The 57,671-nt window shown below is 35.3% G+C and carries 55 protein-coding genes, 1 tRNA gene and 1 other RNA gene (2 of these 57 cut by a window edge); 11 read left to right on the top strand and 46 right to left on the bottom strand.

Features of this window, described 5'->3' with window-relative positions:
* Positions 1-344: RNase P RNA component class A (gene rnpB, locus PC_RS10195), an RNA gene on the bottom strand; it reaches 29 nt to the left of the window's first position.
* Between the two features lie 64 nt (positions 345-408).
* Positions 409-1,179 carry a zinc ribbon domain regulatory protein CdsZ gene (cdsZ, locus tag PC_RS02175; protein ID WP_011174996.1) on the bottom strand — a complete coding sequence of 257 codons (771 nt, stop codon included), beginning with the start codon at positions 1,177-1,179 and terminating at the stop codon, positions 409-411.
* A gap of 536 nt (positions 1,180-1,715) precedes the next feature.
* On the opposite strand from cdsZ, the gene PC_RS09820 reads away from it, so the two are divergent.
* The 5 genes from PC_RS09820 (at position 1,716) to PC_RS02150 (ending at position 6,879) form a co-directional block, all read left to right on the top strand.
* Positions 1,716-2,156 carry a CBM20 domain-containing protein gene (locus tag PC_RS09820; RefSeq protein WP_011174995.1) on the top strand — a complete coding sequence of 147 codons (441 nt, stop codon included), beginning with the start codon at positions 1,716-1,718 and terminating at the stop codon, positions 2,154-2,156.
* Positions 2,157-2,545: 389 nt separating this feature from the next.
* Entirely contained in the window at positions 2,546-4,021 is a 1,476-nt protein-coding gene (locus PC_RS02165) for a glycine hydroxymethyltransferase (protein ID WP_011174994.1), read from the top strand.
* 137 nt (positions 4,022-4,158) lie between these two features.
* The gene (locus tag PC_RS02160; RefSeq protein WP_039356797.1) at positions 4,159-4,761 is read left to right on the top strand and encodes an ATP-dependent Clp protease proteolytic subunit; all 603 of its coding nucleotides are present in this window, start codon (positions 4,159-4,161) and stop codon (positions 4,759-4,761) included.
* Between the two features lie 8 nt (positions 4,762-4,769).
* Positions 4,770-5,579 carry a diaminopimelate epimerase gene (gene dapF, locus PC_RS02155; RefSeq protein WP_011174992.1) on the top strand — a complete coding sequence of 270 codons (810 nt, stop codon included), beginning with the start codon at positions 4,770-4,772 and terminating at the stop codon, positions 5,577-5,579.
* A gap of 133 nt (positions 5,580-5,712) precedes the next feature.
* A complete protein-coding gene (locus tag PC_RS02150) occupies positions 5,713-6,879 on the top strand; it encodes a UPF0158 family protein (RefSeq protein WP_011174991.1) in 1,167 nt (388 codons plus the stop codon).
* A 251-nt stretch (positions 6,880-7,130) separates the two neighbouring features.
* Here the strand turns inward: PC_RS02150 and PC_RS02145 are convergent, their stop codons facing one another.
* Complete coding sequence (locus PC_RS02145; protein WP_011174990.1) at positions 7,131-7,889, bottom strand: CPBP family intramembrane glutamic endopeptidase; 759 nt, start codon at positions 7,887-7,889, stop codon at positions 7,131-7,133.
* A gap of 680 nt (positions 7,890-8,569) precedes the next feature.
* Here PC_RS02145 and PC_RS02140 point away from each other — a divergent pair.
* Entirely contained in the window at positions 8,570-10,561 is a 1,992-nt protein-coding gene (locus tag PC_RS02140; RefSeq protein WP_011174988.1) for a hypothetical protein, read from the top strand.
* A gap of 46 nt (positions 10,562-10,607) precedes the next feature.
* Here PC_RS02140 and PC_RS02135 read toward each other — a convergent pair.
* The 30 genes from PC_RS02135 to PC_RS01990 all read right to left on the bottom strand — a co-directional run bounded on the left by PC_RS02135 (position 10,608) and on the right by PC_RS01990 (position 32,436).
* A tRNA-Leu gene (locus PC_RS02135) sits at positions 10,608-10,691 on the bottom strand.
* A 121-nt stretch (positions 10,692-10,812) separates the two neighbouring features.
* A complete protein-coding gene (locus PC_RS02130; RefSeq protein WP_011174987.1) occupies positions 10,813-11,943 on the bottom strand; it encodes a hypothetical protein in 1,131 nt (376 codons plus the stop codon).
* Between the two features lie 974 nt (positions 11,944-12,917).
* Positions 12,918-13,937, bottom strand: a complete 1,020-nt coding sequence (gap, locus tag PC_RS02125; RefSeq protein WP_011174985.1) for a type I glyceraldehyde-3-phosphate dehydrogenase — start codon at positions 13,935-13,937, stop codon at positions 12,918-12,920.
* A 931-nt stretch (positions 13,938-14,868) separates the two neighbouring features.
* Entirely contained in the window at positions 14,869-15,297 is a 429-nt protein-coding gene (gene rplQ / locus PC_RS02120; protein WP_011174984.1) for a 50S ribosomal protein L17, read from the bottom strand.
* 10 nt (positions 15,298-15,307) lie between these two features.
* Positions 15,308-16,423, bottom strand: a complete 1,116-nt coding sequence (locus PC_RS02115) for a DNA-directed RNA polymerase subunit alpha (RefSeq protein ID WP_011174983.1) — start codon at positions 16,421-16,423, stop codon at positions 15,308-15,310.
* 150 nt (positions 16,424-16,573) lie between these two features.
* Positions 16,574-16,981, bottom strand: a complete 408-nt coding sequence (rpsK, locus tag PC_RS02110) for a 30S ribosomal protein S11 (RefSeq protein WP_011174982.1) — start codon at positions 16,979-16,981, stop codon at positions 16,574-16,576.
* 18 nt (positions 16,982-16,999) lie between these two features.
* Positions 17,000-17,368 (bottom strand): 30S ribosomal protein S13, encoded by a 369-nt coding sequence (rpsM, locus tag PC_RS02105; RefSeq protein ID WP_011174981.1) that lies wholly within the window; start codon positions 17,366-17,368, stop codon positions 17,000-17,002.
* A 119-nt stretch (positions 17,369-17,487) separates the two neighbouring features.
* The gene (gene secY, locus PC_RS02100) at positions 17,488-18,855 is read right to left on the bottom strand and encodes a preprotein translocase subunit SecY (RefSeq protein WP_420885286.1); all 1,368 of its coding nucleotides are present in this window, start codon (positions 18,853-18,855) and stop codon (positions 17,488-17,490) included.
* Positions 18,856-19,097: 242 nt separating this feature from the next.
* Entirely contained in the window at positions 19,098-19,550 is a 453-nt protein-coding gene (gene rplO / locus PC_RS02095) for a 50S ribosomal protein L15 (RefSeq protein WP_011174979.1), read from the bottom strand.
* Between the two features lie 8 nt (positions 19,551-19,558).
* Positions 19,559-20,062 carry a 30S ribosomal protein S5 gene (gene rpsE / locus PC_RS02090; RefSeq protein WP_011174978.1) on the bottom strand — a complete coding sequence of 168 codons (504 nt, stop codon included), beginning with the start codon at positions 20,060-20,062 and terminating at the stop codon, positions 19,559-19,561.
* A 35-nt stretch (positions 20,063-20,097) separates the two neighbouring features.
* Positions 20,098-20,469 (bottom strand): 50S ribosomal protein L18, encoded by a 372-nt coding sequence (rplR, locus tag PC_RS02085; protein ID WP_011174977.1) that lies wholly within the window; start codon positions 20,467-20,469, stop codon positions 20,098-20,100.
* A 16-nt stretch (positions 20,470-20,485) separates the two neighbouring features.
* Positions 20,486-21,028: a 50S ribosomal protein L6 gene (gene rplF / locus PC_RS02080; protein WP_042281442.1), complete on the bottom strand. Its 543-nt coding sequence runs from the start codon at positions 21,026-21,028 to the stop codon at positions 20,486-20,488.
* Positions 21,029-21,049: 21 nt separating this feature from the next.
* Positions 21,050-21,451, bottom strand: a complete 402-nt coding sequence (rpsH, locus tag PC_RS02075; protein WP_011174975.1) for a 30S ribosomal protein S8 — start codon at positions 21,449-21,451, stop codon at positions 21,050-21,052.
* A gap of 14 nt (positions 21,452-21,465) precedes the next feature.
* Positions 21,466-22,023, bottom strand: a complete 558-nt coding sequence (gene rplE, locus PC_RS02070; protein WP_011174974.1) for a 50S ribosomal protein L5 — start codon at positions 22,021-22,023, stop codon at positions 21,466-21,468.
* Positions 22,024-22,036: 13 nt separating this feature from the next.
* A complete protein-coding gene (gene rplX, locus PC_RS02065; protein WP_011174973.1) occupies positions 22,037-22,387 on the bottom strand; it encodes a 50S ribosomal protein L24 in 351 nt (116 codons plus the stop codon).
* A 20-nt stretch (positions 22,388-22,407) separates the two neighbouring features.
* Complete coding sequence (gene rplN, locus PC_RS02060) at positions 22,408-22,776, bottom strand: 50S ribosomal protein L14 (protein WP_011174972.1); 369 nt, start codon at positions 22,774-22,776, stop codon at positions 22,408-22,410.
* Between the two features lie 190 nt (positions 22,777-22,966).
* Positions 22,967-23,212 carry a 30S ribosomal protein S17 gene (rpsQ, locus tag PC_RS02055; RefSeq protein ID WP_011174971.1) on the bottom strand — a complete coding sequence of 82 codons (246 nt, stop codon included), beginning with the start codon at positions 23,210-23,212 and terminating at the stop codon, positions 22,967-22,969.
* A gap of 2 nt (positions 23,213-23,214) precedes the next feature.
* Positions 23,215-23,436: a 50S ribosomal protein L29 gene (gene rpmC, locus PC_RS02050; protein WP_011174970.1), complete on the bottom strand. Its 222-nt coding sequence runs from the start codon at positions 23,434-23,436 to the stop codon at positions 23,215-23,217.
* 6 nt (positions 23,437-23,442) lie between these two features.
* Complete coding sequence (gene rplP, locus PC_RS02045; RefSeq protein WP_011174969.1) at positions 23,443-23,862, bottom strand: 50S ribosomal protein L16; 420 nt, start codon at positions 23,860-23,862, stop codon at positions 23,443-23,445.
* A gap of 2 nt (positions 23,863-23,864) precedes the next feature.
* Positions 23,865-24,509: a 30S ribosomal protein S3 gene (rpsC, locus tag PC_RS02040; RefSeq protein ID WP_011174968.1), complete on the bottom strand. Its 645-nt coding sequence runs from the start codon at positions 24,507-24,509 to the stop codon at positions 23,865-23,867.
* Positions 24,510-24,520: 11 nt separating this feature from the next.
* Positions 24,521-24,856, bottom strand: a complete 336-nt coding sequence (gene rplV, locus PC_RS02035; protein ID WP_011174967.1) for a 50S ribosomal protein L22 — start codon at positions 24,854-24,856, stop codon at positions 24,521-24,523.
* Positions 24,857-24,867: 11 nt separating this feature from the next.
* Positions 24,868-25,131 (bottom strand): 30S ribosomal protein S19, encoded by a 264-nt coding sequence (rpsS, locus tag PC_RS02030; protein ID WP_011174966.1) that lies wholly within the window; start codon positions 25,129-25,131, stop codon positions 24,868-24,870.
* Between the two features lie 2 nt (positions 25,132-25,133).
* Complete coding sequence (gene rplB / locus PC_RS02025; protein WP_011174965.1) at positions 25,134-25,979, bottom strand: 50S ribosomal protein L2; 846 nt, start codon at positions 25,977-25,979, stop codon at positions 25,134-25,136.
* A 17-nt stretch (positions 25,980-25,996) separates the two neighbouring features.
* Positions 25,997-26,332, bottom strand: coding sequence for a 50S ribosomal protein L23 (gene rplW, locus PC_RS02020; RefSeq protein ID WP_011174964.1), 336 nt, complete (start codon positions 26,330-26,332; stop codon positions 25,997-25,999).
* 14 nt (positions 26,333-26,346) lie between these two features.
* Positions 26,347-27,030, bottom strand: coding sequence for a 50S ribosomal protein L4 (rplD, locus tag PC_RS02015; protein ID WP_011174963.1), 684 nt, complete (start codon positions 27,028-27,030; stop codon positions 26,347-26,349).
* A 26-nt stretch (positions 27,031-27,056) separates the two neighbouring features.
* On the bottom strand, positions 27,057-27,722 hold the full coding sequence (rplC, locus tag PC_RS02010; protein WP_011174962.1) for a 50S ribosomal protein L3: 666 nt from the start codon (positions 27,720-27,722) through the stop codon (positions 27,057-27,059).
* Positions 27,723-28,700: 978 nt separating this feature from the next.
* On the bottom strand, positions 28,701-29,258 hold the full coding sequence (locus PC_RS02005) for a hypothetical protein (RefSeq protein ID WP_011174961.1): 558 nt from the start codon (positions 29,256-29,258) through the stop codon (positions 28,701-28,703).
* A gap of 113 nt (positions 29,259-29,371) precedes the next feature.
* Complete coding sequence (locus PC_RS02000; protein ID WP_181679019.1) at positions 29,372-30,397, bottom strand: hypothetical protein; 1,026 nt, start codon at positions 30,395-30,397, stop codon at positions 29,372-29,374.
* Between the two features lie 97 nt (positions 30,398-30,494).
* On the bottom strand, positions 30,495-31,391 hold the full coding sequence (locus PC_RS01995; protein ID WP_011174959.1) for a hypothetical protein: 897 nt from the start codon (positions 31,389-31,391) through the stop codon (positions 30,495-30,497).
* Between the two features lie 40 nt (positions 31,392-31,431).
* The gene (locus PC_RS01990; RefSeq protein ID WP_011174958.1) at positions 31,432-32,436 is read right to left on the bottom strand and encodes a hypothetical protein; all 1,005 of its coding nucleotides are present in this window, start codon (positions 32,434-32,436) and stop codon (positions 31,432-31,434) included.
* Between the two features lie 1,086 nt (positions 32,437-33,522).
* Here PC_RS01990 and PC_RS01985 point away from each other — a divergent pair.
* Positions 33,523-34,350, top strand: a complete 828-nt coding sequence (locus PC_RS01985; protein ID WP_011174955.1) for an IS982-like element ISPasp3 family transposase — start codon at positions 33,523-33,525, stop codon at positions 34,348-34,350.
* Between the two features lie 74 nt (positions 34,351-34,424).
* On the opposite strand, the gene fmt is transcribed toward PC_RS01985, so the two are convergent.
* The 7 genes from fmt to PC_RS01950 all read right to left on the bottom strand — a co-directional run bounded on the left by fmt (position 34,425) and on the right by PC_RS01950 (position 44,697).
* Positions 34,425-35,366, bottom strand: coding sequence for a methionyl-tRNA formyltransferase (gene fmt / locus PC_RS01980; protein ID WP_044044747.1), 942 nt, complete (start codon positions 35,364-35,366; stop codon positions 34,425-34,427).
* Between the two features lie 14 nt (positions 35,367-35,380).
* The gene (gene lpxA, locus PC_RS01975) at positions 35,381-36,229 is read right to left on the bottom strand and encodes an acyl-ACP--UDP-N-acetylglucosamine O-acyltransferase (protein WP_011174953.1); all 849 of its coding nucleotides are present in this window, start codon (positions 36,227-36,229) and stop codon (positions 35,381-35,383) included.
* 46 nt (positions 36,230-36,275) lie between these two features.
* Positions 36,276-36,740: a 3-hydroxyacyl-ACP dehydratase FabZ gene (gene fabZ / locus PC_RS01970; RefSeq protein ID WP_011174952.1), complete on the bottom strand. Its 465-nt coding sequence runs from the start codon at positions 36,738-36,740 to the stop codon at positions 36,276-36,278.
* The gene (gene lpxC / locus PC_RS01965; RefSeq protein ID WP_011174951.1) at positions 36,740-37,618 is read right to left on the bottom strand and encodes a UDP-3-O-acyl-N-acetylglucosamine deacetylase; all 879 of its coding nucleotides are present in this window, start codon (positions 37,616-37,618) and stop codon (positions 36,740-36,742) included. The genes fabZ and lpxC overlap by 1 nt, the downstream gene beginning before the upstream one ends.
* A gap of 135 nt (positions 37,619-37,753) precedes the next feature.
* Entirely contained in the window at positions 37,754-39,466 is a 1,713-nt protein-coding gene (gene lnt, locus PC_RS01960; RefSeq protein WP_052278629.1) for an apolipoprotein N-acyltransferase, read from the bottom strand.
* A 186-nt stretch (positions 39,467-39,652) separates the two neighbouring features.
* Positions 39,653-42,175, bottom strand: coding sequence for a hypothetical protein (locus PC_RS01955; RefSeq protein WP_011174949.1), 2,523 nt, complete (start codon positions 42,173-42,175; stop codon positions 39,653-39,655).
* Between the two features lie 125 nt (positions 42,176-42,300).
* Positions 42,301-44,697: a D-alanine--D-alanine ligase family protein gene (locus PC_RS01950; protein WP_011174948.1), complete on the bottom strand. Its 2,397-nt coding sequence runs from the start codon at positions 44,695-44,697 to the stop codon at positions 42,301-42,303.
* Between the two features lie 224 nt (positions 44,698-44,921).
* On the opposite strand from PC_RS01950, the gene PC_RS01945 reads away from it, so the two are divergent.
* The 3 genes from PC_RS01945 to rsmA all read left to right on the top strand — a co-directional run bounded on the left by PC_RS01945 (position 44,922) and on the right by rsmA (position 48,058).
* Positions 44,922-46,055: an RsmB/NOP family class I SAM-dependent RNA methyltransferase gene (locus PC_RS01945; protein WP_011174947.1), complete on the top strand. Its 1,134-nt coding sequence runs from the start codon at positions 44,922-44,924 to the stop codon at positions 46,053-46,055.
* 66 nt (positions 46,056-46,121) lie between these two features.
* Positions 46,122-47,195, top strand: a complete 1,074-nt coding sequence (locus tag PC_RS01940) for a peptidylprolyl isomerase (protein WP_181679018.1) — start codon at positions 46,122-46,124, stop codon at positions 47,193-47,195.
* 8 nt (positions 47,196-47,203) lie between these two features.
* Positions 47,204-48,058, top strand: coding sequence for a 16S rRNA (adenine(1518)-N(6)/adenine(1519)-N(6))-dimethyltransferase RsmA (gene rsmA / locus PC_RS01935; protein ID WP_011174945.1), 855 nt, complete (start codon positions 47,204-47,206; stop codon positions 48,056-48,058).
* 622 nt (positions 48,059-48,680) lie between these two features.
* On the opposite strand, the gene PC_RS01930 is transcribed toward rsmA, so the two are convergent.
* Positions 48,681-49,955 carry a D-alanyl-D-alanine carboxypeptidase family protein gene (locus PC_RS01930; protein ID WP_044044745.1) on the bottom strand — a complete coding sequence of 425 codons (1,275 nt, stop codon included), beginning with the start codon at positions 49,953-49,955 and terminating at the stop codon, positions 48,681-48,683.
* 224 nt (positions 49,956-50,179) lie between these two features.
* Here PC_RS01930 and PC_RS01925 point away from each other — a divergent pair, with 224 nt between their 5' ends.
* On the top strand, positions 50,180-50,620 hold the full coding sequence (locus PC_RS01925) for a hypothetical protein (RefSeq protein WP_039356727.1): 441 nt from the start codon (positions 50,180-50,182) through the stop codon (positions 50,618-50,620).
* A 27-nt stretch (positions 50,621-50,647) separates the two neighbouring features.
* On the opposite strand, the gene PC_RS01920 is transcribed toward PC_RS01925, so the two are convergent.
* The 5 genes from PC_RS01920 to PC_RS01900 all read right to left on the bottom strand — a co-directional run.
* Positions 50,648-51,070, bottom strand: a complete 423-nt coding sequence (locus PC_RS01920) for an ATP-binding protein (RefSeq protein WP_011174942.1) — start codon at positions 51,068-51,070, stop codon at positions 50,648-50,650.
* 15 nt (positions 51,071-51,085) lie between these two features.
* Positions 51,086-51,643 (bottom strand): LPS assembly lipoprotein LptE, encoded by a 558-nt coding sequence (locus PC_RS01915; protein ID WP_011174941.1) that lies wholly within the window; start codon positions 51,641-51,643, stop codon positions 51,086-51,088.
* A 5-nt stretch (positions 51,644-51,648) separates the two neighbouring features.
* Complete coding sequence (locus PC_RS01910) at positions 51,649-53,055, bottom strand: tetratricopeptide repeat protein (protein WP_011174940.1); 1,407 nt, start codon at positions 53,053-53,055, stop codon at positions 51,649-51,651.
* A gap of 98 nt (positions 53,056-53,153) precedes the next feature.
* Positions 53,154-56,912, bottom strand: coding sequence for a DNA polymerase III subunit alpha (dnaE, locus tag PC_RS01905; RefSeq protein WP_011174939.1), 3,759 nt, complete (start codon positions 56,910-56,912; stop codon positions 53,154-53,156).
* A gap of 333 nt (positions 56,913-57,245) precedes the next feature.
* Positions 57,246-57,671: the 3' portion of a hypothetical protein gene (locus PC_RS01900; RefSeq protein ID WP_011174938.1), read on the bottom strand. It continues 57 nt past the right edge of the window; only the last 426 of its 483 coding nucleotides appear in the window; the start codon falls outside the window, past its right edge; its stop codon occupies positions 57,246-57,248.

Raw genomic sequence — 57,671 nt, 5'->3', positions numbered from 1 at the left:
GTCGACTAACAAAAAAGTTAGCCTAGTCATCATTCATCTAGGGATGGCGTCGCCGACATCCTCAAGCAACTCTTGAGAGCTCTGTGGAGACAGAATATGCTCTTGTCGGTCTTGCTTCAGATAGGGTTTGTCACTGTTTGAGTCTCCTCAAATCAGGCATAGCTCCCAAAGCTAGCATTTCACCCTGTCTATCAAAACACAAAGTGTTTAATAGCGGAATATTTTCTGTTACACTTTCCGTAGCCTTACGGCCCCCAATCTTTCATTGGTATCTTCTCCTGCGAAGTCCAGACTTTCCTCTCCTCTTCTTTCAACAGAAAAGCAGCGATGACTTCTCTTCCCAGACAAAAATTTTGAAGAACATTTGAAAAACCCTCAAAAATCAGCTTTAAGAGGGCTAAAAAGGCTCTAAGCTGTTTTCGTTGTTCGCCGACGCCGTTGTTTTGTGGCAATCACGCTATCTTCTAAAGCTTTACTTTCTTGCCAATAGTGAATACGTGAACAATGCTCACAAAATACTAGACGCTCTCCTTTACGAACGAGATTTTCATGTTGAGCTGTTAACATGATATGACAACCACTGCAGCACCGATTTTCTAAGGGCACAACAACCCGATCTTTTTTATTACGGAGAAGCCTTTCATAAATTTGAAAAACTTCTGGGTCAGCTTGTTCGACAAGTTCATCTCGTTGGGCTTTAAGAACACGACCTTCTTCGTTAATTTGTCGAATACTTTCATGAATTTCAGTTTCAACAATTTTAGAGTTAACAGCTGTTTCTTCTGCACCCTCTTTCAAACTCTTAAGCATATCTTCTTCAACCGCTAACTTATCATAAAAATCGCTTAAACGCTGCTCTTTATTGAGACGTTCGCGATCTGCGGCTGAAATCTCATGTGTGATGGCATTATATTCATCAACTTTTTTAATTGAATTTTGTTGTAACTCAAATTTTTTAATTTTTTCTAATATTTCTGCATGTTCACCTTCGGTCAAGCGAATCAACTTTTTCACTTCAAAAATTTCAGTTTCTTTATCTGTCACACGCTTGTGAAGTGATTCTTGCCCACTGTGAATAAGATCCAATTCTTTTTGTCTTTGTCTTTTTAAGAGCATCAACTGAATCATTTTCATGTCTAGTTCTTGAACTTCTAAAATCACTTTAAGGGCTTCTAGCATAGGTATTCCTTAAGGTATAGGGGTAAGCTTGTCTATCTACTAGAAAGTGTTCAACATTTATTTTAAATGATTTAATAATCTCTCAAATTTCATCTCATTTGAGAAATGTCAAATGCTGTGGAACACAATCTGATCATCCCTTAACATGAATTATTTTAGATTTAACACAATAAGGGACTGTTAAAAGATTTCTACTTAATTCCTGCTGAATGAAACACATTAGATTACGTAGTCGTATTTTGTCATGCAGCACAAACTATCGCCTAAATTTAGTTTAATTTAGGATACAAATAAGATATCCTGTCGAGAGTTAATATTCAATTAAAAACCTGAGGCTTCAAACAGATTTGTAAATTTTTAGTTTTCTTATTTCGCATCCCAAACTTATCATTTTTTTTATTGACAGAGATTCATCTAATTTACAATACATAAATAAATTCTTTTATTAACGTAAACATCATTTTTTAGACGCTTAATTTGTGTCTTAAAAGATGCTTAAGAACTATTTTTTACTTAAGTCAACCGAGAGGTGAACCATGTTAACCAAAAAAGACTCACTTAAAAATCCTGCTAAAACTAAAATAACGCAATCCCCGCAACCCAACGAAACAGATGTTTTTGCTTTAGCTAAAGCTCCGACTCAACATCCCGCTAAAATTTATGCAAATCGAAAGGATGAATGTGAACATGGATGCTCTCATGTTGAAAAAAAACCCTTATTTAAAACTTCAGTCTTAGTTAAATATGATGTAGGATTTAACAATCAACTGTACATTCGAGGTAATGGAGCGAACCTAACCTGGAACAAAGGGCAACCATTAAAAAACATTAAAGCAGATGAATGGATTTGGGAAAATGAAACCCCTTTTTCGAGCTGTGAGTTTAAAGTATTAATTAACGATAATCATTATGAAGCGGGTGAAAATCACACTATAACTAATGGCTGTTCATTTATTTATACTCCTTCATTTGCATAAAATTATATTTTGAGTCATTAGCCAAATTTTACTTGAAAGCCCTTAAAACAAAATCTATCAATATTTATTTTTAATAATTGATTATGAGCATTTTTTGGGCTTACTTTCAAATTTTAACGCTACTAATCAAGTCCATACCATTTTAAAAAATCTCGTATATCTTGCACAAAACAAACTTGTCAGACACAATAAATCCCACATCATTTATTTGTTCAAGCAAATGAATTTAGCCTAGGCGCTAGGTTTATCTACTTGAAAATCAAATTTTACTAAAATATTGCACTCATCTACTCACGGTAGTCAACGAAAAATAAATGCAAAAGATGTGGATTTAACGAGTAACTGCATGAAACTCAACAGATTTTCAGTCGTCATAAGGAGAACAGCATATGTCAAGACTTAAAAAATATCTCTCTTCTAAAACAAGCAATCAACAAAATTCAGCAGCGATTGCTTATTTAGCCGCTCTTGATCATATTGAAACTGTCTCCCCTACTATTTCTTCTAGTATTATTCAAGAATTACAAGATGAACGCTCTCATCTAAAACTTATTGCATCTGAAAACTTTTCGTCTTTGGCTGTTCAGTTAGCAATGGGTAACCTTTTAACTGACAAGTATGCTGAAGGATATGCACATCACCGATTTTATGCGGGATGCGATAACATAGATAGCATTGAAGAAACAGCTAGTCAAGAATTGATTCAATTATTTGGATGTGAGCATGCCTATGTTCAACCCCATTCAGGAGCTGACGCAAATTTAGTGGCACTATGGGCCATCTTAATCCATAAAATTCAAAATCCGGAAATTGAAAAATTTGGAAAAAAAACTTTAGATGAGTTAACTCCCGAAGAATATGAAAAAATTCGGCAACTTCTCGTTAATCAAAAACTCATGGGCATGTCCTTAAATTCCGGGGGGCATTTAACGCATGGATATCGCCATAATATCTCATCTAAAATGATGCGTTCTGTCTTATATGATGTTGATCCCAAAACCGAAATTCTTGATTACTCTGTACTTGCAAAACAAGTGCAACAAGAAAGACCGACAATTCTTATTGCTGGTTATTCGGCTCATCCAAGGCGACTTAATTTCGCTAAAATGCGTGAAATTGCAGATAGTGTAGGAGCTACTTTGATGGTAGATATGGCCCACTTTGCCGGTCTGGTAGCCGGAAAAGTTTTCCAAGGCGAATTCGATCCTATTCCTTATGCAGATATTGTGACTTCTACTACGCATAAAACATTGAGAGGCCCAAGAGGAGGTTTTGTTTTATGTAAACAGTCCTTTAGCGAAGCCATTAATAAAGGTTGTCCGTCAGTTCTTGGAGGGCCACTTCCCAACGTTATGGCAGCAAAAGCCGTCGCTTTTAAAGAAGCAAACTCCCTTAATTTTAAACAGTACTCACAAAAAATTGTTGATAATGCTCAATCCTTAGCCAATTGCTTTCTTCAAAATGACATTCGTCTTGTTACCGGTGGAACAGAAAACCATTTAATGATTCTCGATTTATCTAAATTTGGATTAACCGGTCGTCAAGCAGAAACTGCATTAAGAGAAGCCCATATCACAGTTAACAGAAATGCAATTCCAAATGATCTTCAAGGGCCTTGGTACACATCTGGAATTCGTTTAGGAACAGCAGCTTTAACAACCTTGGGAATGGGTAAAGATGAAATGAATGAAATTGCTTCTGTTATTTTCTCTGTCCTATCAAACTCTAAACCTGGCATTGTTCAAAAAACTGGACAACCAAGCAAGGCTTCAGTCATCACAGATTCCACAATTATCAATGAAGCAAAGGCACGAGTAAAAAATTTATTAATTCATTTCCCTCTCTATCCTGAAATAGAAATTTAATAAACTTTACTATCAAATCGATTTAGAGTTTGACACAATCAAACATTTTTTCTTATTTTGCGCCTTTAGAACTTGAAAAAGGATATCAGAAATCATAAGATACAACTAAAAAATGAGTTTTGACTCGGGAGACTTCCATGCCCAAACATGATAAAAACAAAAGTGCCATTCCTTCTAAAATGGCAGATCGTATTGAACATGCTATACTAGATTCTAGAAGAATTTTTATTTCTGATGCTGTTGATAGTGGATCGGCAAGTGAAATTATTCGCAAGCTTTGGTATCTCGAATTAACAGATCCTGGCAAACCAATTTTATTCGTCATTAATAGTCCAGGTGGCGCTGTTGATTCAGGATTTGCGATCTGGGATCAAATCAAAATGATTACTTCCCCTGTAACAACATTGGTTACTGGATTAGCCGCTTCAATGGGTTCTATTTTAAGCCTTTGCGCTTCCCCTGGACGCCGATTCGCAACACCTCATTCTAGAATCATGATCCACCAACCTCTTTTATCCGGAGTAATTAAAGGGCAAGCAACAGACTTGGAGATTCAAGCAAAAGAGATGCTAAAAACTAGAAATGGATTGATTGAAATCTACGTACAAGCAACGGGGAAAAATTTTGCTGCCATAGAAAAAGCAATTGATCGAGATACATGGATGACAGCACAAGAAGCCTTAGAATTTGGACTACTCGATAAAGTGATTAATAGCTTTGAAGAGATTGAATCCACTTAAAAAAACTTATGCAGTGGTCTTTTACTAAATATGTGGGATGTGGAAATGATTTCATTCTTTTTGATAATCGAAATGGTAAATTTCCATTTTCCATCCCTCTTATTCAACAGCTTTGCCATCGGCAATGGGGTGTTGGAGCTGATGGGATTATCCTTTTAGAAAACTCGACAATTGCTCATGCCCGCATGCGCATTTTTAATGCAGATGGAAGTGAGGCCGAAATGTGTGGAAACGGTCTTCGATGTTTAATCGATTGGATGGAATCTTTAAATATTTTGCATTCCATTTATTCTATAGAAACAAATAACCATGTGCTAAAAGCTTGGAAAAGTGCATCTAATATCACTATTGAAATGGGCTCCCCCAACAAATTAAATTGGAATGTGCCTATTTCATTTGAGTCAAAAATCTATTATGTGCACTCATTAAATACAGGGGTTCCACACATTATCTTATTCGCTGAAAACATTGAACAATTTCCGTTAGAACGAATGGGGCCATTCATTCGTTATCATCCGTTATGGAAACCTGACGGAACTAACTTCTCAATTGTACAGCATCTCCATGGTCAAACTTTCATGATTCGCACTTATGAAAGAGGGGTAGAAGCAGAGACATTAGCTTGTGGGACGGGAGCAACAGCAGCGGCTCTAGCAGCAGCTTTTCAGTATCGTTTAAGTGCTCCCATATCAATGCAAACTCGATCGGGAATTTGTTTAGAAATTGGTTTCACGTTGCTTAATCAAAAATTTACAAATGTGACAATGACAGGTCCAGCATTGGCCGTTTTCAACGGCTCAATTAAATTAGAATCATAACCGAAACTTTAAGAAAAAAATTTAACGCTTAATTGATAAAAATATGCTAGTTAAAAAGCTTTTCGATTGCTTGTAACTCAATCAATTCGATACAATCCCAATCTTATATTACTATTTGAGGAAGTAACCGAATATGTGCGCCAGCAAAACTAAACAAGAAGCTCAAAACCCCCTCATTTTACGCTGTCACCGTTTAATGGAGGCTTTTGCTAAATCGGATGACGAACGTGATTTTTTTATTGATCGATTAGAAGGTTTTTTAATTTATGTTGATCTTGATAAACCTCAAAACGAATTAGACGCTTTACAAAAAGAATTGGCAGAGAATTCGGATAGATATTGTCAAATCCCAAAACTATCTTTTTATGAAACCAAAAAGATCATGGAAGGATTTGTCAATGAAAAGGTTTATGATATTGATACAAAAGAAAAGCTCCTTGATATTATTCAATCTAAAGAAGCTCGAGAAAATTTTTTAGAGTTCATTTATGATCATCATTCTGAACAAGAAAAGTGGCAGCAATTTTATCAAGAACGTTCGCGCATTCGCATTATTGAATGGTTAAGGTTAAATCATTTTCATTTTGTTTTTGAAGAAGATTTAGATTTACCCCGTCAACTTGTAGAAAAACTTAAACATTCTCTTTTTCAATCAAAAGTAGGTAAGGATATTCTAACAGCCCGCAAAAACTTATTTGCAAAGGCAAAAACTTACTATTCCAACGAAGCTTTAAATCCCCGTCCAAAAAGAGGTCGCCCACCTAAACAAGCTGCAAAACCAGAAATTGAACCTCAAGTAACAATTGATATTTTTACAACTGTTCCCCCAACAGTTCGCCCTTTTCTCTTTGTACCTAACATTCAATCTTCCCATTTTTCAGCTTTTTCGTCAAAATTTGATTCTGAAGATGACCTTTTAACAAACCGTCGACAATCCTTTGATGATGACACTTCTATAAGCCAAAAGCTTGCATCCTTACGTACTCTTTCTAATCGCTGGGCAGAAACTCAAAATCCTCCGACAGAAAAAGAGAATAATCCCTACGCAATGGATAACAGTTTTGATGACGAAGATGATGATGACGATGATGAGGATTTTACTGAAAAAAAACAAAAAAAGGCGAAAGAAAAGCCAATTAAAGCTAAAGCGGCCTCTAAGTCGGCTGTCGTAACTAAAGCTACAAAGCCAGCCAAACCAGAAAAGCCTAAAGCTAAACGAATTATTCCGAAAGCAAAAAAAGAAGCAATGCCGACGAAAGGGAAAGTTTTAAAAAAAATCATGCCTAAAAAAGAGTCTTAGGCTTTTAGAAGTGCGATGCTGAATTATTGACGATTCAGCATTGATTAAACTTTAGTTTATCAATATGAGCTCAGTTATTTGCTACAGATGAAGCTTGAAAAATAAAAATTAAATGGCGCAGAGATAAATCTACGATACCTTGTTTAATCTTCGTTCCTATCCGGCCCCATACATGTTTTAAAATCATTCTAAAACATAAAAATGATAAAGTTAAAATTTCTTAAAATAATCAGTTTTTTTGCTTTTATTATTTAGATAATCTCGACGGTTTGTGAGAAAGATTTTTTTGAAAAATTTGACAAAGAAACAAAACAACGCTGATATAAATGTGATAAGTAAGCTTTAGTTGCTACCATCGTTTCATCAATTACATTATTTGAACTCGTGCCTAAAACACAAAAAGCTAGGTTATTAGCCACTAGGGCAAGTAGCGTTAACTCTTTAAATTTAGGATAAACCATCAACGAAATCGCCAAAATATTATTGATGCTGTGTGCCAATATACTAACCGAAAGAGTTTGATATTTTTCACTGAGATACCCATATGCAACACCTCCCATATAACACCAGTTTATTTGAAAGAACATACTAACATAATTACTATGAGAATTATTAACATGAGCTAATCCAAAAATAATAGCTGTCACATGGATACGCCAAGCTCTTTGGGACATTATTTCTTGCTTTGTCAACTCCCTTTTAATCACAAATCGATTCCATCCCGCTTGAGTTATACCAATTCCTCGCTGTAGCATCCCACGAAAAAAAACTTCTTCAACAACGGGCCCCACAACTGTGATCAATCTTACATTAATCCCTGGTAATTGTTTGCTAGAAAAAAGGGCTTTTGTTACTTCTTCCAACAAAATTTTTACAGCAACTATTTTCACCATTTCAGCAACAACTGGATCAATTATAACTATTGCTTTTAACCCAATTTCTTTTGCTTGGATAGCGATTGGAGAAAGGTGTGCACCCCATGCGTGAAAATTTTCAGAAATTCTAGTCATACATTTTCCTAAAGCTTTTTTATTAATAGCTATTTAAGTGCAAAAGTAACAATCATAAAAAAAGTAACAATCATAAAAATAGATAAAGAAGCTTTCGTTTGCGTCGTTATTTTATCAAATACGTTGTTGGAAGTAAACTCTATATAATCATTCCTCGGATCAATTAAAGTGCAAATAGTAATGCTATTTTTGCATAAAAATCGCCTATAATCTTGAGAGATCACTCATTCTATTTACTGAAATTTTTAAAGATATGAATGTTTCTCGCTTAAACTTTTATAGCTAACCCCACGCAAATAAAATCAACCAGTTTGTCCAAACTTAGTATAGCAATTGGAATGAAAATTTTTGATATAAATAACTCCAAAATTTTTTTTGCACAGCAACCATTTTTACAATTTTCACAGTTATTATGGGTTTAGCTAATTTACTCATTATAGTTATCTATAGAGGGGCTACTCTACCCTTGAGGAATATATTGTGTTTGAAAGTCATAAAAGTCCCCTAAAATATAACGCACAAATTTTTTAATAATGAAATATCAATCAATTAATAGTTGTCTTTACAAAGTAAATTCTGCCAAAACATGGCTTTAATCCCTCTATATTTGATTGACAAAAAAAAACTTCTGCTTAAATTAAAATAAAATTAGGCCCTCCTTAATATAACGGAATGTGAATATGCAACCTTCCTTAAATTGTTCTTGTCAGACAGAAGCTAACTGGATTTCGATTGAGACTTACATAATGACTGAAACCCCATCAGAGCAAACATCCCAGCAATATTTAGCAAAAGTAACCACAGCATTAGAAACCTTCAAAAAGTTAAAAAAAGAACAAATCCAAAATTTCCCTTTAACTAAAAAGTTTTTTCAAAAATTAGTCCAAGAAAAAACAATTCCTAAAAATGTCATTGATATATACAAAAAGATCTGGAAAAAATACGGTTCATCCATTTCCTCCGATCCCACTCATTTTGTTAAAATTAAGGTCAAAGCTTTTAATCCATTCCCTAATATTCCCTCCTATATTCAAGTCCCTAAAAATTTATTGGAGACTTTAGTTCCTTTATTAAAAACTCAATCAGAACGTGGATGGAAAGATCATAAAGAATTAATAATCGATTTTGAAAAACTAGCGGATATTATTGACACCGACAGCCCAGACCTTGCTTCTTTAATTGCGATAGACCTAATTCAAATCCTGTTAGGAAAGAATGTATTATTCACAAAAGACAATTTCATTCCTCTGCTCAAATTGTCTCTCTATTACTTTATTCCTATAAACTACACGCAATTAGCTATTTTACTCAAATCAAGACGAAAAGATGTAAAAAATATTATTTACTTGATGGCAACTGGAAATTTAAACTTAACAAGCAAAAATTTAGAAATAGCGGACCAAAATATTCTCCCTATTCTTCAATTGTCACATTTTTTAGGAATTAAATTAGATTTGTCTAAACATTCTCGAAGAAGATTGCCAGTTGATTCGCAAACATTACTACCCCAGCTGAATAAAGAAAATTTTGAAGTGATCTTTGAAGCATTGAGCGAACACATAGATGATGTTGAACAAAAAAAAGCGTTAAATACGACTTATTTTTGTTTTTTTATTCTAAGTAAAATGCAAAAAGCGGAAATTTTAAGTCAAACCTGTAAAAGCATTCATGAGGCATGGAAAACGTTTGGTTCAAGTTTAAGCTTAGATTCTGACGGTTTGGCATATAGCCTACAACCAGGCTGCGCGGAATTATTTAACAAGTTAAATTACTTAATTGATATTGTTAAATTTAATTTGTCTTCGCAAACGGGCAATGAGAAAGTGTTAATCAAATACGAGTCTATGCTAAAAGAGGTATATCCAAATGCTTTACTCGTCTGGAACTGCAAATCAGCCAGACAATTCCAAGTCTATTTAGCTCACGAAGCACCTTTTCATAACCCCCTACGAAAAAAAGTTTATTTGAGAGATGTATCCGATTCAGACATGGAAAAAATCTTTCAGGCCACCTCTCTATTAACAGAGGTAGAGTTTACCCTTGTTTCATCTCACTTAATGCACTTAGTTTATCTTGGAAAAAATCCCATTTGTTTAACCTCTAAAAACTTAGAATTTTTTCATGCGCCTAATGCTCGAAGCATCAGCCTCTATTTCTATGATAATTTATTAAATTGGAAAGCAGATAATAGTCAAGACATTGTATTTGGCTGTAACAAAGAAGAAAATAGTCTTTTATCTGATTTTGAATTTAGAAATAAAAATTCCGTTAAATTCCTCTTTTCGAATGTCACAAGTGTTAAAGCAACTCGTATTCAACATCTGGAATTTCAAAACTGCAATAATCTCGATCAATTGAATTGTCAGAATGTTCAAAATTTGAAGTTAATCAGCACCGCTATCACCGAAATCCAAAGCCAGGATAATCATAAAATAGAGTGTAATCATTGCTTCAATCTAGAAACATTAACCGTCGATTCTCGTCAGTTACTTCTTCATCGATGTACACGGCTGAAAACAATTAAAGCTCTTCAAGCTGAAGTTATTGACATTGATCAATGTCCAAATATTAAAGAAATTATTGTTCCTAAAAACACACGCATTCATGTTGAAGGTAAAGCAGTATTAGCGACTGATTTTCGTATTACGATTGTACACAATGAAGCTGCTTAAGGAAGAGAATAAAAAAAGCCGTTAGGTGGCTCCTAACGGCTTTAAATGCTCGGGAAAGGACTCGAACCTTCACGCCCAAAATGAGCAAGAGATTTTAAGTCTCTTGTGTCTACCATTCCACCACCCGAGCGAAATTGAATAAACAATTTAACTTTTCAACTGATATTTTGTCAAGGTTTTTCTATCTTATCTTAAATGTCCATTCAATTTAACCTCCTGAACTTAATCAGAAGGCTTTGCTTAAATTAAAATTATACATCTGTTTTATTTTCAGAATGAACTATCTTTTCATTTTCCTCTCGCTTTTGACTTTCTTCGAAAAATACTTCTCCTTCATTTTCAGACTCTTTTTTATAAGCGGGAAAAGATAATTCTCCAGAATATTCAGCAAGATTAGACTCATTTGTTAATGCGATTTCATTGGAAGTTGTGTTTTCAGACGGAATTTCTTTGAAAATTTCTTCTTGAGTTTGTTCTTCTCGCTTCAACTCTTGTTCAATAATATTTTCAAAAAGCTCTGTTTTATCACCCAAGAGTTGCTCTGTAGCCCCAGAATTAGAACTTTCTGGTTCCTTTGCAAATGTTGGTTCTTGCAAATAAGGAGCAAAATCGACATCATCATCTTCATTTAGGAGTTCTTGAACCTTGTCATGAGGCTTATACTGTTCCTCTTCAGTTAAGAAAAAAGCATTTTTAAATAACGCATTTTCTCTATACCGGTTAATTGTTTCTGAAATTAATGTAGGAGGTGGTTGTAATAGAGAAGATAGCAAACTAGGCGATAGCGTCGACGTTTGCCCATTTTCTAATACCTCTTCAGGTGGCAGAAGATTAATTTTCTCGTCTTCCAATGATGGAATGTCCGAAGGAGATAAATCATTGATGGCTTCTTTTGCATTTTCTTCTCGCTCTTCCCCCTTACCTCCTCTTCGCTTTCGATAATGGCGGCGTCTATCTCGTTTTTTATCGACTTTAACTTCTTGCCTAGATTCTGGATTTTCGGAGACTTGAATATTCGTATCTTCTTGCTCGGCAACAATTTCTTCCTCTGTTACTCCCTCATTTTTGTCAAATTCTCGATTAGTTGCTTTTAAGTTTCCTTCACGCCCTCCCCCAATTTTAATTGAACGATCTAAACCTGCATTTTTTAAAACCATGCGAGCTTCTCTGACTTCTAAAATTTCATAGTCAGCTACGGGAACAAGAAATGATTTAGGCCTTTCCATGGAACGGAAAAATAGAGCCTGACTAAAAGAGACAACTTCTACAGAATCAACAAAATACTCTTCTTGCGCTGATCCTTTACTGCTTCTAACGACTAATTTATATCCTTCTTTAGGAGTAACAATCGTTTCTATGATGGGTTCACGTGTAAAATCCACTTTAGTTATCCATTGTTAAGTGTTTCCATCTGATTTATATTCAGTCAACTTAACAAGTTTTATTAGCTAAAGACTAAGACAACAATATTTGAAGAATAGACTAAAAACTCAAAAATGAGCTGATTAGTGCATTTATATCATGTTTTTAGTCTAGTTTATTCAATAAAGAAATCTACTAAACTAAACGTACTCTATACACTTTTTAATCGCTTTCTTGATCTTATAATCTTAAAACGATACATTTCTAGTTATTTAACTACTTTTATTCATGCATTCTCTTCCAGTTTATTCAAAAAGAATTCACTTATCAAAATAGGAATTCGCAATCACCCTTCGCATTTGTTTCATCAATTATCTACACTGAATGAATTTCCCAAATATTCATTTGTACCATTCAGTATTGATATAATTCGTTCATTAAAATTTATTGATTCAAATCAAATAAAAAAATGGCGAATTTTTTATCAGTTCAGTTAAATCGATTAGAAGTCTTTAAGCCAATAAACATCTTATTAGTTGTTTTTCTTTATTCATTTCATGAATTTAGTGATCTTAATTTTCCTGAGAATCAAACGATTTAAAAATTAATCTCTACATTAAACGAATTATTCATCTAAAATTTACTAGTCATCTTATTCGATGAGCTCGTTGTCCTAAAATTTATTTTATGACAACTATTGTACTATTATGCTGTCACCTAGTAAAATAACTTGCACAAATAAACCGAGAAGTAAAAAATATTTTAAATTTTTATTTTTCAAGGTTTTGGACAGATTGATAAATATTCAAAAAATTTATATCTTTACCCTTACTGTCATTAAAAAAATATTCGCACTTTAGTTTACCTATCTTGCTATTTGAAGGCAAACATCCTTTTACTACGCAAATAGTTCCGGCACAAAAACAGCAGCTATGTGATAAAAACAAGCAGGGTTTACCTTACGATAAATTCATAACATAGCTTAATCTGTTTTTTAAAGAGAATTGTTGTTACAACAATTCATATAACTCACTAAATCAATAACTCGGCAAGCATATCCCATCTCATTATCATACCAAGCAATTAATTTATAAAACTTCGAATTCAAGGTGATTCCCGCATCTTTATCAAAGATAGCGGAATAGGGGCTACTGATAAAATCACTGGATACAACTTGTTCATCACAAAATGCTAAAATTCCTTTCATTGCTCCTTCCGATGCATTTTTCATTGCTTGGCAAATATCCTCATAGGATGTCTCCTTGCTCAGACGAACCGTTAAATCAATCGCAGACACATCCGCATTAGGTACACGAAAAGCCATTCCAGTCAATTTCCCTTTAACTTGAGGCAAGCATAGAGCAACTGCTTTTGCAGCACCTGTAGAAGCCGGAATGATATTTTGGCTAGCCCCTCTTCCTCCTCGCCAATCTTTTTTTGAAGGCCCGTCAACGGTTGGTTGAGAAGCTGTGACAGCATGTATAGTGGTCATTAAACCTTCGTCAATTCCAAAATTATCTAATAAAACTTTTGTAATTGGAGCTAAGCAATTAGTTGTACAAGAAGCATTAGAAACAATCCGATCAGTTGCAGGATTATAGTTTTTTTCGTTCACTCCCATTACAAATGTCGGAACATCTCCTTTAGCTGGAGCAGAAATAACAACACGCTGCGCCCCGGCAATTAAATGTTTACCTGCCAATTCAGAAGTTGTAAACAAGCCGGTAGACTCAACAACGTAATCAATTTTCAAATCATTCCAAGGTAAATTTTGGGGATCTTTCTCAGAAAAAATTAGTATTTTCTTTCCATTCACATGGATAGCATTCTCTTCTACCTTTATCTCGCCCTTAAATCGGCCATGAGTTGAATCAAACTTTAATAAATAAGCTAAATTATCTGCAGGAACTAGATCGTTGATGGCAATAATGCGAATATCTTCTCTTTCAATGGCGAGACGACAAACCAATCTCCCAATTCTTCCAAATCCATTGATAGCTATATTGACCGCCATAAGACCTCCTTTTTATTATTATTTGAAAATAATGTATCGCAAAGAGATTGTAAAGCAAAGAATAGAGGAAGATAATTATTAACTTAGACAATGAATGGCTGGGTAAGGTTTATTTGCAGAAAAATCATTTAAATCGTTAGTTAATTTTTGATTTTATATTAAATAACCCTAAAACTTGAAGTATTCGTTTCTAAAATGGATCTTCGCGTTTTAAAAATAATCTCTACAGACGCTTTCTGTCACACTGTTGAAAATATTTATGACTGCATTAAAAATTACTAAGGAATGAATTGACAAGAACATCTGTCATATATGCTTCAAAAGAAACCATCATTTGCGTTAATAGAATACTCATCTGAGCCACATCCATTTCAGCAAAAACTAAATAAGTAACAACAGGAGCATCGAAGATGTTACAACGTGTCCCAGATGTAAGTCCTCCGCGAAAAAGTTTTCCCTTACATCTTTTGGCTGAGCAATAGATGATATAACAACAAAGGCAGTCACTAAACCGCTATAAATTCGAAAAGCTTTATCTTTTGTTAAAGAACATATTACTTCTTCAAATTTTTTTAAATTTCCTAAAATCCCCAGACTTCCCTTATTTGCGTCATTTATTTTGTCTGATTAAAAGAAATAGATATTTAATGATTAATCGTTATTATCAAAACTCCCTTTATTAATATAAATAACGTAAAAAGCAATTTTTATAAAAATCTTAATTTATTATTAAATAAATTCTGAATATTAATGAAGAAAAGAAATATGAAAGAACTTATAAAGGGATAGAATAGAGGAATAGAAGTGAATGGGTGTGTGAGCCAATTTAAATGATTAAGAAATCTAAATAAGAACTTAAAATGGCAAAAAATTAAAGAAATTTGAAAAAAAGACAGATCCGTTAACAGATCTGTCTTATAAAAACTAAAAATTAATCGGTGAGATATTCAATGATACAAGTTTGTGCATTGTCTCCCACACGATGTCCTTGCTTCACAATACGAGTATAACCACCTTGACGGGTAGCAAATCTCGTGCCTAAAACATCAAATAGCTTACCGATGACAAGACGATCATCATTATAAGCTTGTGTATTTCCTTCTTTAGCCGCTCTTTGCTCTTTTGGGGTCAAAGGATTAAAACGGATCATCAGCTCTGCAATCGCTTGACGACGTGCAGACAATGTATTCTTCTTAGCTAAAGTAATCATGCGATCGGCATAGCGGCGCAATGCTTTAGCTTTCGGAACTGTTGTTTCAATACGCTCATTCGATATTAAAGATTTTAACATGTTGGCGAACATGCAACGTCTATGAGACGTGGTTCGATTGAGCTTACATGTTTGATTGAGGTGTCTCATAACTGTTTACCTACTTAGCATCTTCGTGTTTAACTAATTCTTTTTTCTTTTTCTTTTCTTCACGGTACTGCTTGATTTTATCTTTGACATTATCAGGTGAAACCCCAAAACGACTCAAGTCCATGCCTAAGTGCAATGACATCTCATGAAGTTTAGCTTTAATTTCATTTAAGGATTTTTTACCGAAGTTTCTGAATTCTAACATCCTACGTTCTGGAATGCAAACCAATTCTGCGAGTGTCTCGATATTAGCACCAGTTAAGCAGTTAGCTGAACGAACTGATAACTCGATTTCATCAATTCCTAAAGAAAGTTTATCCATTAACTCATCTTGATCACCGTTACGATCTCCATCTTTTTCGTCAAAAGAAAGGGCGTAATTATTAAATTGATTAAACACTTCAAAATGTTTAAGCCCAATTTGAACTGCAAAACTCAAAGCTTCAGCAGGAGTAATACGCCCATCAGTGGTAACTTCCATGATGAGTCGATCAAAATCAGTATCTTGACCTACCCGTGTATTCTCGATAAAATAATTGATTAAACGAACAGGTGAAAAAGCTGCATCAACTAAAATTTCATCGGACGTTTTATCACGTACCACGTGACGCTCAGACGGGACATAACCGCGTCCAAAGGCAATTCGAAGATCTACTTGACGACGCATAGGCTTAGTCACAGTAAAAAGATGTAATTCTGGATTAACAATTTCAAAATTGCCTTCTTGAACCACATCTTGCAATGTAACGCAGTATTGCCCCTGATTGCGATCTAAGTCGTCTTGTGTCACTTCGACGACTTTTGTCAAAATACGCGTATCTCTAGGAGTTTCTTCAGTAGGAAGTTTGCGTAGCAAAGCTCCTTTAAAGTTGAGGATAATATTAGTCATATCCTCAGAAATTCCTTCAATAGCCATATATTCGTGAGGAATGCCCTCTACGCGAACAGAAATGATAGCTGGAGCTTCTAAAGACGACAACATCATTCTACGCAATGCATTTCCAATTGTATGTCCAAATCCTCTTTCGAAAGGCTCAGCCACATAACGGGCAAAATTAGATTCAGGAGACTCTTGATCTACTGTAATCTTATGAGGCATTTCAAATTTGCCGTATTTTACTGACATGAAGTGACTCCTAAAAATAGTAATAGTTGAGATGAACGTTTGGCTCTTGATCGTATGAAGCAAATGAGCAGTCTATTAATAAGCCTTTTAATGCTGATACTAATAATATCAACATAAAAGGCATACCAAACCGTTCATCATAATTTTTCTTTATACACGACGACGTTTACGCGGACGGCATCCATTATGAGGTACAGGCGTTGTATCTCTAATTGCAGTAATTGTTAAGCCCGCGCTTTGTAATCCTCGCACAGCAGACTCTCGACCCGCTCCAGGTCCTTTCAAATTTACTTCAACTTCTTTCATACCGAGAGAAGAAGCTGTTTTAGCAGCATCTTGAGCAGCTACTGTGGCTGCAAAAGCTGAAGATTTACGAGAACCTGAAAAGTTAACTTTTCCGGCAGATGCCCAAGAAATCACTCGACCTGATGGATCAGTAATCGCAATAATGGTATTGTTAAAGGTAGCTTTAACATGCGCGATTCCTGATGGAACATTTTGAAAAGCTTTTTTCTTAGCCTTTACAGGTTTTTTATTAGTGGCAGGTTGCTTACTCAAAGTTGAGAACTCCTATTCTTATTTTTTCTTATTAGCAACAGTCTTACGTCGACCTTTGCGCGTTCTAGAATTTGTTTTTGTACGTTGACCGCGAACTGGCAATCCAAGGCGATGGCGCATTCCACGATAAGAATGAATGCTAATTAAACGTTTGATATTATTCTGAACTTGACGACGAAGATCTCCTTCAACCATATATTCAGATGTGAGTAAACCGTTTAGACGAGCTAAGTCATCTTGGGTAAGTTTATGAGCACGCATGTTTGGATCTAAACCCAATTTAACAATAATCTCATTTGACAAATGACGACCTATTCCATATAAATAGGTTAAACTGATTTCTAATCTTTTGTTATCTGGTATATCGATACCTATGACTCTAGGCATTGAACTCTCCTAATTTTTCCGAAAACGAACTGTAAATTGTATTGAACTTTTCTTTTTATTGCAACTTTATTTAATCATATTTTGAAGCTTTGCACTAATGCTTAAAGCTTTCTTAACTATTAACGGCCGCGTACTCGCCCTTTCTTCATGAAACCATCATATCGCTTCATTAAAAGGTGCGATTCTACTTGTTTCATTGTATCTAAAACAACTCCAACTAAAATCAACAGAGCTGTTCCACCAAAGAAATAACTAATAGTTGGAGGCACTCCCAGCACACTACCAATCATTGTTGGTAAAATTGCAATTAATGCCAAGAATACAGCTCCTAGTAGAGTCACTCGATTCATTGTACTTTCTAAATAATCTTGTGTTGGTTTGCCTTGTCTTATACCTGGGATAAATGCACCATTTTTTTTCATATCAGATGCAATTTGATCTGGCCTAAATTGTGTTGCTGTCCAAAAGTATGTAAAAAATATAATCAAAGCTACAAATAGGACAAGATATAAAGGCCCACCAGGCGATAGCCAATTAGCCACTTCTCCTAACCAATTTCCTCGTCCAACAAAAGTTCCCAGCGTGGCTGGAAACATTAATAAAGACGAGGCAAAAATAACAGGGATAACACCTGCATAATTAATTTTTAAAGGAATATAAGAACTTCCTCCCTGAACTTCTTTTCTACCTACAACACGTCTTGCATGCTGGAGGGGAATTCTTCTGTGCCCCTGAATTACTAAAATAGTCGCCAGTGTCACAACAACAAAAACGCTGATCAAAACTAAAATTGTTGAAAAATTCATTTGGCCAGGTTCTTGCGAGTCCAGATTAAGTTGTTGGAAAATTAATCCCATTGCTGTAGGAATTTGAGATAAAATACCTAAACAGATGATAAGGCTGATTCCATTACCAATTCCACGTTCAGTAATTTGCTCTCCTACCCACATCAAAAACATCGTTCCAGTTGTCATTGTAGCAATAGTTATCAAATAAAAAAGCCATGGTAGTCCAAATGCAGTAATATCTAGCAATTCCCCAGCCACAATACCAGGTCGCGAAAGATTTATTTGAAGCGCATATTTAGCAAAAAGAGCAGATTGTAAGAAAGAAAGAACAATCGTCAAAAAACGAGTCCAACGATTAATTTTTCTCTTTCCTGCATCACCATTTTCACGCAAATCTCTTTGTAAGCTAGGAACAAGGGCAACTAGCAATTGCATAATGATGGATGCTGAGATGTAAGGTGTTACACCAAGAGCAATCACAGTCATCTGAGAAAAAGCACCACCAGAAAAAATATCGACCATCTGAAAAAGATTTTGACTTCCACCGGTCGCATGTCTAAAAAAGCTAACTGCAACTTCTCCATTAATTCCAGGAACTGGAATAAAACTTCCAAGTCTGCAAACAGCAAGTAAAAGAAGCGTTATAAGAATTTTCGTCTTTAGTTCAGGTATTTGAAAAACACGTCTTAATCCATTCAGCATCTCTATATCTTTGGGTAATAGGTTGCTTTTTTTCCTCAAAAGAAAATTTCTTTTGCGTGATTTGAATATAAATTCATTCAAAAAATCACTTATAAAAAGTGAACTTTGCAAGAGACCTAATGAAAACCACAAAAATAAATTTTTATTTTTGTGGTTTAATTTATCAACGTTTCTTTAGTAAAAAGAAATACTCTTATCTTAAGTTACGTTATTAGATGAGCATCAGTCTATAAATTAAGCTATTTTACAATTTCAAATGAAACTTTAGCTTGAGTCAATTTCTCACGAGCGCTTTCAGAAATTGCATGAACATGAATCTTAACTTTTTTTGTTAAATCACCATTTCCTAACAATTTTATCCCGTGAGTTCTGCCGCTGATGAATCCTCGTTCTCTCAAAGAAAGTTCATCAACAGTTTCACCATCTTTAAAAACAGCTTCGATTTGATCTAAATTAATTACGTCAAATTGACGACGAAATTGTGCATTGCTAAACCCACGCAAAGGCAATTTCATAAACAAAGGCATTTGACCGCCTTCTTTACCTAAACGTCTTTTATAACCAGAGCGAGCACCAGCACCCTTTTCACCACGACCACAAGTTTTTCCGTGTTTAGAACCAATACCACGACCAACTCGTTTGCGAGGTTTACGTTTACGCGTAGAATCTTTGAGTGTATTTAAAGTAATCATGAGTCTTTTTATACCCCTCTTCTCTGCTTAATTTCATCACGTGTAAGCAACTGCTGAATAGCTTGAAATGTTGCCTTCACTTGGTTAATTGGATTGCTTGAACCTAAGTTCTTCGCCATCACATCTTTGATACCAGCAAGTTCAAGGACGGCACGTACTTTAGAACCAGCAATCACACCTGTTCCAAAAGGAGCTGGTTTCAAAAGGACACTTGCTCCATCCCATTGAACAGTTACTTCGTGAGGAATGGTTGTACCTTCAGTTGGGCAAGAAATCATATTCTTACGAGCGGCTTCTCCGCCTTTACGAATGGCATCTGTCAACTCATTTGCTTTTGCAAATCCATAACCAATACGGCCTTTACCATCACCGACTAAAATAAGAGCAGAGAAACTGAATTTACGCCCACCTTTAACTACTTTAGAGCAACGGTTGATGTGTAAGACTTTTTCAGTCAAATCACTTTCTGCTTTCTCTCTCTCTTTTTTTGGAGACTCATTATTTTTTGCCATGACTCTTCCTTACATCTTTTTTCATTGTCATCCCTCTAGAATTGGAGACCACCTGCGCGAGCTGCATTAGCTAACTCGGCAAGGATACCATGATACTTAAAGGGTCCACGGTCAAAGACCACTTCTTTAATATTTTTGCTTTTGGCAATTTCGGCAATTTGCTCACCTAGTTTGCGAGCAGAGGCCTTATTTTTTTTGCAGAACTCCGTGTTCCGATATTCTTTAGCAAATGTTGCTGTTCCACCAAGTGTTGTGCCAGTTTCATCATCAATTAATTGCGCTTGAATATGGCTATTGCTTTTTACAACACATAGACGCGGCTTTAGGCCTGTCCCACGAAGATGCTTACGAACTCTAACGGCACGTTTAACACGTAGTTTTGCAGTTTTATTAGCTTGATTAATCATATCATTCCTTCAGCGATTACTTCTTAGCAGCAGCTTTACCTGCTTTCTTACGTACAAATTCTCCTGCATAGCGAATCCCCTTACCCTGATAAGGTTCAGGTGGACGTTGGCTGCGCACAGTTGCGGCAAATTGGCCGACTAAATGTTTATCGAAGCCTGAAATAGTAATTAAAGTATTTTTATCTACTTTAACGGCCAATCCTTTCGGAATAGGTAACTTACATGGATGCGAAAATCCTAACTGTAAATCAAGCAGATCACCTTGCACAGCTGCACGATAACCAACTCCAATCATTTCTAATTTTTTCTCAAAACCTTCAGTTGTCCCAACTACCATATTATGGATAAGAGTACGGTAAAGGCCGTGAAAATGAGCAAGTTTTGCTTCTTCATCAGCTAACGAAACGAGAACCTCGTTTCCTTCTACATTAACGTTAACTCCAGGAATTAGTTTTTGTGTTAAAGCGCCTTTAGGCCCTTTAACAGCAACTTCTGTGTTAGAAACTTTAACCTCTACACCATTTGGGAGAGAAATAGGAAGTTTACCTTTACGAGACATTGTCACTTTCTCCTTCGATCATTACCAAATCAAACACAGAAGTTCACCACCGATTCCACGCTGAGTAGCTTCATTGCCTGCCATGACTCCTTGCGAAGTCGAAACAATGGATAAGCCCATATTACCGTAAAAGCGTGGGATATCTTGGTGCCCAACATATTTGCGTAAGCCGGGTTTTGAAATTCTTTTTAGGCCTTGAATAACAGGACGACGTCCGTTAGTATATTTCAAAAATATACGTATCGTTCCGCGCTGACCTTCATCAACTTTTACCAGATAATTTTCGATAAATCCTTGATTTTTGAGGATCTCAGCAAGCGTCTGCTTCATTTTGCTCCAGTTTACATCGACATAGCGATGTTGAGCTTTTGTACCATTGCGAATTCTTGTGAGGAAATCGGCTACTGGGTCGCTGACTACCATGATTTCGTCTCCTATTAAGCTGCTACCGAAATCGGTAAGTTTTTAAATGGAATGCCAAGTAACCTTAAGAGCTCAACACATTCTTCATCTGTTTTAGCACTTGTTACAAATGTAATATGCATTCCTTGCGTTCTTTTAACTTCGTCTAAATTAATCTCGGGGAAGATTTGCTGATCATCCAAACCTAATGTATAATTTCCCATTCCGTCACATTTAGAAGGAAATCCTCTAAAGTCACGAATACGAGGACAAACGATGTTAACAAAACGGTCAATAAAATCAAACATTCTTTGACCACGTAAAGTTACTTTAACACCGATTGGTTGATCTTCACGTAGTTTGAAGTTAGAAATCGCTTTCTTTGCTTTTGTGATCACTGGTTTTTGACCAGAAAGCATTGTCATTTCTTTGACGCAATCCTGGATAGAATTTTTGTCTTTTGATGCTTCTGCAATACCCATATTGATCACGACTTTGACTAAACCAGGTACCTGCATCAGGTTCTTATATGCAAATTTTTTTTGCAATTCTGGTTTTACATCAGCTAAATATCTTTTCTTTAACCTGGACATTGGCTTTTTCTACTCACTTAGGTTTTTTGACTGAACGGTAGACTACTTCTTGATCGTCTTTGTGATAAACAAATTGACGATGTCCTTGTTCATTAGTACGAACTTTCAACTTTGCCGTTGTTTCTCCTTCCACACAAACTTTCAAATTTGAAATGTGGATCGGTCTTTCAATTTCAACAATTCTGCCCTTAGGAGCTTCTTGGCTTCGTTTAACGTGTTTCTTGCGTACATTAAGGCCTTGAACTATTACTCTATCACCCTTACATGATTGTACAGTTCCTATCTGACCTCGGCTGTTACCAGCAATAGCAACAACTGTGTCACCTTGGCGAATTTTTTTTGATCCACTTGGCTTATTATCCATTTTCGTCATTGCCTCACTTATTAAATCACTTCTGGTGCGAGAGAACTAATCTTTAAAAAGTCTCTATCGCGCACTTCACGTGCAACAGGTCCAAAGATACGAGTTCCCTTTGGGTTCTTCTTGTCGTCAATTAAGACGCAGCTGTTTGTATCAAACCGTATTTTCGTACCATCTTTACGTTTAATGTATGATTTTGTACGAATGATAACAACTTTAACAACATCCCCTTTCTTAACACTTCCTTCAGGATGAGCATCTTGAACAGAAGCAACGACAATATCCCCAACATGGGCATAACGACGCTTTGATCCACCTAATACTTTAAAGCATTTGACTCGTTTTGCACCCGAGTTATCAGCTACTTCTAGCTCGCTTTCTTGTTGAATCATGGTTTACAAACTCCAACGATAATTAACTTTTGCTTAGGTGTAACTTATTGTCTTCACCTGTTTCGGATTTAGGCCTAACTTTTTGATACCAAGTTTAGAGAGTAGTCTGACAATGAATGCTTATATTTCTCTATCCTTTTACCAAGTGAGCGTAACCTAAACGCTGAGTTGATACTCATAGAATTAAATTCTATGCAACTACACGCCAACGCTTTAATTTTGATAAAGGGCGTGTTTCCATAATTTTTACTTCATCACCGATCTGTAAATCGCCTGATTCATTGTGAGCATAATATTTCTTGCCACGAGTGACAATTTTACCATACTGAGGATGAGCAAAAGTACGCTCAACTTTCACAACAACGGTTTTTTGCATTTTATTAGAGACGACGATGCCTTTTTTAACTTTACGGCTTCCTCTTTCTTCTTGTTGCATGATTATCCTTGATTAGTCTGATTTTGATTTTCGCGACGCTTCTCTGTAATCACTGTTAACAAGCGAGCGATATCTTTGCGAGTATGTTTCATCTCATGTGGTTTTTCTCTCTTTTTTTGAGAGCGAAACTCGTTGTTGAGTTCAAACAATTTTCTGCGAGACTCGTCGTGGGTTGCTTCGAGTTCTTCTAAACTTTGATCTCTTAAATCTTTCGCTTTATACATATAACCTCAAACTTGTTCTACGCGTTCAACAAATCGTGTTTTTAATCCCAATTTAGCCGCTGCTCTGCGTAAAGCACTTTGAGCCATATCTTTGGGCACATTAGCCACTTCAAAAAGGATTCGGCCAGGTCTGACGACTGCTACCCAATGGTCAACTGCACCTTTACCTTTACCCATTCTCACTTCGGCAGGTTTCTTTGTAATTGGTTTATCTGGAAATATTCTAATCCAGACTTTACCACGTCTTTGAAAGAAACGGTTGATTGCAACACGGCAAGCTTCGATTTGTTGGTTTGTAATCCACCCTCTTTCTAAAACTTGAATTCCGTATTCACCAAAGTGAACGAAATTGGCACCTTTGCTTAATCCAGCAAATTGCCCTTTTTGCATCTTACGATGCTTTGTCCTTTTTGGCATTAAAGGCATGTTTAAGCCTCCTTCTTCGCTAAGTTGTCTTCACCGCGATAAATCCAAACCTTCACACCTATACTACCATAAGTAGTTTCAGCTCGACCTGTCGCATAATCAATATCGGCACGAAGCGTATGAAGAGGCGTGCTACCTTCTTTATACCATTCTGTACGAGCAATCTCTGCACCACCAATACGGCCAGACAACTGAACTTTAATACCGAATGCACCAGCATCAATCGATGATTGCATCGCTTTTTTCATTGCGCGACGAAAAGGAATACGTCTTTCAAGTTGCTTTGCTATACTATCTGCAACGATTTTCGCATCCATGTCTGGCCGTTTCACTTCTTCAACAGCTACCCAGACTTCTTTTCCTGTTAATTTACTTAATTCCCCTTTCAACACATCGATCTCAGCACCTTTTTTCCCGATCACAAGACCTGGGCGTGCTGTCACAATTGTGACTTCGACTTTTCCGCTCATGCGCTTAATTTTGATTGCTGAAACACCTACTAAAGCAGGTTTTTTCAATAAATAAGCACGAATGATTTGATCTTCAACTAGAAGATCTCCAAATTCTTTCTTATTAGCAAACCATTTGGAGCGCCAATCACGTGTACGAACAAGGCGGAAACTTATTGGGTTGACTTTTTGTCCCATTCCATGACTCCTTAAAGATTGCTTACAATCACGGTAAAGTGGCTTGTTCTTTTCATAATTGGATGACGTCCGCCTCGGTTTTTAGGTTTCGCTCTTTTTAGCGTAGGACCTGCATCCACACGAACTTCTACAACTTTGAGATTTTCACGTCTCATATCTAATTGCGTTTCCGCATTTGCCACGGCACTATCTAATGTCTTCTTTAATAAGCGTCCACCCTTTAGACCGCTAAATGTCAATTGAAGGGAAGCGTCAGAAACAGATAGTCCGCGGATTAATCCTGCAGCTAAACGAGCTTTGCGAGGACTGATGCGTATATATTTGCTTATTGCTTTAGCATAACTCATCTTAGCAACCTTTACTTCTTAATTGGATGTCCTTTAAATGTACGCGTGGGAGAAAATTCACCCAAACGATGGCCAACCATGTTATCTGTAACAAAAACAGTGAGATGTTTGCGGCCATTATGTACTTCAAACGTATGTCCGACCATATCAGGTGTAATCATTGAACGTCTTGACCACGTTTTGATCGGCTTTTTTGTTCCTTCTTTATTTTGAACGTCCACTTTTTTTTGTAGATGGTGGTCAACAAAAGGACCTTTTTTCAACGATCTTGCCATAACTACTTCTTCCTTCGACGTTTCACGATAAGCTTGTTAGACTTCTTATTGGATCTTGTTACAAGTCCTTTTGTATAGAGACCCCAAGGAGTTTGTGGTGTGTTACCTTTATGTTTACCTTCACCACCACCGTGTGGGTGGTCAACAGGATTCATAGCAGTACCACGAACAGTTGGACGAATCCCCTTCCAGCGCATACGGCCAGCTTTTCCTTCAACGCGCAAATTGCGCTCTGGATTAGAAACAGCGCCAAATGTTGCTCGACAGTTTTCATTGATCATACGCACCTCACCTGATGGCATACGAATTGTAGCATAACCACCACTTCGTGCCATTAGCTGTGCAGATAATCCCGCTGAACGAACAAGTTTTCCGCCTTTTCCAGGGTATAATTCAATATTATGTATAACAGAACCAAGTGGCATAAGTCTTAATTTCATGCAGCAACCTATATGAAAAGGTGGCTCATCACTTGTCTGCACTTTATCCCCAGCTTTTAAGCCTTGCGGAGCTAAAATATATCGTTTTTCCCCGTCAGCATAATTTAGCAAAGCAATATAAGCTGTGCGATTTGGATCATACTCGATAGAGGCAACTTTAGCAGGGATATTTTCTTTATCCCGTTTAAAGTCGACAATACGATAGTGTTGTTTATGTCCCCCACCTTTATGGCGGCAAGTAATGTGACCATTGTTATTACGCCCATTTGTTCGTCTTTTTGGTAATAAGAGCGATTTAGTGGGTTTAACAGTGGCACGTGAGTTTTCGCATGGACGAGTCAATTGCTCATTAGTTGGAAGTGCTAATTGACGAGTTCCAGGTGTTACAGGTCGATATTTCTTAAACATCTACTCTCAAGCTCCTATTATACATTGTCTAGGCTATCGCCAGCACGAAGCGTGACAATCGCTTTTTTGAAAGCATTTTTGAAGCCGGGTCTCCCACGTACACGTCTAGCTTTCGCTTTTACGTTAATGGTGTTAACCGCCATAACTTTTACATTTTCGTTTTTGTAAATTTCTTCCACAGCTTGCGAAATTTCTTCTTTATTGGCATTGCGATCAACAATAAAGACATATTTCGGAGATTCACAACGTTTGACTGAAGGATTGCTTTCTGCAGTTTTCAACTGTTGAAGCACCATAGACTTTTCAGTCACATATTGATATTTTACTACTTGGTATGGGCTTTTTTTTGTCATGGACCTTTACTCCCTCAATTCAACCACTGATTTAATTCATTCAGCGCTGATTCTGTTAACACAATCTCACGAGCAATCATGACATCATAGCCATTAATATTCGAAGCTAACATAAAATTTGCACGTGGCAAATTACGCATGCTTTTAACAAAATGGTTATGCTTGTCAGTGCTAATGCTAACGCGCTGAACTTTTCCTTCCGTTTCGACATCGGTAAAGGTAGTTTCACCTAAAAACAGCACACGTCCTCGCAGGTCAAATCCCCTAAGGAATTGAGCTAAAGTTTTTGTTTTTGGTGCATCCATTGCCGTATCTTCAATCAACCAAACTTTATTTTCTTTTAATTTTTCAGATAAAAGAAAACGGATAGCTGCTTTTCTTTCTTTTTTATTAATACGAACATGCTGATCAAATTTTGGTCTTGGCCCAAATGCACGACCACCACCTCTATATTGTGGAGCAACAGTTGATCCGTGACGAGCGCGACCTTGACCTTTTTGAGGATGAGCTTTTTTCGTCGTATGCTTAACTTCAGCGCGCGTTTTGGTACTAGCTGACCACTGTCTAGCATTTGCTCTAAGTGCAACAATATAATCTTTAATCATCTGTCCGTTGGCTTCAACATTGAGCCAGGTATCATCAATATTTACCTGTCCAATTTCTTTACCAGCAAGATTGTACTTTTTTAGTGTAGCCACAATTTAACTCCAGAAGATCTTATTTCTTATGACTTTTTCTTTGCCAATTTTTTGGCTTGAGTAATATAAACCAAACCATTGCGTGGACCAGGAACCTGTCCTTTTACCACAATCACATGGTTTTCAGAGTCAACTTTTACAATACGTAAGTTTTGAACAGTTACTCTCTCATTACCCATCTGACCTGCTTTTTTCCCACCTGGTAATCCACGTCCAGGAGTAGAACGCATCCCAGTTGAACCTGCGTGTCTGTGATGTCCAGAACCGTGGGAAGCAGGACCTCCCGCAAAGTTGTGACGTTTCATCACCCCTTGGTATCCTTTACCTTTTGAGATCGCTGTCGCATCAACGAATTCGATACCATTAAAAGTATCGACGCTAATTTCTTGACCTAGTGTATACTCTTCAGTTGAATCTAATCTAGACTCTACTAAGAAACGTCGAGACTCCACCCCAGCTTTTTTAAAATGTCCTAACCGAGGCTTCCCTGTTCTCGCTTCAATTGTGTGCTGCGTTTTACCAGTCACTTTTTCAAAACCAAGTTGTAGAGCTGTATACCCATCTGTTTCTTTAGTTTTGATTTGAGTGATAACATTTGGCTCAGCCTGGATCACTGTGCACACGATTGCGTTACCTTTTTCATCAAAAAGCTGAATCATGCCACGTTTTTTACCCATCATTGTAAGCGCCATATAATCAATCCTTAACCAAATTAATGATCCGCTATTCAACAAACACTAAGCTTGCTGTACTTTTAAAATATAAATTGCGGCTTTGTTTCATGTGGCAAGTTACGTACGAGATACGTTCTCACCAGAGCTAACAAAGCAAATATGAATGATCAGCGATCTTTTTAGAAAGCTAAAACAGCGAGATTAGCAAATTCTGCCAATTTAATACAAGCGAAATTCCATCTTTTATTATAATCCTCACCATTTCTTTCTGTGAGGCGTTGCAAGACAGAGATAATTTAAAGCGAAGTAACAAAATACGAGTTGAAAATAGCAACGAAATTTTTAGTCATAAAAAACTTAAATTATTTATCACGATCAATTTGCATCATTTTTAATGATTTAAACACATTAATGCTTTACTTTTTTTGCTAATAATACAGCAAACAGTGGTCTGATGTGTTCTTTTCATATCTTATTTTTAATCAACACAAAATAGTCAGCATAGGAAATATTTTTTACCCTCCTCATATTAAGAAAGTGTGGCAACAAAATTTCAAATCATTGTTAAGAGAAGCAATCTGCTACCGCTAAAATGTTCGAGAGGGTAGAATATTTTTTATATTTATTAATTACAACTTGTGAGTCATTTAAAGTCATAAAAAAACGTCAAAAAATAGCAGAAATGATTCCTCTCTTTTTGATCCGTTAAATTGATTTAACTTTTATAAATGAGCAAGCAACCTTTCTTCTCGGCACCACTCAATGAATTTTATTAAAATTCAATAATTGAATTGCATCACGTTGATACTCTCGTTAAAACTTACCACTCCAAAATCCGCAATCTGCTAATCGTCTCTTCTGCAGCTTATTTTTTTGCTAACCTTTCTGGTAGGAAAAATTAAAAATCAACGCTTTGGTTCATAAGAACTCTCAAAAATGCTTAAAGAAGAGATTCAGTTTTTATAAACTCAATTACTTTTTTGACGTCATTGTTATTCACTCAACTTTAGGTTCGATTTTTTTATCTAATATCTTTTGTGCATTTTTAGAGATTTTTTTAGATCGAATGTGAATGACTTCTTGATCTTTTAAACGGCGCTTTGCATTTAGAATTTTGATATCCGCATCTTTTTGCAGCACAATCATGTCTTTAAGATCTTTGAGCTGAGTTCCTTTTAAAACGCGGAGGACCACCTCTTGTTGAACGGCTCCTCTAATATAAACCGTCAAATATTCTTTTAAAGGAATTTTAATCACTTGTCCATCACGCAAAAGTTGATTAGGTTTAAAACTGCTTAAATCAGCATCAAAAGTTGGTTTACAAAGCTTCCAAAGATCTTTTATCCTAGCTCCTTTACGGAGTTCAAAAATCCCTATATGCTCGGCTGCTCCCTGAACAGTAACATCCACCAATTCTGTTGTTAACAAGTGTTCTGTCCGAGGTATTGGCAAAACTCTTTTTTTTGAAAAAAAAGCCATACCAGTCAATAAAATTAGAGTTGTGATAAGAATAGAGACAATTAGCCATTCATGCCGTTGTAGTTTTGAAGGCATAAGATTCTCTCCTTTGCAAGGTTTTGCAAAGAGTCTACTAGATGAATTGTAAAAAAACATTAATTTTTTTTTGAATAGAATATCTAAATATTCTTCTTAGTAATCGGTAAGCCTCAAGTAGAATGATTTTCAAAGAAAGGGGTACTGGGTCGATAAACCAAACTTGCAATCCCAATAGATTTTGCTATAAAAGTCAGAAAAATAACGACAGGTTCTCGTACTTGGCTAAAAGCAGAAATATTAAAAGCAAATTCTGTAATAGAAACAGCTAATTCCCAATATGCACGTTTCTTTGTGTTTTCTCCTAAACGATCATATTTTAATGCTCTACAGGTTTCTAAAAATCGAACAAAAAATCCTATACATAGACCCCCTCGTACCCAAGTATCTAGACTCTGTCCAGGCACCCAAGAAAAGAGTTTAAATCGACCTAAAGAATTGGCATAAGAAGCAAGTTCAAGCAAGTTTAAATCTCGTAGAAATGTAGGTACGCAAATTACATCTACAGTTAAAAATGTCAAGTCTGTGAGATTTTCAAGCCAAGTATTTTCTTTTTGAATCACTTTAAGGTTTTGTAAATCAATTTGATGAGCAGCGCACCCGTTAAGTAAATGATCCGGCTGAGCAGTTAATTCTCCAACCATCCATTTTTGTAAAACTTGACTAAATTCTTTATCGTCTATCCAAGCTAAATCATACGCAGACATTTGTTTTAAAAAATTTTTTAAAGAGGCCTGAGAAAAATCGTGAACAGTAGAGTTTTGCTTAAGACCCTCTTCATTTTCTTGACCGATTCCCCAATTTAAACATAGCTGGTGTTCTAATTGTTTTTGCGTACGAAATTCATCAATTTTATTGGAGTCTATCGCATGAAAAAGTTGATAAGGAATTTTAAGAAATCCATAAAAATCAAGTGTGTTTGAAATGTCTAAAATAGCCACTAATTGAGGTAAATACGGACGCTCACAATAATAATTAATTCCTTGCAAAATTGATAGTGCCACAAGGCAAATTCGTTGAAAACCTTCAGGATCCAATCGAATTTCATTAATTTCAAGAATGGTTGTTAATATAGTCTGTTGAGCTTTTTCACAATAATTTATTAAAGATGTGCACACTGCGCGGCAGTAAGTCTGCATGCAAACTCCCATTTTCTGCCTTGTATGAACGACGTAAGAATATTTACGAATAATCACTCAGAATAAGTACCTTATTCTGAGTGTAAATAAAAGCAATTTACGCTGCTATTGCTGGATTATTAAAGCGAACCTCTCTATCTCTAGAACGATCTTTCCAATATCTAATTAAACCAGCATTTTGTGTAATTACATCCACTAATGTGAACCAAAATGCAGTTCCATAGCGACTTCCACAACCAATTAAGATCATTTTACCAATGCTACCAGTCAATTTAAGCCACGTACTTATATCCGATAAAATTTCTTTTCTCTTTCTTGTACGATCTTCCCCTGTCTCTCCTTCAACATTAACGAACGCTTTGACAAAGCGCGAAATCTCGATTCCTGAGGCAGCAAAAATAAATATATCTTTTGGCGAATAAAAAACATTGCTAAGCACGGGAATTTGATCTAAGGAAATTTGTTCTAAACGTTTACCTTTTAAGTAAGATATTTTAATAGAACCAATTGCAGCACCTAATCTAGAAACAGTTTGAAACGCAACAACTTCATGTTTTTGCAAAAATCTTGCAGTATCTAAAAAATTGCCTATTCCATAGAGAACCGCGACCCAATTTGTTCCTTCTTTATATTTTGGAATTGTCAAACTAACTTTTTTTGTCACCTTGTCACGTTGAATAAAGTCACAGGCTGATCCAATAAATTTTGTTGCATAGTAAAGGTTTTTTTGACCCTCTAAAGTTTCAATGGCAGCATTAAATACGTTTGTATGCTTTATTCGCCCAATTAATTTTAAATTGGCAATTGCAGCTTTTGTCCATTTTTCAAACCCTTCGTGACGTAAATCATAAATATCGTAAGCAGCTCTGCTCGGACCTTCTCCTACGTACCTAATTCCTTTTTTAACTTCACTGGAAACTAGACTAACTCCCTCACCAATAGTGAAAAGAGCGGAGTTAACCCCATGAGAGATATGGGAAGTGATGGCATTCATATTAAATCCTTATATCGTTATATTTCTGATGATTAACCGCCTAAGCAGTCATTGTTTCAAAATAATTTGGTTTTGGTCTTGCAAGGACGCAGGCAATACCAACTCCTTTTGTAATAATAGCCCCTGCATAAAAAAGTCCTGGAGAAACTTTTAAAATATTTCGATGATTTAAATAGCCAACTCCTTGATAAACAAATTCAAAAAGAGAGCTGATAGCGTCAATTTTAGCATTTCTTCTGGCGGTTGGCGTGAGTTTTTCATCTAATAATTTACGTGTTGCTTCAAATAATTTAGCGCCGAAAGCAAACGTTACACCACCTCTTACCCATGTTTCTAATGACTGATATTTTACCCAGCCAAATCCACTATTCTGTCCAATGCGCATTGCCCAAGCACCTGTATCAACTAGATTCCAAGCATTGGTATAAAGACCTACGCAACCCATATTAATAAAAAGCCCTGTCACATCAACAATTTTATCTACAAGTGTTCGATGGATAACAGGAATTTTCACATCATTTAAATCGACTACATTAAGAATGGAGCTACTTGTTAAATCAGCTATAGGTTCTTGCAAACGATTCTGCAGTGCTAACGCAAAATCTTCTGTGGAAGTGTAAGCATCGTCATTAGCAACCATACTGTCTAACTGAGCTTGCAAATGCTTCTGAACAGTTTGTCTTAAAGCCCCCCTATCAAAGTTTGGAAAAATTACACATAGCTTGTTTACGATATTTTCTAAAGCTTGCGGAGCATTAATCGATTCAGCTTTTATAGGACATAAAAAACCACGCGGTTCTTTTAAAATCTGATAAAAATCATGCATATTCGCAGTAGATAACGTCCGTTCTAACTTTGGATAGACAACTATCCCATGATGCCAATTATAATATTGGATAATACTGATAGCTATCTGCGCAGTTTTTTGGAAAATTTCTGGATTATTTCTATATTTCTTGAGCTTAATAACACCTTTTCCTATTGACTGGAAGGCAGCCTGAGGGAAATCTATCACTGCATTTGAGCATCTACTTAAGAGATTCATTTCTTACTCCTCGAGAAATTTTGTAGGAATTTTATCATATTCAATCCCTGGATTAAAAATCAAGGCGCTGATTAATTTAAATAAATAAAGACTAAAATTTATAAATCGCTCTATGTTAGTTAGAATTTTAAATATAAAATAAAGGTTGGTTATCAATATCAACCGTTTTTGAGAGCAAAGATGTAAATTTTTGTATTATTTGTCAATGCACTTGCACAGAAACGGATTTATTAAAAAGCAGGCCTAGCTTGTTAAACTTATAGTCAAACCTAAGTAACTAATTAAAGTGGGGACAAATTTCCTTCTAAAAGAATCACACTTAAAATTGATATTTGATTGGCACAAGATAAACGTCATTTTCAAGACGCAGCTTTTGTTTATTCTTTTAAATTAAAAGCTTAATAATAATCCATTGCCAAACCCTATACAAAAAATAGTTCTCATTGCTATCCAGATATACCTAGATTGAACGGTTAGTATTTTCCAAGTGACTTTTAAAATCGAAAATTCTCCTCGTGAAAAAGGCTGATCATTACTCCAAGCAAACTAACGGTAGTAAAACATACCATAAAAAAATTTATAAAATAGATTCTGATTTTTTCGAATTAGCACATGAGAAACAATTTGAGATGCTTTTTTTTATTTTTGATCTAAACAAACTCTTTTTTAAAGCATTTAACACTTCAGTAGAAATATCATAATTTTTTATCATTATTTAATAAATTCATGGTTAATTGTTGAGATTTTGCTTAATCTCTTTATTAAACAATCTTCTTTCTTACATACATGTGCTAAGTGTTTTTTGAATCGATATATTGCCTTAAGGAATAGATATTTGACAAAAGCGTCTTATTACAGCAAAAATACTACCTGTAAATTGAAATACTTTTTTTTTCATAGCTGCAGCAGGATTTTGAGCTATTTTATTTGAATGCTATATTCAAATTAGAAGATAAAAAAGAATAGAAATATTGGATTAATTAATGTAAGTTGCAAATAACTAAGTTAAAATAAAATTTAGATGTAAATAAAAAGGCCTCAGATCCTTAAATTGTTTTTGTGGAACAAATAACAAGGATTGAAGCCATGGAAGAACAAATTATAGCACTTTATTGCCTTTTAGACGACTACATCCTTTCGATTGGATACAAAGATTGGCCAAATACAAAACTGTCTACTTCGGAAATTATGTTGATAAATTTAGTAGGAATGAGATTTTTTTACGGAAATATGGAAACGTCCCGAAAATTTCTTATTGAGCATAGATATATCATGAATAAACTGAGTAAGAGCGCATTAAATAGAAGAATTCATCAAATACCCATGAAATGGTGGGAGGAAATTCTTGAGTTTATTCAAAAATTAAAAAACTTTGGAAAATTACCTTTTGAATATATTGTTGATGCATTTCCTGTTTCTGTTTGTAGAAATATAAGAATTCAAAATTGTAGAATTTATCGAGGAGAGGAATTTAGAGGGTATAATGCTAGTAAGCGAGAATATTTTTATGGATTGAAAGTAACAGTCTTAGCTTCTCAAGATGGGTGCCCTTTTAGAGTTATCCTTTGTCCAGGCAGAGAGCATGATGCTGTTCCTTTTAAATACATGGAACGAAACTTACCCGCAGGCAGTAAGATTTATGGAGATTCTGCCTATGTCGATTATAAGCATCAAGACATGCTTGAAAAGATAGAAAACATCAAGCTCATAGTGGAGCCAAAATCTAATTCTCTTCGTTCAATCGATTTACATGATTTTGTAAATTTGAAGCACATTAGAAAATTTATTGAGGGAGTATTTGGCGTGATATCAAGACTGATGCCTAGAAAAATTCATGCAACGACGTCTAATGGGTTTGAAATTAAAGTTTTAGGATTTCTAGTAGCAGCTGCAACAAATTTTTTAATAAATTAGTTATTTGCAACTTACATTAATTAATAATCAAAAAAAATAATATAAAAATAAATTATATTATTAACTCACTTATATTAATTAACTAAGAATTTTAACTGATTTTTTGACATTCCTCGGATCCATTGTTCAGAAGTCATTGTTTTTTTTCCTTCCAGTTGAACCTCCACAAGTTCTAATGCTTGATCGCCAGTCAAAATTTTCAAATTCCCCTTAGAACTATCTAAAATAGTACCAGGACAGTTTGATGGATAAGGGATTACTCGCGTACGGCTGATTTTTAATCGTTTTTGCTCTCCATTAACTTTGACATAACACCAAGCTCCAGGATAAGGATTAACTCCTCTCACCAAATCGTGTAAATGTTGAGCTGATTGGTTCCAATCTAACTCGCAATCCTCTAGTTCAATCTTTGGTGCGAATGTTGCTAAATGAGAATCTTGAATTTGACGAGATGGCTCACCCCGATCGAACTGCTTGATTACTTCTAGCAAGGCATGCTTTCCTATTTGGCAAAGAGCTTGTTCGAGCTCACCATAAGTCATTTCCGAAGTGATTTGCACTGACACTTTTTTGATCATGTCACCTGCATCCATTTTTTTCACCATATGCATGATCGTTACGCCTGTTTCCTTTTCTCCTTCAATAATCGAGCGTTGAATAGGAGCAGCACCTCGATATTTTGGCAATAAGCTAGCGTGTAAATTAATGCAAGCCCGTTTAGGCATGTCTAACAAATGTTGTTTAATAATTTCTCCATAAGCAACAACGACAAATAAATCTGCTTCATAATTTTTTAAAACAGGCGCGAAATCTAAAGATGAAACTACTTCAGGTTGATAAAGGGGTAAGTGATAGCTTTGAGCAATTAATTTAACTGGAGTAGGAACAGGTATGCTTGAACGCCCTTTTGGTCGATCAGGTTTGGAAATAACAGCGACCACTTCCACCTGATTTTGCAAAAGGAATTCTAGAACTTGCGCAGCAAAAAGAGGAGTACCAAAAAAAATAACCTTCATTTTTCTATTTCTCACTACTTGCTTGCATTTAGAGGCTCAGTGGGTTCTTCCAAATTCAATCCCTCTTCTTCCGCCTGAAGGCACATTAAACCCCTTTTTGTCAAACGACAAAAGTTGACAAAATGTTGAATTTCGGGAAGCGGCTTTAATTCTTGTTCAATTTGATTAAGTGCTTCTTGCATACGAAAACCTGAACGATAAAGAAGCTTAAAAGCTTTACTCAATTCTTGCCGAACTTCTAGAGTATATCCCTGTCTTTTCAATCCAACAATATTTAATCCCCCAAATTTATAAGGAATTCCAGCTCCAATTGTAAATGGAGGGATATCATGAGTCACACGACTCATTCCTCCAACCATTGCATTGCGTCCAATTCGAACAAACTGATGGATAGGAGTCATACCTCCAATCACAGCATAATCTTCCACAATTACATGTCCTGCTAATGTAGCATTATTACTCATAATCACTCGATTTCCAACGACGCAATTATGGGCAACGTGGCAATAAGCCATAATGAGGCAATTGTCCCCCACTTCTACTACTGATCCTTCTTGGCAAGATGAATTGATCGTGACAAATTCCCGTATCTCACAATTTTTACCAATCTTGACGAATGTTCTTTCACCTTGAAATTTCAAATCTTGTGTTTTCGTTCCGATACTTGCCATCGGATAAATAATGGTCCCTGCTCCAATGGTTGTGTAACCATCAATATAAGTATGAGATTTAATAACAACATCATCTTCTAAAATCACATGAGGTGAAGCAATCACAACATAAGGTTCAATGACGACATTTTCTCCGATAACCACTCCAGGCGCAATAATAGCTGTTGGGTGTATTTGACAAGAACTTTTCATGCAACATTCACTTAACTTAAAATATTTTAATTTTTTGAGATGTGTATTAAATTTGACTTTTGTCTACAAACACAAAGCCTATTTCAGCCTCGGCTGCAATTTTTTGGTTCACTAGTGCTTCAGCTTTAATTCGCCCCCCCTTGCTACTAAAATGCAATCCTTCGCCTTTCAAATGGAGAACATCGCCTGGTTTCACGGGCTGTCTAAATTTAGCGTGATTGACATTAAGCAAAATTGCAATTTTATCTCCCGGCCCTCTCAAATGAACCAAAATACCACCCGCCTGAGCTAACGCCTCTAAAATCAAAACGCCTGGCATGATTGGAGCATTAGGGAAATGACCTTGAAAAAAAGACTCGTTAATTGTTACGTTTTTTTGCGCTAGGATATATCCTTTTTCTACATCGATTTCTAAGACACGATCGACAAGCAGAAAAGGATAACGGTGGGGTAAAATATTGATGATTTGATTGATATCCAATGCCTGTGGGTTATCTGAAAGATTAACCATCAATGACTCTCCATAGTGATATGTTTTAATAATTCTTTAGCAAAAAGAAAGTTTGTCAAATGTCCCGATCGAATCGCAATGATGTGAGCATGGAAATCATATCCCACTAAAGAAAGATCGCCGATCAGGTCCAAAATTTTATGTCGTGCCATTTCATCTGGAAAAAAGAGCCCACCTTTACTCAAGATCACTTCGTCTTTAATTACAACAGCATTATCCAAACTTCCTCCTTTAATTAACCCTCTATCCATCAAAGCAGATATTTCTTTATAAAGGGAAAAAGTGCGACAAGGAGCAATCTCTTTTTTAAAATTTTCTTCATTTACTATAACAGAATGAAATTGACCGCGCAAAAAGGAGGATCCTGGATAACTCAAAGTGTAGCTAATACGATAACCATCGAAGGGTAAAGCCACTAAATGAATATCACCTTCAGATAAATATACAGGGTGTTTGAGCTTTACAACGGGTATCGCTTGTTCTTGTGTTCTTATCCCTACTTTTTCAATCATTTCTACAAAAACGTCGGAACTACCGTTTCCAACTGGAGGTTCTATACTTGTAATTTCAATACATAAATTATCAATTTGATAAGCTTTTACCGCAGAAAGGACATGTTCAACTGTGTGAATACGAACATCATTAATTCCAATTGTCGTGCTGCGCGCAGTATCTTGAACATACTCAATAGTCGCTGGAATAATCGGTTGTCCAACCAAATCAATACGCTTAAAAACAATTCCTGTACCTTCTTTAGCAGGACAAAATCGAAGTCCCACTTCTTTTCCAGTATGAATACCAATACCAGAAAAAACGGCAACATCTTTTAATGTACGTTGCTTGCGAACAATTGTTTCCAATGCTGGATTGACGGTCACGCATCAACCTTTAGTTATTTGTAAGAAGTTGAGTATGTTAATTATAAATCGGTTTTAAAGCAAGGAAGTAATCATGGCACTCATCAAATTTTTCTATTAATTCTAATCAAATAATTCACCCATACAAGGACTTATTCAGAAAAAGAAACATCGAAAAAATTTGTCTGCAATTGTCCAAATCATAAGCAAACTACTTAGGCATAAAATAAACAGGTCACCCCATTTTGCATATAGGGTTTTATAATGATAAACAGGGACTTGTACATAAAGAGAATCGGCTATTTCTTGTGTTTTCATCATATCTGGTCCTAATACATTAATTACTTGACCTAAAGAATCGATTGCTCCAGTGATTCCGGTGTTACAAGCTCTCATCAAGGGAATTCCATTTTCAACTGTACGCAATCTCGCATGATCAAAATGTTGTTTAGGAAGCTTAGAATTAGGATACCAACCATCGTTTGTCAAGTTGACTAGCAGTTCGGCCCCTTTTTGTCTATTTTCACGGATTAAATCGCCGTAAGTTTCCTCATAACAAATTGTTGCTCCATAAGGAACTGGTCCATTAAAAATTTTGGCTCCTTTCCCGCAAGTAAAAGAACCTGAAATACCATACCTGGCAGCTAATTCCCGGCAAAATTCGAAAGGAATATACTCTCCCATCGGAACGAGTATACGTTTTTCATACCTTTCAGCAGGACGCTGATCAGGAGAAAAGTGAAAGGCAGCACTATAAGATGCATGACATGTTTTTTCTTCATCAAGATAGACACTATCTTCAAATCCCACGACAACATAGGACTGAAATAAATTAGCCAAAGATTTCACGATAAAAGCGTTAGAAACGAGCCATTGATTTCCTCGATCGGACGATAAAAATGAAGCATAAGGAGATATTAAAGGAGCAAGGGACTTTAAAGCTTCAAATCCAAATAGCTCTTTCCACAACTTCTTGATATTTTCTAAAGGAAAAACTGGGTGATATGTTCCATAAGGAACTACATATTCGGGTAAAACAATCAAATCAATTTGGCGACCTTTTTGTTTTTGCATCGTCGATAAAATCTGATGCCATTCTTGTAAAACAAAGTTACGTGCCTCTTCCGCACTTTGAAATCCCAAATTTTCTTCAATCGGAAGGGCAGGTTGCACAAGTACCGCAGAAATGGATCTTGTGTTTTGGTTCATTTGATTTAAGTGGTAATAAAAATGGCTTCCCCCCATTAAATAAGGACTCAAAGCACATCCAATCGCTAAACTTATTTCTCTTTTATTCCATCCAAAAAACCAGGCTCTTAGCATCCATAAATTGGTTAACATTACCCAAAAAGAAAGAAAATAGACTCCTCCGATCGAAGCAAATTGAAGAGGATAAATGAATCCTGATAAAGCAATGCCTACTGGATTAAACGATAAACCTGATAAAATGAATAAACGTGACCATTCTAACCAAACCCATAATCCTGCTAAACCAAATAAATAAGAAACTCTTTTTAGAGTAGAAGGTTGAATAGCTAAAGCCAGCAGACCAAATTGTGCCCCCATCAACCATGCACAAAAAAATAGCACTCCATAGATGTAAAAATAAGGATGAGAGACAAACCATCCAAGCTGCACCATTTGCACTGCCGCATACCACCCCATTGCTAAACAAAAGCGCTCTTTTTTAGAAGAAATTGTCAGCAAAATGCGCCAAAAACAGGCAAACCCACCAATCGACGCCAAAAGCCCTAAAGATATACTCCAAGCAGGTTGACCAAAAGCCACAATAAGGAAAGAGAAGAAAAACCCTCCCCATTTCTGAAGAGGGCTTAAATTTGTATTTTCAGAAGAAAAAAAAGCTAGCATACGAACTACAGACTTTTGTCGATTATTTTGAAATTGACATCATTGCATATCAATGAGAAAAGATCGATTAAAAGATATTTATTCAAACGTGATCTATTAAAAAAAGCCCGCTGATGGCAATTTGGACCAAGCAAACAGTCTTTCTAGTTATTGTTTTTTAATTTCACTCAATGAGTTTTTATTCTACTAGCTCAATTCAAATTCTTTAAAAGGTTTTTTACCTCTACTTGTTATCTCGGATATGAGTTTAACAATATAGGATAACCTTTTAAATAAACCTTTGTCAAACTCATTTTTTATTAAGCTCATTTCATCAAGTAATTTTACAAAATCTCGATAATTTGTCTTAAATTCTTCAAAGTCTTTGAAAGGCCCTCCCCAGGTTTGATATTGAGGCTTGCTAAACTCTTTATTTTCTTCTACAAATTCCCTTTGAATTGAAATTAAAGTAAATGGGGAAAGTTTATCAAAGAATGAATCAATATTAGTAGTTTCTTGACCACTAATTTTAAAAGAAATTTGCTTCACTAACTCTTTTCTTAATTTTTCGATTCGTTCTTCAGCTTGTGCACGATCTATCTCTCGAACTTTAGCAAGGTGTTCTTCTATGGATCGTCGTCCGTCAGCTTTTCCTTTTGAATTTTCGCGATGTTTTTCTTTTAATTTTTTTAAGAAAAATTCAAGATAATTTTTAAACGGCTCAATTTCGTTTTCTACATCTGGAGTTTCTTCAATCATACTTCGCATCATTGAATTTTTCTTTACAGGCTCAAATTTACCCCATTCCAAAGCTTCAATAAGCTCTTCGATTTCAACAATAAGTTCATGTAAAGCAGGGCCCATATATTTATCTAGCGAGCTTTTATGTTTAGGACGTAGCTCAAAATCCCCCGATTTCACCCTATCAACAGTTGTTGACGTTGATTTAAGTTTTTTATAGCATCCACGAATTTGCTCAAGTAAGTTAGCTCTATTGCCATTGTCATTTGACAATTCCCCATTTTCCAAAGTTGAAATTGTAAATGCTCTATCATTTTGTGCTGAGGATTCAAATGTCGCAGAACGAGCTAAAACGTTCAGGATAGAAATTTCAGCAACTGTTTCCATGTTTGAAACGGCGGATTCAATTTGTTCCAAAGCGTTTTTGGACTCTCCTTCTTTAGCGATAGTCTCTTCTAAAACTTTAATTCTATTTAATAACTCTTGCTTCTCATTTTCCAAACTATTAATCTTTTCTTGCAACTGATTGGCATCCATTTTCGAAGTCTCAACTTGCAATGATAAAACTTGCTTTTGTTCTTCTGCTGCCGCTAATTCTGTTTTTATAGATTGAATTTGTTGTTCTAATTCTTTTTTTGATTCTATGAGGTTTTGATTTACTAATCTTTTACCCTTTAACATTTCCAACATATCTGCTGAAAACTTGGTAAGTCGATTTTTCTCTTCCTCTATTTTTTTTTCTGCTTCTATAACTTTATTATTTGCCCATAGTGTTGCTTGTCTTTCCTCATTTAATTGTCGCTTGAGGGATTCTAGTTGATTTTTTAAATCCTCTTTTTCTTGATCTAGATGCTCTTGATGGTTTCGATTGAGAGTAGATAACTGCTTATTCAACTCGGTTAACTGACCTTGAAGATCAACAATTGTGTTTTCTTTACTAGCGTTATCTTTCCGTTCTTGTTCGGCTTGTTCTAAAGCCTTTTTTAAAGACGCTTCAATCTCAGCAATTTTACTTAATAACGTCGTTTTTTCTAATTCTAACTCCTCAGCCTGCGCTTCACGAGAAGCTTTTTCTCTTTGTAGATTTTGCAAAGCTTGGTTGGCTTGTTGTAAAGCCTGCTCATCTTCATTTTTTAGATGGTTTCGATTGAGAGTAGATAACTGCTTATTCAACTCCGTTAGCTGACCTTGAAGAGCAACAATTGTGTTTTCTTTACTAGCGTTGTCTTTCCGTTCTTGCTCGACTTGTTCTAAAGCCTTTTTTAAAGACGCTTCAATCTCAGCAATTTTACTTAATAACGTCGTTTTTTCTAATTCTAAATCTCCAGCCTGAGCCTCACGTGAAGCTTTTTCTCTTTGTAAATTTTGCAAAGCTTGGTTGGCTTGTTGTAAAGCCTGCTCATCTTGACTTTTCTTTTCTTCTAAAGATCGAATATCTTTTTGCAATGCGTTAAGATTAGGAGTCAAACTTCCCAGATCTCTTCTAGCCGCTTCTAAATCAACCCTTTTTTGATTGAGCTCTTGTTGTTGCTTGCTAATTTGATTTTTTAAAGATGAGATCTCATTCTTTAATGTTGAGTTTTGCTTTTCAGACAAATTCTCTAAGCGTGAACGCACAAACTGATAAGCACTTTCGGCATTAATAAGGTAAATGAAAGGCAGAATGGCTGCAGTAAAAATACTTTCAACTAGACGATTGAGGTGAATGAGTGAAGAAGCTAAACCGGAACTACGAGATGTTGACAAAGAAGCTGAGAAAGGGGTTACAACAAAATTCCAAGGGAGTGTCAACCCACCTAGAATAAGTTTACTAGCAAATCCTGTTGCGTGAACTATTACATCAACGGCACTAGCACTAATAATAGCAACGGGACTCACAAGCTTAGCACCAAAAGCTTTTAAATAGCTTTCTTGGTTTAAGCTATATAAATAAGCTGTTGTTTGAGCTGTCAAACTAAAATTTTCAAAAGAAGTCAATGGACTTGGCATTAGAATCTCCTAAAATAGAGAGATTATTATACTTATTTCTGCAAATCTTATTACAAGGAAATTAAAAATAAATAAAAATCTTATTAAGAAAAAGTTAACAAAGAATTATTTATCTAAACAATTTTTTAATCGTTGAATATTATATTTTCTTTGTTCAACTCTAATTTTGAACTAATTATGATTTCTAAAAGGCTTAAAGGATTCAAAGGTTTTTTTTCAGCTAAACCTTGTTGATAAAAAACTGTCGATGGAGTGAGCCCTGGAAGTGTATTAGCTTCAATAACAACCATTTTTTTTGTCTCTCGATGATAAAAAATATCAAGTCGAGCATAATTTTGAATTTGCAAAGCATCTGCCGTTTTCTCAATTAAAAATTTAATTTGAGAAACATCTTCAGAAGCTAGAATTTTTTCTGGAGGTGGGGTTAAATTAACTCCCGTCCCTCCTTGAAATTTTTCTTCCAAACTTAAAACGGCTCCTTCAGCAAGTGTAATGCTTGGATTCAATGAGCGATAAATTTGATTATGCTCAAGAACCCCGACAGTCAATTCTACCCACCCTTCTTTTATTTCATGAATTAGCTCTCCTTGATCAAGGATAATTCGATCTGTTTCGATATAAGGTTCTAATAAGTATTCAACGCAAGTTGATGAAGGCATTTCAATCACGTCTTTTTGTTGGCTAAAAGAACCTTTTGGAATTAACGAAACGTTATTTTGAATAAACGCAAAATACTTTTCTAAATCTGCCCCAGATTCTAATAAAACAATTCCGGCGGAACATCCATCTTGACGTGGTTTAATAATTAGTCGATTCGATCTTAATGAAATACAAATTTTATTCCATTTTTCCAAAAAGTATTTTGTAGATTGACCGAACAAATTGGCAGCTTCTACACATTCTTTAGGAAGCGAAAATATATTTGGATGTTTGAGCTGTTCAATTACTTGACCTGTTAAAAATTTATCCATACAAATGGAAGAAGTTTTTGCACAAGAGCCATTATAATACAGTTGGTTTTTTTCCAATTCTTTTTGCAAAATTCCATTTTCCCCTTCCCCTCCATGCATAGCAATAAAAACAAAGGCTTGGTTAGAGGCAGAAAGTTGATAAAAATCTTGTAGACACATGCTAGAAGGAGTTTCTTGAAAATTATATGGAATACCAAGCTGCTCGCAAATAGAATTAAAATAGTTCGGAAGTTTTTTGTTCGATGCTTCTCTAGCTAAACACCTATGTAAAATTTCTTCAACTGTATGATCCAGTGTATAAGCATAAGGTAGTTGCCAGATTAAGTCATTTTTTCCATAGAAAAAAGGGATAGGATGATACTTAGATGATCGTAAAAGCTTTAACCAAACATTTGTTCCACTCATTAATGAAACTTGTCTTTCTGCATTTTTGCCTCCAAACAGAACATGAACCTTTTTTTTTTCTAGCATCGATTCATCAACAAAGGTTGGAGGAGCCAATTTCCATCTCAAACACGCACTTGTAATGATCAAACGAAACACATCGCGGTGAGTTAATCCAAGAAGAGAGGCTTGCCTAAAAAGAAAACTGTTCTGCTCCATTCCACTAATTGGATTAAGGTCAGTAAAATAAATTGTTCCATCATTTAGTAACCAACCATCTAAACGAGCGAAATCGCGCATATGAAATAATGTAAAAATTGCTTCGGCTTTTTGTCTAATGCCTTGAATAATCGTCTCATCAAAGCGTGCAGGGGTATGATAAGTTGTTTGGTTTGTAGGAAGATATTTTTTTCGATAATCAAAAATCTGATGGTTTTGATAACTCATTTCAATTTCAGTCGGGATTAAAGCGACAGGTTTACTTTGTTGATTTTGAAGGACAACAACGGTAAATTCTGTCCCTTCACAAAAAGGCTCTATTAGGGCTCGTTTAGCTATTCCTTGCTGGCAAAGCATTTTAATTTTTTCAAAAGCATCTTCTGGAGTCTGAACAGAGGTCACTCCTATCGAAGATCCACCCATGGTTGGTTTAACAATAGCTCTTTTTAACTGATGCTGTTCAAAAAAAGATTTAATAGGTGCCAAATCATTGGTTTCAGGGCACACTTCCAATTTCATAAAAGCCGGAAATCGATTTTGATGTAGGATTTGCGAAGCATGATATTTACAAAACATTTCTGCACAGGCTTGACTACCTGTTCCTACAAAAGGAACATCTATTTCTTCCAAAATTTTTTGTAATTCTCCATCTTCACCAAATATTCCATGAATAACAGGAAAAACCAAATCTATATTTCTTAAAATTTTTTTAAATTCTTCTCGATTCATTGCTTGCGCTGACTTTTTTAATTTAAAATCAAAATCCGCCGGGGTATTTGAATAAAGTTGAGCTGTTGAAATAAGATAAAAAAAATTTTGATAGTCTACGTAAATAGGAATAATCTCTATAAACTCAGAAGCCAAATGATCTAGAACAGAGCGAGCAGAATTCAGAGATATCCCTCTCTCTAATGAAGGACCTCCGCAGATAAGAGCTATTTTAAACATGAATCTTCAACCTGATAGTCAAGAATGTGAAGAATAAGTGTAATAAACTTAATATAATTAGTCGATGACGAATTATTCTAGAAACCATTTTTAAAGAAATAAGGGAGATAATTTTTAATGAAAATGGTTTTTCTCAATACCTAATTCGGTTCACCATTTATCAAACAACAGTTTATGAGATAATTCTATTTAGAATAATCTTTGCCTTCCTCTATAATCATTTTATGACACAAAAAATTCCTTTCCGTGATTACCATTTATTTTCTTTATTAGAAGCCTATGACAGGCAAACTTTACCTCTTGATCTTTTCATCAGTCATTATTTTAGAGAACATTCTTCTTTAGGGTCAAAAGATCGAGGGTTTTTAGCAGAAACCATTTATGCATTAATACGCTGGAAAGGATTGCTAGAATATCTTGCCCCTTCTTCTTCCTGGCAGGAAAAATATATTGTTTACCAAACAACAGACTTATCTAAAATGCAGGCTCGTGAAGATATTCCACTTCATGCAAGAGTCAGTTTTCCTTCCCATTTATTTGAATTATTCGAAGAATGTTATGGGGTAGAAAAAGCTGTTAATTTATGTTTAATTAACAACACCACTGCCCCTACAACAATTAGAGTCAATCGAATCAAGACAACGAGAGATTCTTTATTTAAAAGATGGGAAGGTCAATATAAAATCTCCCATACACGTTATTCTTCAGAAGGAATTATCTTTCATAAGAAAATTAACTTTTTTAGCCTCCCCGAATTTAAAGAAGGCTTGTTCGAAGTACAGGACGAAGGAAGTCAACTATTGGCACAGCTTGTCCGGCCTAAACCTGGTGACCAAGTATTAGATTATTGCGCAGGTTCGGGTGGTAAAACGTTAGCATTTGCTCCTCACATGGAACATCGAGGGCAAATTTATCTTCATGATATTCGCCCTTTTGCTCTTCAAGAAGCAAAAAAAAGGTTGAAACGAGCAGGCATTCAAAATAGTCAAATTCTTTTACCAAATAGCCCTCAATTATCAAAATTGAAAAAAAAGATGAATTGGATTTTAGTAGACGCTCCTTGCACAGGGACGGGTACATTACGCCGTAATCCTGACATGAAATGGAAATTTGATGAAACCGTTCTTCCTCGCTTGATTGGCCAACAAAGAACAATTTTTGAAAAAGCTTTAAGTTTTTTACATCCTGAAGGGCACATTGTATATGGGACCTGCAGCATGTTAAATGCTGAAAATCAGAACCAATTAGAACATTTCATTAAAACATATTCTCTCGAAGTGGAAGGAGAAATATTCCAAACAATCCCAGCTCAGGGGGAAATGGACGGTTTTTTTGGAGTTGTTCTTAAAAGAGCATAACTCTATCATATAATGACAGTTTCCATAAATATATACCCTTTAACATATAAAATTTTATTTCTTGTTATGAAAAAAACTATCTTTATTGCTTCTCTTTCTTTCTTTTTAACTTTTTACGCGCTAGAAGCAATTAAATCGGACGACTTCCTTTCTTCTTCTCGTACTGAAGAATCTAAAATTTTTATTAATAATCGAATTCTAGCAAGAATTAACGGTAAACCTATTTCTGCCTATGATCTTGTCAAAAAAATGGATGTCACCTTCTATAAACAATTTCCCCAATATCTTTCTTCTACTGAAGCTCGCTACCAATATTATCAATTTAGTTGGAAATATGCTTTGGAAGATTTAATCAATAAAGAACTTATTTTAGCTGATGCCCAAGAAAGTAAAGTTGAGGTTACTAGTGGAGATGTTCGACAAGAAATGGAACTCATGTTTGGCCCTAACATTATTGCGAGTTTAGATAAAATTGGTTTATCTTTTGAGGAAGCTTCAAAAATTGTTCAAGGTGATATCCTTTTAAAGCGTATGATCGGTGCCAGGGTCAATGGTAAAGCTATTCGTCAAGTCACACCCTCCAGGGTCCGTAAAAGCTATGAAGATTTTATTAAAGATCCAGCAAATATCCGATTGACTATCTGGAACTATAAAGTTTTGACAATTAAAGATCGTAATCTCAAAAAATCTGAAGAAATCGCCCAGGCTGCTTATCAACTTCTTAGAAAGGGTTTTTCAATTGAAGAAGTTCCTGCTAAATTAAAAGAAGGGAAATTGCTTGGTCGCAAAGGAAAAGTAACTGTTTCAAAGGTAATCCATAACAATGAAAAAGAACTTTCTAAGTCCTATCAACAAATTTTAAATCCTTTAGATACAGGAATGTATAGCCTACCTTTCGAAAATAAAAGTCGCGTTGAGCATACCACTGTCTATCGAATTTTATTTGTTCAAGAAAAAATTCCTGGTGGTTACCCTTCCTTTAAAGAAATGGAACCTGTTTTAAAGGAACGACTTTTAAATCAAGTGGCTGATGAAGAGACTGACTTATACCTCAAAAAATTACGAGAACATTTTTACGTCAGAGATAAAGACTTAGAAGCAATGGTTCCTGCTGACTATCAACCTTTTGTTTTAAAATAAGCAAATTTATGCCTATTTATAAACCCAGCGAATTACGCCTTTTTTTAAATCAACTTGGAATTTTCCCCAAAAAAGGACTTTCTCAAAATTTTTTGATTGATGGAAATATCATTCGTAAAATCGTTAGAGCCTCGGACGTACAACCAGGAAATCTTGTCTTAGAAATTGGCCCAGGGCCAGGCTCATTAACACAAGCTATGCTAGAAGTAGAAGCCCATGTAGTGGCTGTTGAAAAGGACTTTGTACTAGCCCGCGAATTAAAAAGATTTCAAACGCCATCAAAGCAACTTGAAATATTTTGTGAAGATATTCTAATGTTCTCAGTTGAAGAAGAACTTCAAAGTCGATTAAGAGATGATCAGAAAGCAAAAGTGATTGCTAATCTCCCCTATCATTTGACAACTCCAATTCTCGCAGAAATGGTTGTTCGACGAAAACTTTTTTCTTCGTTAACTGTCATGGTACAAGAAGAAGTCGCTAGGCGTATGACAGCTTTACCTGGCCAATCTGATTATAGCTCTTTTACAATCTTTCTGAATTTTTATTCTAAGCCCCGCTATGGTTTTACGGTCAGCCGAAATTGCTTTTACCCTGCCCCAAAAGTTGATTCTGCTATCGTTGTTTTAGAATTAAAAGAGCCTCCTCCTAATATTGATGCACAAGTCTTTTTTAAAATCACTCGTACAGCCTTTGAACAGCGTCGTAAAATGCTTCGTGCCTCACTCAAATCTCTTTTTGACCCATCTAAAATATCAAACGCTTTAGAAATAATTGGGCAAAATCCTCAAGCTAGACCGGAAGTTTTATCTTTAGAAGATTTTATTAAACTATATCACGAACTATATAGCTCTGAAAGGCATTAATGCCATTCAGCATCGATAAACTCAAAATTTTCTTTTTTTAATAATCTCATTCATCATACTTTGCATTTAAAATAAATAAGGACATTTTTTAACACGAGAGAATTTTTTCTTCGATTTTATCTAATGCTAGTTTTGACGCTCTTCTATTTGGACTTAATTTAACTAAGCCATGCTTCAGGATGATTAGATTATTTTTCAAATTTTATTTCCACTAATCTCATTGCATACTAAAAATATTTTAAACCAATATTTACTTTTAAGTTTTTAAGGCTATTTCTAGAAATTTTATAGGCTAAACCAAACTGACTACTTTTTGTTTAACTCTGCGCTTTTTATAACAAATTAAAAGTTAAACTGCTTAAAAGAAATTATTATTTCAATAATTTCAAATTAATAAGTAATTAACCTATTCAAGCTTATTTTAATTTATGAATTTGTCAGGCCAAAGATTTTCTATTTTGTATTATCAATTAAACTGCGTCAATTTAGTTAGAATAAAGAAAATTTTTATCATTAAAAAATTTTAATGGTGAAATTTATTTTCACAAATGCTTTCTTGCTTTAATGACAATCAATTTTAAAAGAAATTTTATTTCAATTAAGGTTGAGAGTTGAGTATATTTTAGAGCTCTTTTGGACTAGTTTTCCAAATGAAAAACAATAACCCAAACATAAATAGGCTAATCAAACTTACCCACAGCCAAGAAAGTTGACCGAAAAAACCCTCGATATTAGCCATCCAGCTATAGGGCCATGCGTAAGAAACATCTCCTAATGCTAAAAGAGAGGCCTTTTTAATTAAGCTACCATTCTTAGCAATGAGATGTAACTCTCCCACTTGTTGATCTTTTTGGATAGGTAAAGGTGGAATCATCCAATATAAAAGACATTTAGCTTCGGGATCTTCTGCCAGATAATAGTCTAACTTCAATGGTTCTTTTAAATGCGTTTGTAGCGGGCAAGCAGCTTTAGGAAGATTATGAGCAAATGACTGTCTTCCTTCTTTCAAAAATGTACGTTGAATTTTAGGTTGATTGAAAGCAGCATCAAACAATTTAATAGCATCTTGAAAAATGGTATTTCTCTCTTGATAACCCAATAAAACCACTATCAAGGTCCTTTCTTCCGATCGAGCGACTCCAATATATGTTTTTTTAGCTTTTGCATGATAACCAGTTTTTCCTCCAATCGCTTTAGAATAATAAAAGCTTCCGGGGCGAATTAACCGATTTGTCTGTAATAAAGTCGTTGCCGCTTGTTTATTCGTTTTTGGCCTTAAATATTTTTTTTGTCCAATCAATTCGCAAAAAACAGGTTGTTTCAAAGCTTCTTTGGTTATTAGAGCTAAATCGTAAGCCGTTGTTTGATGTTGAGGATGATGCAGACCATGAGGATTATAAAAAGTTGTTTTCTCACAGCCAATTTTTTTTAAGTAAATGTTCAACTCTGCCATAAAAACTGGAATTGTAGGGCCTAGGGCATTAGCAATTACGTTTGCGGCATCATTTCCAGAAGGAATTAACATCCCTCCTAAAAGATCGTGCAATGACATCATTTCTCCTTTTTTTAGACCTATGTGACTGCCATCAGGTTCTAGTCGATAAGGAGGATCATAATTAGTTTTCTTCTTAGCTTCTTGCGAAAGTGTCGTCAGTGAGTCTTGCTCAGCGGCCATCATCTGGTTAAGATCTTGCTTTTTACTTAACGCATATAAAGCTGTGGCTACTTTTGTTGTACTGGCTGGAAATTGGCAAGAGTAGGCTTCTTGTTCAAATAGAATTGCTCCACTTTCAGCATTAAGTAAAATAGCCGCTTCCCCAGCAATTTTAAAATCAAGGGGGGCTGATCGTAAGGAAAAAGAAATTATTGTCACAAAAAAAATGTACCAGACTCTCATTTTAAACCCATGTTCAACTTGACGCTTACTTACTAAAATATTACGAATAAAATCCGAGAAATTATAAAAAAAAACAACTAAAAAATTGAAAATCAATTAAAAAATAAATTAAAATTATTATGTAAGATTAGTATTTTCAGACCTCTAGAAGTGAATGAATTTACTAATTGAATGAAATTAGCCAATACGTTTTTATTCCAAAGGAAGAGATAAGAGAGCTATATATGCACAATTTAGCAATGATCGAAGAATATTATAAAAAATTTAGTAAGAATCTTTCTTATTGGATTCCTGATGGAATTTTTTACGTTAACCTTGATCTCCTTCATCATTTTGATTTATTACATTTTCAGCCCTTGACAAAAAAGAAAGCTCAATTGATCCCTCGTTATTTTCATATCATTGAATCGACAGATAAAATTACCTTAGTTAACGATGATTATATCGTATGGATTGTTCCTGATCAGCTAGATGATTTACCCGTCACTTATACATTAATTGCTTTAAATAAGCCTGAAGAAGATGTTCACTTAGAAGCTACTTTTATAGCGTCCGGAATTTATAACAATTCTAAAATTGTTTTAAAAATATTAGAAAGTTTTTTGGCAGAAATTCAAGACAATGAACAGCAACTATCTCAACTAAAAGACTCTTACAATCTATGATTTTAAATGCATTTTCTAAGTTTTAAATTATTGTTCAGGATCCATAATGTATTTAATCAAAGAAAGGATATTGCCCTCCTTACCTCTTTGATATTCTACTTTATCCATAATTTCGACATAAAGATAAATTCCATATCCTCCAATCTTCAAATTCGTTGAGTTGTTTTTCTTATTAGAAAAGCCTTTTTTTACAGGATTGAAAGGGATTCCTTGATCTTTGATTAAAATGTGAATCCCGGGTTTTAATGAAGTTTTGTCACAAATAATTTCTATTTTTCCAATTTGGTCGGGATATCCATAGTGAATAATATTTACAAGAGCTTCTTCAGCTGCAACAACAATTTTATTGAGTGTGTAAGAATTTATATGATGAGATTGCCCATAAGATTGAATAAAACTAAGCATTTCATGAAGTTGGCTAAGATTAGCTAAAAATGTTTTTTGATGCATAGATTTACTGCATATTTACCAACTTTGGGTCACATAATCTACAATTTTTTCGGCTAATTGTCGATTTAATGGATACATGACAGCGTCATGTGCAGCATCATAATCGTTAAGTTGTCCTAAAGAAAATACATTTATCTCATGATAACTAGAATAGAAATCATGATCAAAATCTATACTCGTTTTAATTCGTGTTGGCCCTCTGATGATTTTTCCTGAAGAAGCTTCCGTAATAATCACTTCTGCAACAGCATTTAAGCGAGTTTCAGTAGGAATAACAGTTTTTTTTAACTCTCCTTGCTTTTTTCGGTCATAGCGGAAGCCAATATTTTCATCACGAAATTCAATGAGTTTTATCTTCAAAATCAACTCTCCATGAGATGAGACATAACGAAGGGCACCAGTTTCACTCATTCTTTTAATGACTTCAGCTGTCACCCCCCCTTCCTGATCACCCTCTACATAAGGAATGGCTATCGTTTGATATTGATCAGCCAATTCTCCTTTTCCAAATTGGTATTGACAGCTTGAAAAAAAACCCAATAAAAAAAAACAAGTCAGAATGAATTTAATCATCGCAGCTAAGGTCTTTGCATGCGCTGTTGAGGGGTTTTCTTTGTCAAGCTATAATGAAGAATATAAGGAGTCGTCCCAATCTCTTCCTGGACATCTAATTGAGAATCCATTTGCTCATTTGTTTTTCCATTGACTGATTCATGATCGGGAAGAACAGCATCGGATTGCAAATCATAAAAAATAAAATCGTTAAATTGGGATTCATATGGACGAGCATTAACTATCTCTTCTTGATAACAGTCTTTTGGGAGGACTTCTGCAGAGTCTACAGAGGAGTGATTAATAAGAACTTCTTCAACAAGATGCTCTTGGCTAACTTTATCTGAAGATAGCTGTAGACTTAAAATTTGCGATTGAGCTTCAGGATTTTCTTTTTGCATAGGCAGGCTTTCATTTTCACAAGTCTCTTTCTCTTGGCAAGAATTTTCTATTTCGCCTGATTCTATCAAAATTGGTTGCTCTTCCTCATATTCACACCCAAATGATTTCAAACGTGAGCGACAATAACCTGCTACATATGTATCAGGAAATTCTTCAATCGAGCTACGAAAATAGATAGCAGCTGCATCAGGGTGGCCCATTCTCTCGTAAAATAACCCCATGTCGCACAAACCTTTGGCATACATATCCTTAATTCTTTGAACATACCTTTCTGCAAGTTCAGTTTTTTCTTCCCGAGGAAATTCTTCTTTAAATTTCCGTGAATTGAGTTCTGCTAATGCCAAAATATCGGGATTTTGAAATTCATAAACACTTTGTTGGGAGTAAGATTCAGCAATTTTAAGATAACACAGCGGAGTCATTTCATGTTTAGGAAATCGGCGAATTAAAATTTGATATGTTTCAATAGCTTCTCTAAAACTTTCCATTTTTTGCAGTAATTGAGCCTTAGAATATAAAGCATTAACCGTCATATCACTGTTCGGCATTGCGACAATGATTTCATCGTAAATTGTTAAAGCTATTGTTTGCCCAGACATCCATTTAGGAAAATAACGAAATGTTAAAGGCCTTCTTCTTTTTCCGCAGCGAAAATGCTCTGCAATGCAGAATTTATAATGCACAGCATCTTCAAAAAAAGCCGGTTGTTCAACAGAAGTCAAATATTTTGAAAATGCATTATTTGCGAAGTCATACTCTTTTCTTTCAAAATAACAGACTCCTAAATAATAATAGGCTTCAGCTGCTTCTGTAGAATTTGGAAAAAAATAAACTACTTTTTCAAATTCATCCATCGCAAAACGCCAATTCTGCTTATTATAATAATGACACCCTTTATTGTAATGTTGATTTAGGTATCTTTGAGCCTCTTGTTGACTTGAAAAAGGCCTGGATTTCGAAGCTTCTACAGAAGAATGAAACCCTAAACAGATAGTTAATATGAGGAGGAGTAAAAAAGATCGTTGTTTCATAAACTCTCGCTAAATGAATTAACTTTTCAAAAAAATCGATTTGCTATTAAGGGATTTAGTTTATGAGGATACTTCCTTACTGTCAATCTAATACCCACTTATTCGATTTCAAAAACGCAAGGAAGTTCACAAATTTTTTGTTTGAATTGTTCACTTAATGTAATTCCCCATTTAGCATCGATATGCAAGGTGGCAAGAGATTTAGTAGAATTATGAAAATCAATTAAAACAGACGTTGTTCCATGATGGTCTTGTATTAATTTTTTAATTTTTAAAATATGACTTAATCGTGCTTGATCAGCATTGAGTTTAATACACACTGTTTTCATCGAAGAGGCCTCTTGATTCTGTTTTACGATATTTTTTTCTGCCTTGGGCTTTTCTGATTGTTTCGTTGCAATATTTTTATTTTGAGCAAACCGAACTGCTTGATGTTTAGCCTTATCATAAGCTCGATCACACGTTTCAATCATTTCTTCATTCGCTTTGGTTAGATCATCCAACCAGCGACAAGAAAGCTTAACTTCCCCATCTTTTTTTTCAATTTGTAAAACAGCATAAAGTAATTGATTTTCCTGAAGTAGATGGCTTTTTTCTTCAAAAAGATCGGGCCAAATAGGAAGCTCTTGTCTTTCCATCCCATCACTAATTGTCAAAATGGCAAATTTCTTTTGCGATTTTGATGCAATCCTAATTTGAAGTGATTCTACAATAAAAGCTGAGCGAAAAACTGCATCATGGTTTAATTGATCTAAACGCCTCAAAGGTACACAAGAAAGGCGCTGGAGAATGTCTTTATATTCATCCATGGGATGGCCTGTCAAAAAAAACCCTAATAATGCTTTTTCCTTACGCAAGAGATCTTGACGAGAAGTTTTATTTTTGACTTCGGGAGGTTTTCTGAATTGATTAGTCATTTCATCATCCATCTTTGCAAACAAAGACATAAAACCCATTGCTTGCTCTTTTTGTTCTTTAGATGATGATTCATACATCGGATCAATGCTCATCACTAAAGCATCTCTAGCCCAGCCTGTAAAATCAAAACTCCCTGCTTCAACTAAACTTTCTACAACTTTTTTACCTACTTTCTTGGTATCAATTCTTTTAAAAAATTCATAAAAATTTTTAAAAGGCCCTCTTTTTTGCCTTTCTTGTACAATTGCTTCAACAACTCCAGCCCCCACTCCTTTAATTCCAGTCATAGCAAATCGAATTCCTTGCTTAGTGGCCTGAAAAATTTCTCCTGCTTCGTTAATATCAGGAGGAAGCATGGGAATATTCATGCTTTGACATTCACGAATAAACTTAGCAACTTTTGATAAATCATCTCGATCACAGGTCATCAGAGAAGCCATCCATTCGCCAGGGTAATTGGCTTTTAAATAAGCCGTTACATACGAAAGATAGCCATAAGCAGCAGCATGAGATTTGTTGAAACCATAAGCAGCAAATTTTTCCATCTTATCAAAAATCAACATAGACGTTTGGTTATCGATTTGATTTTCCAATGCTCCTAAGCGAAATTTCTCTCTTTGCTTAGCCATTTGATCCATATCTTTTTTACCCATGGCTCTTCGCAATACATCCCCTTCTCCAAGAGAAAAATTAGCCAGCTTACTCGCAATTTGCATCACCTGCTCTTGATAAACCATGATACCATAAGTTTCTGCTAAGATATCTTTCATCCATGGATGGTCATTCTCAATAGCTTCTCGTCCATGCTTACGATTGATAAAAGATGGGATCATATCCATCGGCCCCGGACGATAAAGTGCCCCTACCGCAATAATTTCTTCAAACCGATCTAAATGAAGTTGCCTTGCAAGGTCTTGCATGCCTCCCGACTCTAACTGAAAGATCCCTAACGTTTTACCTTGATTTAATAAGTCAAATGTAGGTTTATCGTCTAAAGGGAGGTTAATCCAGTCGATTTCTTTTCCAGTGCTCGCTTTCACAGCATTTACACAAATCTGGATAGCAGTCAGTGTCTTCAAGCCTAAAAAATCTACTTTCAACATTCCCACAGCCTCAACAGGCTTCATAGAAAATTGGGTGACAGGAATATCGGAATCTTTAGAATTACAGATAGGAATTAAATTTGTCAGAGGGACTCCGCTAATGATAATTCCCGCTGCATGAATTCCCGTATTCCGTATTGATCCCTCAAGCTTTTTAGCAAGATCAATTAAACGTCCTACTTCTTCATCATTTTCATAGAGTTGGCGCAAATCTTGATCTTTTTCTAAAGCTTTATCTAAAGTGATATTTAAATCTTCCGGGACCAATTTGGCAATTTCATTTACTTTTGACAAGGGAACACTCAAAACTCGTCCCACATCTTTTAAAGCCATTTTGGCTTTCATCGTGCCGAAAGTGATAATCTGTGCAACGTTATCTTTTCCATATTTCTGTAACGTATAGGCAATGACTTCCCCTCGTCTATCCATGCAAATATCAACGTCAATATCAGGATAGGAAATACGTTCAGGATTAATAAAACGCTCAAAAAACAAATGAAAACGTAAAGGTTCGATATCGGTTATCCCAATTAAATACAATACAATCGAACCAGCTCCTGATCCACGCCCAGGCCCCATGGGAATTCCGTTTCTTTTTGCCCAATTAATGAAATCCCAAACAATTAACAAATAATCACTCATTCCCTTAGGAACGATAATACTCATTTCATAATTTAACCGTTCTCGAACAACATCCAACGGATTGCGATCAGGATAAATTTCTTGAACTTTAGCAAGTCTCTCAATTGTATAACGATTCGAAATTCCTTCTTCACAAAGCTTCCAAAGATAATTTTCAACTTCTTTTTTTTGCTCATCTTTTTCAAAAGGTCGGTTTTCTAAAGAAGGTGGTAGATAGACAGGATAATGTTTTGTTTTAAAATCAATCTCAACCAAGCATTGCTCAGCAATTTTTTGAGTATTTATGATGGCTTCTGGAACGTCTTTAAAAAGTTGTTCCATTTGCTGAGAGGATTTAAAGTAATATTCGTGAGAAGGATAAGTTTGCCTTTTAGGATTTGGAATTCGAAATTTCGGTGTACCATATGCATCTTTCTCCCATATTTCACAAGGTTCTCCCGACTGAATATTGAGTAAAATTTCATGTGCACGCCAATCTTCACGATCAATGTAATGTACATCATTTGTCGCAACAAGAGGAATATGATGTTCTCGACTCAATGCAATAAGCGCTTCATTCACTTTTTGTTGTCGATTAAAATAATCTTGATACTGCTGAACAAGCCACGACTCTTGATAAAGGCCATCTTGTTGGATATCTTCTGCTGCCATCTCGTGACGTTGTAAGTCTAAATAAAACCTATCTTTAAAAACCTCTTGGTACCAAAGCAGGTGATCTTGAATCGATTTGACATTTCCTTGCAGAATTTCGTGAGCTAAAAGGGTTCCTAAGCTACCTGACAAACAGATCAATCCTTCACTATGCTTTCTAAGCAAATCATGATCGACTCTTGGATAGTAATAAAATCCTTCAATATACCCACTGGAGGAAAGTTTAGCCAAGTTCTGATATCCTCGATTATTCTGGGCTAGCAATGTCAAATGATACGCGGCTCGTTGGCCGTAAACCTTTGTTTTTTCTAAGCGAGAACCAGGTGCCACATAAAGCTCACACCCTATAATTGATTTTACTTTAACTTCTTTACAGGCTTTATAAAAATCAACAATACCAAATAAATTGCCATGGTCAGTCAAAGCAATTGAGGACATCCCCTCTTGAAAAGCTCTTTGAGAAAGATCTGATATAGAAGCGGAAGCATCTAAAATTGAATATTGAGAATGAGTACGAAGATGAACAAAGGGGCTACTAATCATAAGAAGGCTACTTTAATCCAGGATAAGACAATGAACTTCGCTAAACACTATCATAAATAATCAAGCGACAATAAATTATAAACAGTTATTTAAATTATTCGAATTTGCAGATTGGTTATTTGATATGATAGCTAAATTATCGGCATTAATAAAGATATTATCGACTACTAAATCATAGCAGATTGAATAAATAATCCAAAGAAACGTTGTTTCAGTAAAGAATAGGAAATCGGCTTATTCAATTGAGATTTACTAAAAATAAACAGCTTAAGAAAAGAAAAATACAATTCATTTCTTAAGCCATAGATCACATTTTGTTATTAATAGGGTTATTTACCAATTTCCTTCAACAACTGGACGCCGATTAGAAACAGATTGCCCCTGATTAGTGTTTGTACCTAAATAAGCATTACTAAAATGCCAAATATTTACCCCAACTGCAGCTATCGACAAGCCAACTTGAACTGGATATTTTCTTGCAAATGGATATAAAATTGCTACATTAAAAATTTGTGTTATGATAGTTGCTATATCAAAACATTTTCCGATGTTATTATAGATACTGTCTGATGCTTGGGTTCCTACTTCATATTTGCGAGCCAAATGAACAAATCCTTTTGCTATTAAAGGCACGGCTACTATTCCACATATTAAGTGCCCTAAACGATCAGAGCCTATCTTTGTAACAGTCAGAATGATGGGTGATGCCAAAAGAGCAAAATTTGCTGCTTGAAGAGTTTTTTTCAACAAATCAGAATT

The organism is Candidatus Protochlamydia amoebophila UWE25, assembly GCF_000011565.2.
Taxonomy (GTDB): domain Bacteria; phylum Chlamydiota; class Chlamydiia; order Chlamydiales; family Parachlamydiaceae; genus Protochlamydia; species Protochlamydia amoebophila.
The sequence above is the reverse complement of the archived record's forward strand: the minus strand, read 5'-3'. Positions and strand labels throughout refer to the sequence as shown.

What these genes read in the sequence shown, in the direction of transcription:
- lnt (WP_052278629.1), bottom strand. Translation starts at nt 39,466, where the DNA reads ATGCTAGCTTTTTTTTCTTCTGAAAATACAAATTTAAGCCCTCTTCAG.
- PC_RS02165 (WP_011174994.1), top strand. Translation starts at nt 2,546, where the DNA reads ATGTCAAGACTTAAAAAATATCTCTCTTCTAAAACAAGCAATCAACAA.
- fabZ (WP_011174952.1), bottom strand. Translation starts at nt 36,740, where the DNA reads ATGGTTAATCTTTCAGATAACCCACAGGCATTGGATATCAATCAAATC.
- PC_RS02145 (WP_011174990.1), bottom strand. Translation starts at nt 7,889, where the DNA reads ATGACTAGAATTTCTGAAAATTTTCACGCATGGGGTGCACACCTTTCT.
- PC_RS01945 (WP_011174947.1), top strand. Translation starts at nt 44,922, where the DNA reads ATGACACAAAAAATTCCTTTCCGTGATTACCATTTATTTTCTTTATTA.
- PC_RS09820 (WP_011174995.1), top strand. Translation starts at nt 1,716, where the DNA reads ATGTTAACCAAAAAAGACTCACTTAAAAATCCTGCTAAAACTAAAATA.
- rplX (WP_011174973.1), bottom strand. Translation starts at nt 22,387, where the DNA reads ATGGATAATAAGCCAAGTGGATCAAAAAAAATTCGCCAAGGTGACACA.
- PC_RS02005 (WP_011174961.1), bottom strand. Translation starts at nt 29,258, where the DNA reads ATGCCTTCAAAACTACAACGGCATGAATGGCTAATTGTCTCTATTCTT.
- PC_RS01915 (WP_011174941.1), bottom strand. Translation starts at nt 51,643, where the DNA reads ATGATTAAATTCATTCTGACTTGTTTTTTTTTATTGGGTTTTTTTTCA.
- PC_RS02150 (WP_011174991.1), top strand. Translation starts at nt 5,713, where the DNA reads ATGTGCGCCAGCAAAACTAAACAAGAAGCTCAAAACCCCCTCATTTTA.
- PC_RS01910 (WP_011174940.1), bottom strand. Translation starts at nt 53,055, where the DNA reads ATGAAACAACGATCTTTTTTACTCCTCCTCATATTAACTATCTGTTTA.
- rplN (WP_011174972.1), bottom strand. Translation starts at nt 22,776, where the DNA reads ATGATTCAACAAGAAAGCGAGCTAGAAGTAGCTGATAACTCGGGTGCA.
- cdsZ (WP_011174996.1), bottom strand. Translation starts at nt 1,179, where the DNA reads ATGCTAGAAGCCCTTAAAGTGATTTTAGAAGTTCAAGAACTAGACATG.
- rsmA (WP_011174945.1), top strand. Translation starts at nt 47,204, where the DNA reads ATGCCTATTTATAAACCCAGCGAATTACGCCTTTTTTTAAATCAACTT.
- rpsH (WP_011174975.1), bottom strand. Translation starts at nt 21,451, where the DNA reads ATGGTAGTCAGCGACCCAGTAGCCGATTTCCTCACAAGAATTCGCAAT.
- PC_RS01940 (WP_181679018.1), top strand. Translation starts at nt 46,122, where the DNA reads ATGAAAAAAACTATCTTTATTGCTTCTCTTTCTTTCTTTTTAACTTTT.
- rplV (WP_011174967.1), bottom strand. Translation starts at nt 24,856, where the DNA reads ATGAGTTATGCTAAAGCAATAAGCAAATATATACGCATCAGTCCTCGC.
- rplO (WP_011174979.1), bottom strand. Translation starts at nt 19,550, where the DNA reads ATGATTACTTTAAATACACTCAAAGATTCTACGCGTAAACGTAAACCT.
- PC_RS01930 (WP_044044745.1), bottom strand. Translation starts at nt 49,955, where the DNA reads ATGAGAGTCTGGTACATTTTTTTTGTGACAATAATTTCTTTTTCCTTA.
- lpxA (WP_011174953.1), bottom strand. Translation starts at nt 36,229, where the DNA reads ATGAAAAGTTCTTGTCAAATACACCCAACAGCTATTATTGCGCCTGGA.
- PC_RS01985 (WP_011174955.1), top strand. Translation starts at nt 33,523, where the DNA reads ATGGAAGAACAAATTATAGCACTTTATTGCCTTTTAGACGACTACATC.
- rplR (WP_011174977.1), bottom strand. Translation starts at nt 20,469, where the DNA reads ATGATTAATCAAGCTAATAAAACTGCAAAACTACGTGTTAAACGTGCC.
- PC_RS02000 (WP_181679019.1), bottom strand. Translation starts at nt 30,397, where the DNA reads ATGCAGACTTACTGCCGCGCAGTGTGCACATCTTTAATAAATTATTGT.
- rplW (WP_011174964.1), bottom strand. Translation starts at nt 26,332, where the DNA reads ATGACAAAAAAAAGCCCATACCAAGTAGTAAAATATCAATATGTGACT.
- rpsQ (WP_011174971.1), bottom strand. Translation starts at nt 23,212, where the DNA reads ATGCAACAAGAAGAAAGAGGAAGCCGTAAAGTTAAAAAAGGCATCGTC.
- PC_RS02115 (WP_011174983.1), bottom strand. Translation starts at nt 16,423, where the DNA reads ATGTCAGTAAAATACGGCAAATTTGAAATGCCTCATAAGATTACAGTA.
- rpmC (WP_011174970.1), bottom strand. Translation starts at nt 23,436, where the DNA reads ATGTATAAAGCGAAAGATTTAAGAGATCAAAGTTTAGAAGAACTCGAA.
- PC_RS01995 (WP_011174959.1), bottom strand. Translation starts at nt 31,391, where the DNA reads ATGAATGCCATCACTTCCCATATCTCTCATGGGGTTAACTCCGCTCTT.
- PC_RS02160 (WP_039356797.1), top strand. Translation starts at nt 4,159, where the DNA reads ATGCCCAAACATGATAAAAACAAAAGTGCCATTCCTTCTAAAATGGCA.
- PC_RS01920 (WP_011174942.1), bottom strand. Translation starts at nt 51,070, where the DNA reads ATGCATCAAAAAACATTTTTAGCTAATCTTAGCCAACTTCATGAAATG.
- rplC (WP_011174962.1), bottom strand. Translation starts at nt 27,722, where the DNA reads ATGGCGCTTACAATGATGGGTAAAAAACGTGGCATGATTCAGCTTTTT.
- PC_RS01950 (WP_011174948.1), bottom strand. Translation starts at nt 44,697, where the DNA reads ATGTTTAAAATAGCTCTTATCTGCGGAGGTCCTTCATTAGAGAGAGGG.
- PC_RS02140 (WP_011174988.1), top strand. Translation starts at nt 8,570, where the DNA reads ATGCAACCTTCCTTAAATTGTTCTTGTCAGACAGAAGCTAACTGGATT.
- dapF (WP_011174992.1), top strand. Translation starts at nt 4,770, where the DNA reads ATGCAGTGGTCTTTTACTAAATATGTGGGATGTGGAAATGATTTCATT.
- dnaE (WP_011174939.1), bottom strand. Translation starts at nt 56,912, where the DNA reads ATGATTAGTAGCCCCTTTGTTCATCTTCGTACTCATTCTCAATATTCA.
- rpsE (WP_011174978.1), bottom strand. Translation starts at nt 20,062, where the DNA reads ATGGCAAAAAATAATGAGTCTCCAAAAAAAGAGAGAGAGAAAGCAGAA.
- fmt (WP_044044747.1), bottom strand. Translation starts at nt 35,366, where the DNA reads ATGAAGGTTATTTTTTTTGGTACTCCTCTTTTTGCTGCGCAAGTTCTA.
- rpsM (WP_011174981.1), bottom strand. Translation starts at nt 17,368, where the DNA reads ATGCCTAGAGTCATAGGTATCGATATACCAGATAACAAAAGATTAGAA.
- rplQ (WP_011174984.1), bottom strand. Translation starts at nt 15,297, where the DNA reads ATGAGACACCTCAATCAAACATGTAAGCTCAATCGAACCACGTCTCAT.
- rplB (WP_011174965.1), bottom strand. Translation starts at nt 25,979, where the DNA reads ATGTTTAAGAAATATCGACCTGTAACACCTGGAACTCGTCAATTAGCA.
- rpsC (WP_011174968.1), bottom strand. Translation starts at nt 24,509, where the DNA reads ATGGGACAAAAAGTCAACCCAATAAGTTTCCGCCTTGTTCGTACACGT.
- PC_RS01925 (WP_039356727.1), top strand. Translation starts at nt 50,180, where the DNA reads ATGCACAATTTAGCAATGATCGAAGAATATTATAAAAAATTTAGTAAG.
- PC_RS01990 (WP_011174958.1), bottom strand. Translation starts at nt 32,436, where the DNA reads ATGAATCTCTTAAGTAGATGCTCAAATGCAGTGATAGATTTCCCTCAG.
- gap (WP_011174985.1), bottom strand. Translation starts at nt 13,937, where the DNA reads ATGGCGGTCAATATAGCTATCAATGGATTTGGAAGAATTGGGAGATTG.
- rplP (WP_011174969.1), bottom strand. Translation starts at nt 23,862, where the DNA reads ATGCCTTTAATGCCAAAAAGGACAAAGCATCGTAAGATGCAAAAAGGG.
- rpsS (WP_011174966.1), bottom strand. Translation starts at nt 25,131, where the DNA reads ATGGCAAGATCGTTGAAAAAAGGTCCTTTTGTTGACCACCATCTACAA.
- rplF (WP_042281442.1), bottom strand. Translation starts at nt 21,028, where the DNA reads ATGTCTCGTAAAGGTAAACTTCCTATTTCTCTCCCAAATGGTGTAGAG.
- rplE (WP_011174974.1), bottom strand. Translation starts at nt 22,023, where the DNA reads ATGTCCAGGTTAAAGAAAAGATATTTAGCTGATGTAAAACCAGAATTG.
- PC_RS01955 (WP_011174949.1), bottom strand. Translation starts at nt 42,175, where the DNA reads ATGCCAAGTCCATTGACTTCTTTTGAAAATTTTAGTTTGACAGCTCAA.